The sequence below is a fragment of the uncultured Jatrophihabitans sp. genome (genome assembly GCF_964252635.1).
Taxonomy (GTDB): Bacteria; Actinomycetota; Actinomycetes; order Mycobacteriales; family Jatrophihabitantaceae; genus Jatrophihabitans.
On sequence record NZ_CAXUNP010000034.1, the window covers coordinates 1 to 44397 of the forward strand.

A 44397-nucleotide genomic window follows, 5' to 3' on the forward strand; every position below is an offset into this window, starting at 1 on the left:
GCCGTGGTGCTCATCGTGCACGCGGCCGGGGACGCGGCCGACGTCCGCGCGACGGCTGCCGACGCGGCCGGCCCCACCGTCGACGTCCGGCACACGTTCCCCACCGACCACGCGTTCTCGGTCCAGGTCGCCGCCCGCGACCGCGCCGGCGCCGAGGACGCGCTGCGGGCCACCCCCGGGGTGACCGGCATCGAGGCGCCGGTGAGCAGGTCCTTCTTCGCGGCCCCGAGCACCCCGGACGACCCCGGCTACAGCCGCGAGCAGGCCTACCTGAACAGCGTCGGCGCACCGGCGGCCTGGGCCGTCACCCACGGGTCGCGCGCCGTCCGCATCGCGGTGATCGACACGGGCATCGACACCGCCCACCCCGACCTCGCGGGCAAGATCGACCAGACCTACAACGCCCACCAGCCCGGCGCACCCGTCACCGACGCCGTCGGGCACGGCACCTTCGTGGCGGGCGTCGCCGCGGCAGCCACCGACAACAAGGTGGGCGTCGCCGGCGCCGGTTACGACACCCACCTGCTCGGGGTCAAGATCGCCGATTCGGACGGTGACCTGTCCGTCGACGACGAGATCGCCGGCATCAACTGGGCCGTCGCCCAGCACGCCGACGTCATCAACCTCAGCCTGGGTGGCACGGAGTACAGCGCCGCCGAGAAGGCTGCGGTCGAGAACGCGATCAGCAAGGGCGTCGTCGTCGTCGCCGCGGCCGGCAACGACGGCAACACGGCCACGCAGTACCCCGCGGCCTACCCCGGTGTCATCGCCGTCGGGGCCGTCGACACCGCCACCCACCGGCGCGCGTCCTTCTCCAGCCACGGTCCGTTCGTCACCCTGGCCGCGCCCGGTGTCGACATCTACTCGACCGCGCCGACCCGGGGTTCGGACTACTTCCCCGGGCGGAGCGGGTACGCCGCCGCCGACGGCACGTCGTTCTCGGCGCCGCTGGTCGCCGGCGCGGCCGCGCTGCTCAAGGCACAGGACCCGCAGGCGACCGGCGCGCAGCTGCGCCACGCGCTAGTGGCCTCGGCCCACGGCTTCGCGGGGCAGGGCCTCGGCGCGGGGCAGGTCGACTTCGCCGCGGCGTTCGGCCACCTGCCGCCGACGGTGACACCGACCTCGGCATCTGTCACGGGGACGGCCGACCGGGTCAGCCTCGCTGCCGACACCGGCGCCCCCGCCGTCGAGTTCCGGGTGGACTCCGGGCCGTGGACGGCGCCGGTGCGCACCACCGGCGGAACGCGCGCGAGCCTCGGGTGGGACAGCTGGGGGTACGCCAACGGCCCGCACACGCTGCACGCCCGCGCCTGCACCCCGTACGGGGAGTGCAGCGCCACGGAGACCGCAGCGCCGTTCTCCCTCGCCAACACGGCACCCGAGCTGACCTCGCCCGACGCCGGCTCGGTCTCGACCGGCCGGTTCACGGTCACCGCCGCACACCCGAGCGGCGGCGGGGCGCGGCTGCTGCTCGACGGCCGCACGGCCGGTTTCGACGCGACCTCGCCGTACTCCTTCCCGGTCAATGCAACCCGGTTGGCCGACGGCAGCCACACGGTCCAGGTCGTGGCCTGCTCGACGACCGGTTCTCCGTGCGACGGTCCTGCCGGAGCGAGCCGGACCGTCACCACCCGGTCGCTGCATCCGGTGATCACCGCGCTGACCGGGACGCCCATCAGCCCGAACGGCGACCGGGTCCGGGACACCGCGACCCTGCGGTTCACGCTGCCGGACGACGAGACGGTCGCGGTCCAGACCGTCGACTCCGCCGGCACCGTCGTGCGCACCGACGCGCTCGGCGCGTTGCGGGCCGGACGGCACACCTGGACGTGGCGCGGCCTCGGCACCGGGCACGCGCGCCTGCGCGACGGGCAGTACCGGCTCGGGCTCAGCGTGGCCGCGGCGACCTCGGGCGGCCCCGTGGCCGGTTACACCGACGTCGTCGGCACCGTCGACACCGCCGCCCCCCGGCTGTCCGGTCTCACCGGCAACAACGCGACCTTTTACCCGGTGCACGACGGTTACCGCGACGCGTTCACGCCGAGCGTCGTGTCCGGCGAGGCCGGCACCCTCTCACTCACCGTCCGGTCGGCCCGAGGCGCCGTGGTCCGCACCCTCACCGCCTACCGCCGGGCCGGTCGCTCGACCCTGAGCTGGAACGGCCGCGACGCCCGGGGGCGCCTCGTCGCCGCCGGCCGGTACCGATGGCAGTACGCGGTGACCGACGCGGCCGGCAACCGCGGCGTCGCCGCGACGGGTCACGTGACGGTCTCGTCGAAACGTCTCGTCCACCGTGTGGCCTACGTCGAGCACCGCGGCGCCACCTACCGCGGCGCGGGCGGCACCGACACGTGCGCGAGCGCCCGTAAGCGCGGCTCGTCCTACCGACACGGTGTCGTCCTGCGCAACGCCTGCTCGCCGGACCTCGGCGACTTCGCCTACGTCGCCTACGGCTTCACGCTCCCGCGCGCGATCCGCTACTCCCGGCTGACCTTCCAGGCGTACGGCCGGTCGGCCCGGCGGCCGTCCGAGATCAGTGCGGGCATCGACCGGACCGACGGCGGCCTGGAGATCCCCGGCTACGTCACGATCTCGCGCGCCGGCTCGCACTGGCACTCGATCGCCTCGGTACCGGCCGCCGGCCACGTCAACGGCGCCCGACGGGCGTACGCCACGTTCACGCTGACCGGCCGGTACCGCGGCACGAACGACTTCGACCTCAGGTTCTCGCGGGTACGGGTCAGCTACATCGCCCTGGGCTGACCGTCCTGGCGTGACTGTGCTTGCGTGACCGACCCCGAACACGGATCGAGGCCCGTCGGCTGGGGGATGCCGCGGGCCTCGATCACAGGTCTCGTGTCGATCGCACCAGGGGGCACCGGTACCGGCTGACTCGAGGATCGTGCTGTTGCGTCGCCGAAGCGGGGGGATGCGACAACGAACAGCCGTGGCGGTGTACCCAGGTGGCGCCTGCCTCAACCACGACGGTTTGACACCGGTCTTCGACGCCGGTCCGCGTGGTCTTTCCGTGTCCTCCCGTCGCGCCCCGGCGCGGTTCGACGGATAGGTTCGACGGATGCCTGCTGCCGGTACCCGCGACCACGACATCGTCCTGCTCGGCGCGACCGGCTTCGCCGGGGAGCTCACTGCCGCCTACCTCGCGGCCCACGCACCAGCCGGATGCCGCCTGGCCCTGGCCGGCCGCAACCAGGGCAAGCTCGCCGCCGTGCGCAACCGGCTGCCCGCGGGCCCGCGCGAGATCGCGCTGATCACGGCCGACACCGGGGACGACGCGTCGCTGCAGGCCCTCGCGGCGTCGACCCGGGTGCTGGCGACGACCGTCGGCCCGTATGCGCTGTACGGCGACGGCGTCGTGGCCGCGTGCGCCGCGGCGGGGACGGACTACCTCGACCTCACCGGAGAGCCGGAGTTCGTCGACACCTCGTGGCTGCGTCACCACCGGACGGCGGTCGGTACCGGGGCGCGGCTGGTCCACGCTGCCGGTTTCGACTCCATCCCGCACGACCTCGGGACGCTGTTCACGGTGCTGCAGCTCCCGGAGGGCCGGCCCGTCACGGTGTCCGGGTACGTGTCGGCGAACGGCTCGGCCTCGGGCGGCACGTTCGCGTCGCTGCTGACCGCGCTGGGCCGCCCCCGGCAGAACGTGTCCGCGGCCCGTGCGCGGCGCGCCCAGGAGGCGGCCGAGCGCGCCGACCGGTCCCGGCGGTCCCGGTCGACCACCGGCCGGCCGCATCGGGCTCCGGGCGGCGGCTGGGCCGTTCCGCTGCCCACCCTCGACCCCCAGGTGATCGCCCGGTCCGGGCGCGCGCTGGACCGCTACGGCCCGGACTTCCGCTACTCCCACTACGCCGTCGTGCCCCACCTCGGCGTGGCCGCGAGCGGGGTGGCCGGCATCGGCGCGCTCGCGGTGGCGGCGCAGGTGCCACCCGCGCGACGCGCGTTGCAGCGACGCCTCGCCCCCGGGCAGGGTCCGTCCGTGGAGAAGCGGGCCAAGAGCTGGTTCACGGTCACCTTCGAGGGTGCCGCCGGTGACCGGAGCGTGCGCACGAGGGTCGCCGGCGGCGACCCGGGCTACGACGAGACGGCCAAGATGCTGGCCGAGTCGGCCCTGTCACTGGCGTTCGACGACCTGCCGCAAACCGCCGGTCAGGTGACGACCGCCGAGGCCATGGGCGAGGCGCTGATCGGCCGGTTGCAGGCGGCCGGCATGCGGTTCGAGGTCATCGCCTGACCCGACGCCGACGGGCCGACGATCAGTGCCGGCCGTCGTCCGGTGCGTTGGGCAGGGCCTGGGTCGACTGACCCTCGCCCTCGGGCGGCGTCCAGTGCTGCCCGCCCCGCGGGTCGAAACGCGGCAGCTGGGTCGTGCGGTTGTCACCCTCGCGCCCCTCGGCCTCGCTTCCGGCCTCGCCCCCGCTCTCCACCTCCGACACCCGGCCGGACTCCTCCCGCGGGCCGCCCCGGGGGTCGGGCAGCCGCTGTGTCCCGTGCTCGCCGTCGCCCCTCGGCTGCGCCGCGAAGGCAGCGGTCTCGTTCTCTGCCCGCCGGTCGCGGTACCCGGATGCAGTGTCACGCGGATCGTCGTCCTGGCGCCCGTAGAACGGCGGGGGCGCCTCCGGCGTGTACGCGGGCTCCGTCGCCGGCGCCGCTGGGTGGACAGGCGCCTCGGGGCGTCGACGGGTCGCGGCGGCGAACAGCGCACCGAGCAGGCCCGCGACCAGCCCGATCACGAGCCCGGCGAACAGGGTCGTCCCGGTCGGCGCAACGAAGAGCGCGAAGGACAGACGGCCACCCATCGGGCTGCGGGTGACCAACGCTCCGACGAACCTGGCCACATACGCAGCGGCGACGCACCCCGTCCACGTCGCCAGGAACACCTGACCGAAACCGGCCAGCCGCCGGGCCGCGACAGCAGCCAGGAACGCCGACAGCACCACGAAGACCGCGATGGTGACGAACTCGCTGTAGAGGTAGTGCACCCCGTTGCGGTTGTCGCCCTTGATGGGGTCGAACCGCCACGCGAACTGCAGTGACGACGACACGATGCGGCTCTTCAGCGAGGTCCCGTGATCGAGGTAGTAACGAAGGGCGTGCTTGGTGACTGCCTGGTTGCACACGGCGGCGATGATCACGAGATCGACGAGTGCGACGACCAGCGCGACCACGAGCGGACGGTTGCGACCCCGCCCGGCACCGGCGTTGCCCGCCGGGTACCCGCTGGTGTCCTGGCGCGGCGTCGCGCCCGAGATGTTCCAGCTGCCCTGCTCCGGCGGCGCGTTCCTGTTCCCCGATGTCATGCGGACAAACTAGGCCATCGGAGCGCCGAATCGGGGTTGCGGCAGGCGTTCGTCACGGGTGGTCCGGCCGGGCCGCCCGCGGTGGACGAAGTCCTAGACTCGGGGCCATGGCCGACGGCGACACGCACTCCGACGACACCCACTCCGACAACATCTCCTCCGAGACCACGGAGGCCGCCCCGGAGGGCGAGGGCGCGTCGCACGACATCCCGATGCCCGCGCACCTGCGCGACGCCATCGCGGCCGACTGGGCGCCGGCGACACCGATGCCGCACCCGGCCCGGCCCGACATCGCTCCGTACACGGCCAAGCGCCGGGGTGAGCTGTCGGCGGCGTTCCCGGGCTCACTGATCGTCCTGCCCGCCGGTGCGTTGCGGACCCGCGCGAACGACACCGAGTACGCCTTCCGGGCGTCCAGTGCGTTCACCTGGCTGACGGGCGAGACCGTCGCCGACGCGGTGTTCGTGATGACCCCGCGCGGCTCGTCCGGCGGTGGCGCCGGCCACGACAGCACCCTGTACGTGCGCGAGTACGCGCAACCCGGCGAGGTCGCCTACTTCACCAGCCGCAACCACGGCGCCGTCTGGGTGGGCAACGTGCCGAGCGTCCCCGACACCGCGGACGTCCTCGGCGTGGACACCCGCCCGCTCGCCGCGCTCGAGCACGACCTCGCGCCCTACCGCGGCGGCGTCGTCGAGCTGTTGCGCGGCGTGGACCCGTCCGTCGACGCCCTGCTGCCCGGCGCGGGCAGCGAGCGCCTCGCCCAGGTCGTCGACGAACTGCGCCTGACCAAGGACGAGTGGGAGCTCAGCCGTCTGCGCCACGCGTGCGAGAGCACCGCACGCGGCTTCGCCGACGTCGCCCGCGAGCTGCCGGCCGTCGTCGGTCGCACCGACGTGCGCGGCGAGCGCTGGCTGGAGGGCACGTTCTGGCGGCGGGCACGGCTCGAGGGCAACGACGTCGGTTACACCTCGATCGTCGGCTCGGGGCCGCACGCGACGACGTTGCACTGGTGGCGCAACCACGGTGCCGTGGCGGCGGGCGGTTTGCTGCTGGCCGACATGGGCGTCGAGACCGACGAGCTGTACACCGCCGACGTCACCCGCACCATGCCCGTCGACGGCACGTGGACCCCTGAGCAGCGGAAGGTCTACAGGGCGGTGGCCGAGGCGCAGGCCGCCGGCATCGCCGAGGTGCGCAGCGGCGCCGACTTCCTGGCCGCGCACAAGGCGGCGATGTACGTCATCGCCGAGCACTTGCACGCCTGGGGCATCCTGCCGGTCACGGCCGACGTCTCGTGCGCCGAGGATCCCGAGACGCCCGGCGCCGGCCTGCACCGCCGCTACACGTTGCACGGGACGTCGCACATGCTCGGCATCGACGTGCACGACTGCGCCGCGGCGCGGAACGAGACCTACCGCGACGGCACGTTGGCCGCCGGGCACGTCCTCACCGTCGAGCCGGGCCTGTACTTCCAGACCAACGACCTGTCGGTTCCGGCCGAGCTGCGCGGCATCGGCGTGCGTATCGAGGACGACGTGGTCGTGACCGACGGCGACCCGGTGAACCTGTCGGCCATGCTGCCGCGCGACCCCGACGAGGTGACGGCGTGGATGCGCGACGTGCAGGCCTCCCCCGCCGCACCCTGATCGGCCTGCTCGCCCCGTGCCCGACGACCTGATCATCGCGCCGCAGCGCGGCGTTCCCGCTGGGCTGACCATCCCCGCCGCCGAACTGGTCGAACGCTTCAGCCGGTCGTCGGGGCCGGGCGGGCAGGGCGTGAACACCACCGACAGCCGCGTCGAACTGCGGTGGGACGTGCTCAACTCGGCCGCGGTCACCGAGATCCAGCGCGCTCGGCTGCTGCAGGAGCTCGCGCCCCGGCTCGTCGACGGCGTGCTGTCGATCGTGGCCTCCGAGCAACGTTCGCAGCTGCAGAACCGGACGGCCGCTCGGGCCCGGCTGACGAACTACCTCCGCGAGGCCCTGCTTCCCCCGCCGCCACCGCGACGCCCACGCACCCCGTCGCGCGCGGCCAAGGCACGCCGGGTGGAGGCCAAGCGACAGCGCGGTGACCTCAAGACCACACGTCGGCGACCACCACCGGACTGAACCCGGATGGGCTCGCGCCGGCACCTACTGCGTGCGACAGTGCAGGACGTGCCTGACGACGCTCGCGACGACATCACCCCCACGCCCGACGAGGCCCACGGCGGCATCAGCCGGCGGCGGCTGCTGGGTCTCGGCGCCGCCACGGCCGGTGCGGCCGCCGCCGGTTCGGTGCTCGGCGGCGCCGGACCCGCCGCTGCGACAACTCCTGCGAAGGGCTACCCGCGGCATCCGGCCGGCACCACGCTGGGCCGCACCCTGCTGCACGGCAACCCGGGCCGCAGCGGATATCGGCGGGTCGTGCCCGGCCCCGGCGAGTCGAGCCTCGTGCGCGGCGACCTGCTGGCCGGAGCCACGCGCGGGTCGGGCACCCGGACGCCCTTGATCGCGCTGAACCAGTTCACCGACATGCACCTGGTCGACGCGCAGTCGCCCGCGCGGGTGGAGTTCCTGGACCGCCTCAACGACCCGGGCGGCCCGCTGAGCTCCGTCGCACCGTTCTCGTCGGCGTACCGGCCGTGGGAGATGCTGGCCCTGCACAGCAGCGAGGCCATGGTGCGCGCGGTCAACGCCCTGCCGGGCGGCCCGGTCACCGGCCGGCCGATCGACTTCACCATCTGCACCGGCGACAACTCCGACAACACCCAGTACAACGAGGTGCGCTGGCACATCGACCTGCTCGACGGGCGCACCGTCCGCCCCGACTCCGGCAGCACCGCCCGCTGGGAGGGCGTCGGCGGCCCCGACGACCAGGACACCGCCTACTGGCACCCGGACGGCACCCCGCCCGATGGCAAGGCCGACAACTACCGCGCCACCTACGGCTACCCGACCGTGCCCGGCCTGCTCGACCGCGCCCGTGCCCCGTTCCGCGCATCCGGCCTCAAGACGCCGTGGTACGCGGTGATGGGCAACCACGACGGCCTGGTGCAGGGCAACATCCCGTCCGCCGGCGTCATCGACCTCATCGCCACCGGCGCGGTCAAGCCCGTCGGCCTGCCCACCGGTGTCGACCCCGCGGCACTGCTGGCCATGCTGCGTTCCGGCGACCCCGCCGCGCTGAAGTCGCTGCTGACCGACGCACCGGTGCGGCTCGTCACCGCCGACCCGCGACGCCGCATGCTGTCGCTCGAGCAGATGGTGCGCGAGTACTTCCACACCACCGGAACGCCGGTCGGCCACGGCTACACGAAGGCCAACGTCGCGGACGGCACCGCCTACTACAGCTTCACCCGGGGGAAGGTGCACTGCATCAGCCTGGACACCGTCGACCGCGCCGGTTACGACGACGGGTCCATCGACCGGGCGCAGTTGTCGTGGTTGCAGGCCGAGCTCGACGCGAACAGCTCGCGTCACCTCGACGCGTCCGGCCAGTGGGTGAAGGGCACCGGGCACGACCACGTGGTGCTGATCTTCAGCCACCACACGGTGGCCACGATGGACAACCCGATCGGCGTCGACCGCGTCACGGGCAGCACGGTGGCCGACCTGCTCCTGCGCTACCCGAACGTGGTGGCGTGGGTGAACGGGCACACCCACGTCAACAACGTGCTGCCGCACGCCCGGCCGTCGGGCACCGCGGTCGGGGGCGGTTTCTGGGAGATCAACACGGCCTCGCACGTCGACTGGCCGCAGCAGTCGCGCATCGTGGAGGTCGTCGACAACGGCGACGGCACGCTGTCGATCTTCGGCTCGATCTACGACCACGCCGCGGCGACCAGGTGGCCCGCGCACCCGTCGACGCCGCTCGAACTGGCGGCGCTGGCGCGCGAGCTGGCCATCAACGACCCGCAGCGCGACCCGGAGACCGCGTCACGCGACGGCCGGCGTGGCACGCGCGCGGACCGCAACGTCGAGCTGGTCGTCAAGCGCCCGTTCTGACCGCTCACCGTCCTGCGGTGGTCAGGTCGTGCGGGTGACGGCCACGTCGTCGACACCGCGCGCCCGGCCGACACGGACCGCCTCGGCCTCCACCTGCGTCCACGTCGCCTTGGTCATCCGTCCGAACGGCTCGACGGTGAGCGTCAGCCGCGTCGTGGCCGACCTGTTGATGGTCGACTTGTCGGTGACCGACTTCGTCCGCCAGACACCGGCGATCTCGCCGTCGACCAGCACCGCCCCCGGGCGCCCGAGCACCGGCCACAACGCCTTGTGCCGGCCCTTGTCCGGGACGATCAGGGAACGGTCGCCGGCCTGCAGGTAGGGGTCGAACGGCCCGAGCAGGCGCACGAGCTGCGGCCTCTCCGCCGAACGCAGCGCGTCCAGGTCGTCCTGGGCGACCTGCAGCGGCCGCCCGTCCACGGTGACCGATTCGAAGTCCTCCGGCCACACATCGGCGACGTCGGCGCGGCGCGCCCCGAGGTGGTCGGCGAAGTCGGCGGCGGAGGCCGGCCCGAGCACGGCCAGGTAACGCCGCGCCAGCTCGCCGAGCGCGTGACGGTCGGCCTGCGTCGGCAGCCTCGCCCTCGACCGACGACGCAGCACCGGCGGTGACGTGTCGGGTTCCAGCTCGAGGCCGGCGGCCAGGAACACCGAGCGCATCGCCGAGTCCGAGATGTGCCGCGTCCTGCAGGTACGGCACTCGCGCCGCATCGCATCGGGGAGGCGACGCGTGACCGCCGTGCTCGCAGCACCCTTCTCGGTGCGCTTGCTGACGACCGCGCGCAGCTCGCGGACCGCCAGGTCGTACTGCTCGAACGCGGAGAGCCCCGCATGCCTGATGCTGGGCCCGGTCTCGTTCAACCGGGTCGTGGCGTCGGCCTCGGACAGCGGCACCAGGGCCGCGGCCAGCTCGTCGAGATCGCGTCGGCGGTGCACGTGCGGCGCCCCGCGCAACGTCCACACCAGGGCCAGGTCCTTCCCGGGCCCGACGGGCGGGTCGACGTCGGCCGCGTCGGGCAACCGGGCCGCGAACGCCAGCGCGGCGGGGTGCCCCATCGCCTGCTGCACACCGACGTCGAGCACGGTCAGCTCGTGCAGGTCAGCGGCGTCGCGGCGCAGACCCTGGGCCGCGACGCGGAAGGCGACGACGCGGCTGCGGCTGATCTGCACGGTCACCCCTCAGTCCCCGATGCGGTAGTCCAACCTCATGGTGTACGTCGCGCCGCCCGCGGCATAGCCGCCCGTGCCGCTGATGCCGGCCAGCCCGCCCGTGCCCGAGTCGGCGACGACCTCGGCCTCGGTGCGCGCGACGCCGCCGGTGTGCGCCCCGCGCAGCGCCAGCACGAAGGTGCCCGTGCGTCCGTCGAGCGTCCCCGTGAGCTGCTCGTACCCGACGTACGGGCCTTCCAGGGAGTGCGGGTCGTCGGCCGTGCCGCGCACGTAGGACAGCAGGAGGGTGGCCGTGGACGTGCCCTGCAGGTCGCCGGTCAGCTCGGTGGTGTAGGTCGCCCGCGCGACCGCGTGCTGGTCGTCGGCCTCGACGACGCGCTCCTCGTCCCAGGACCCGACGCTGACGGTGATGGTGGCGGTTCCGTTCATGACCCTCCTTCGTTCGCAGCTCGACGGCCCGGACCCTGCCAGCAATACCTGACAGAAAACGTCATGTTCAGCTGCGACACTCAAACGGTGCGCGCCAGTCGACTGCTGTCGATCATGCTGACGCTCAGCGTCCGCGGACGCGTCAGTGCGACGGAGCTGGCCGACGAGCTCGAGGTGTCGGTGCGGACCATCTATCGCGACGTCGAGGCCCTCGGAGCGGCGGGCGTGCCGGTCTACGCCACCCGGGGCCGGCACGGTGGCATCTCGCTGCTCGACGGGTACCGCACGCGGCTCACCGGCCTGTCCCCGGACGAGGCCGACGCCCTGCTGCTGTCCGGCGTCCCGGGAGCGGCCGCCGACCTCGGCCTCGGCCCGGTGCTGGCCGCGTCGCAGCTGAAGGTGATGGCCGCCCTGCCCGCCGAGCTGCGCGAGCGGGCGGCGCGCATCCGCGACTGCTTCCACCTCGACGCCCCGGGCTGGCTGCGCGAGAGCGAGGCCCCCGAGAGCCTGGCCGCACTGGCCGAGGCGGCGTGGACGACGCACCGTGTCGACGTGCGGTACGAGCGCTCGAACCGGGCCGTGGTCGAGCGCACCCTCGACCCGCTGGGCCTCGTTCTCAAGGCCGGGGTCTGGTACCTCGTGGCCCGTCCGGGCGACGCTGCACCGCGCACCTACCGGGTCTCGCGCGTGCTGGCGGCGCACCCGCGGGCCGACCTGTTCACCCGTCCCGACGGGTTCGACCTCGGGTCGTTCTGGGCGGCCTACCAGCGCGACTACACGGAGCGGATCTTCCGCGACGAGGCGTGGGTCCGGCTGTCACCGGACGGCGTGCGGCTGCTGTTCCTGGTCGGCCCGGCGGCGGCCCGGCGGGCTCGGCCGACCTTCTCCGAACCCGACGCCGACGGCTGGGTCGAGGCCCGCGTGCCCGTCGAGTCCGTTCGGCACGGAGTGCACGCCCTGCTGCAGCTGGGTGCGGAGGCCGAGGTGCTCGGTCCGCCCGCCCTGCGCAGCGCCGTCGCCGACGAGGCGCGCGGGCTGGCGGCGCGCTACTCGGACGCCTGATCGGGGCGGGGTTCCGGCGGCTCTGCCGGGGCGGCCAGGGGCGGCCGGTGGTCAGCGGCGTGCGTCTGCGCCTGCGCCTGCGGATCGACGGGACGCGCCGACTGCGCCTGCGCCTGCGGATCGACGGGACGCGCCGACTGCGCCGCACGCGGCGGCGGCGGCGCGTCGACCGGGAAGTTTTCGCGCACCCGCCGCATGTGCCCGGACATCGACTTGAACAGGAAGTAGCAGGCGATGCACAGCAGCAGGATGACGGCCAGCCCGATCGGGCCGGCCTTGACCGCCTCGCCGCTCTTGGCGAGCGTCGTGGCCGCCAGCACGGCGCTCACGACGCGTGCCCGGCCGCGGCGGTGCCCCGGATGCCCGCGAACAGGTCGTCCTCGGGCAGCGAGACGGGCACCTGCGCGCGGGCCAGCTCGAAGTCCTCGGTGGGCCACACCTCACGCTGGATCTCCAGCGGGACCCGGAAGAAACCACCCTCCGGGTCGACCTGGGTGGCGTGTGCCTTGAGCGCCGCGTCGCGACGGTCGAACCACTTCGCGACGTCGACGCGCGTGGTCAGCACCGGCTTGCGGCGGTCACCCCACCGCTCGGCGCGCTGCTTCCACTCCTCGTACGGCGACTCGAGCCCGCGGGCCAGCAGCGCCTCGTGCACGGTGTTGATCCGCTCGATGCTGAAGCCGACGTCGTAGTACAGCTTCAGCGTCTGCCAGGCCGGACCGGCGTCGGGGAAGCGTTCGGGGTCGGCGGCGGCGTCGAAAGCGGCGACGGAGATCTCGTGGGTGCGGATGTGGTCGGGGTGCGGGTAGCCCCCGTTCTCGTCGTAGGTCGTCATCACATGCGGGCGGAAGCTGCGCACCTCGCGCACGAGCCGCTCGACCGCCTCGTCCAGGGGCACCAGCGCGAACGAACCCTCGGGCAGCGGGGGCAGCGGGTCGCCTTCGGGCAGACCCGAGTCGACGAAGCCGAGCCAGTGCTGGCGCACGCCGAGGATCTCGCGGGCGCGGGCCATCTCGTCGCGGCGGATCTCGGCCATGTTGGCCTCGATGTCGGCCCGGCCCTTCAGCGCCGGGTTGAGGATGCTGCCCCGTTCCCCGCCGGTGCAGGTGACGACGAGGACGTCGACGCCCTCGTCGACGTAGCGGGCCATCGTGGCCGCACCCTTGCTGGACTCGTCGTCGGGGTGGGCGTGCACAGCCATGAGCCGCAGCTGCTCGGGACCGGAGTTCGTCACGACGTCCATTGTCCCCGATCGCGCGGCGACCGCGGCACGCCGGTGCTCGGGGGCCTTGGAATCCGGTCAATCGCGGTTGCGAGCGGCGTCGACGGTGTTACGTTCGATGTTTCGCCTGACCCTGTTCGTCCTTCGAGCGTTCCGACGCGCGTGTCGAACGCATCGATCCTGAGGAGTTCTGCCGTGTCCACGACCGACGACCCGAACGTCACCTTTCTCACGCAGGAGGCGTACGACCGCCTCTCGGGCGAGCTGGCGGACCTCATCGCGAACCGGCCGGCCATGGCGCAGGAGATCAACGATCGCCGCGAGGAGGGCGACCTGAAGGAGAACGGCGGCTACCACGCGGCCCGCGAGGAGCAGGGCAAGCAGGAGGGCCGCATCGTCCAGCTGCAGACCCTGCTGCGGACGGCGAAGGTCGGCGAGGCACCGGTCAGCGAGGGCAAGGCGGGGCCGGGCATGTTCGTCACCGTCCGCTTCGACGGCGACGACGAGGAGGAGTCGTTCCTCATCGGCTCGCGCGAGGAGGCCGAGACGGCCGGCGTCGAGGTGTATTCCGCGCAGTCGCCGCTGGGCAAGGCGCTCACTGGGGCGGCCGAGGGTGACACCGTCGAGTACGAGACGCCCAACGGCAAGGTCGTGAAGGTCCAGCTCGTCGCCGCCAAGCCTTTCAGCGGCTGAGGACGGCCCGCCGCTCAGACCAGCGGCAGCACCCGCAGCGGCACGGGGTTGCTCAACGCGATGACCGACGAGGACCGGAGGATGTCGGCGCACTGCGTCACCTCGTCCAGCACCTGTTGCAGGTCGTCGTTCGACCGCGCGACGACGCGGCACAGCATGTCGCCCGGCCCGGTGATGGTGTGCACCTCGAGCACCTGCGCGATCCGCCGCAGGTGCTCGAGCACGGCCCGTCCCCGCCCCTGCTTGATCTCCAGGGTCGCGAACGCGGTGACGGTGTAGCCCATCGCGACCGGGTCCAGGGTCGGGGCGAAGGTGGCGATCACACCCGCACCGGCGAGCCGGTCGAGGCGCGCCTGCACCGTCGCGCGGGCCACCCCGAGCCGCCGCGACAGCTCCAGGACGCCGACGCGAGGCGCGGCGTCGAGCTCGCGGAGCAGCCGGGCGTCCAGGTCGTCGAGCGGGCGCCCGCGGTTCGACGGCGCAGGTGGCCCCGAGCTCGGCATCCGACCACCCTGGCACAACGCCTCAGGCTCGTGGTGGCGGCTCGCGCCCACCGCGACGTAGCGTGAATGGGGTGACTTCACCCGCGACGACGGCGCCCGCGCCGAGCACCATCGGCGAACTGCGCGCCGCCGACCACGTCCAGCGCTCCGTCAAGACCGAGATCCGTCAGAACCTCATCGACCGTCTGGCCGCCGGGCAGCCGACGCTCCCCGGCATAGTCGGCTTCGACGACACCGTGGTGCCCGAGGTCGAGCGTGCCCTGCTGGCCGGCCACGACATCGTCCTGCTGGGCGAGCGCGGCCAGGGCAAGACGCGACTCATCCGCACCCTCATCGGCCTGCTCGACGAGTGGACGCCCGTCGTCGAGGGCTGCGAGATCAACGACCACCCCTACGCGCCGATCTGCGCGCGCTGCCAGAACCTCGTCGGCGAGCTCGGGGACGAGACCGCGGTCGCGTGGAAGCACCGCTCCGAGCGGTTCGGCGAGAAGCTGGCGACGCCCGACACCAGCGTCGGCGACCTCATCGGCGACATCGACCCGATCAAGGTCGCGCAGGGCCGCACCCTCGGCGACCCCGAGACCGTGCACTACGGCCTCGTGCCGCGCACCAACCACGGCATCTTCGCGATCAACGAGCTGCCCGACCTCGCCGAGCGCATCCAGGTGGCGTTGCTCAACGTGCTGGAGGAGCGCGACATCCAGGTCCGCGGTTACCAGCTGCGCCTGCCCCTCGACCTGCTCGTCGTGGCCAGCGCCAACCCGGAGGACTACACCAACCGCGGGCGCATCATCACGCCGCTCAAGGACCGTTTCGGCGCCGAGGTCCGCACGCACTACCCGCTCAAACTGTCCGACGAGCTCACGCTCATCGCGCAGGAGGCCGCGGTGCTGTGGAGCGATTCGACGCACGCGGCGCCGCTTGTGCCGCAGCACCTGCTCGAGGTCGTCGGGCGCTTCGCCCGCGCCGTGCGCGACGCACCCCAGGTCGACCAGCGCTCCGGTGTGTCGGCCCGCTTCGCGATCAGCGCGGTCGAGACGGTGGCCGCGTCCGCGGTCCGGCGGGCCGCCGTCACTCACGAGGCTGCGGCTGTCGCGCGCATCAGCGACCTGCCCGCCGTCATCCCCGCGTCGCGCGGCAAGGTCGAGTTCGACGACGCCGACGAGGGTCGCGAGTTCGAGGTGCTCGAGCACCTGCTGCGCCGCGCCGTCGTCGAGACCTTCCGCTCGAGGGTCGCCGGGCTGGACCTGCGCGTGCTGCAGGAGCGCTTCGACAGCGGGTTCACCGTCTCCACCGGCGACGGTGTCGCCGCGCAGGACCTGCTGGACCAGCTCGGCCCGGTCCCGGTGCTGTCGAGCCTCCTGGACCGCCTCGAGCCCGAGGGCATCGGCGAGGGACCGGCCGCCATCGGCGTCGCAGCGTCCGTCCTCGAGTTCGCGCTCGAGGGTCTGTACCTCAACCGCCGCCTGGCCAAGGACACCGACGGCTCGCGCACCGTCTACGGCGCCTGACCATCGAGCTTCCGAAATCCCGGTCCGTAGGTCATGATCACGGTCGCGCCCGCGGCACCGTGTCACGGGCTTGAGCCCCGCCCGGGAGCACCGTGTTCACCAGAGCCCGCATCGTCGCAGTCCTGGCCGCGGTGGCCGCACTCGTCAGTGTCGCCACGACCCCGGCTTCAGCGAGCACGCCCGCGAACGCGGACGAGCTCACGCCGTTCCTGCCCTCCGGTCACTGCCTGGTGACCAGCCGGAACGAGCCGATGGTCCAGTTGTGGTCGGCGTCTCGCCGGTTCCAGCTCTTCCTGTCCGACGACGGCCAGCTCACTCTCGAGAACCACATCGAGTACCGGGGCGCCGGTGGCGAGGGTTATCAGACCTGGACCCCGTACTGGCCGCGGAAGATGACGACGGGCGCCCGGATGTGTATGAGCACGGCGGGTGATCTCGTCCTGTCCAAGCACGGGACGACGTTGTGGCACTCGAAGACCTCGGGCCGCGCCAAGGGCGGGAGGGCCCAGCTCACCGACGGCGGACGCTTCGTCGTCCGGACGTCGACCGGCAGGGTCGTCTGGTCGTCCTCCACCACGGCCGTCCTGTTGCGTGCGGGCGACCACCTGATGCCGGGCTCGACCCTGGTGAACCGGACTCATCCCGGTTCGACCACGCGGTTGACGATGTCGACGTCCGGCGACCTGGTGCTCATGCGCAACCACACCGTCGTGTGGCACACCAAGACCCACGCCCGCGGCAGCCATCTCACGGTGACCTCGGCCGGGCACCTGTCGGTCATCACCCGCACCGGTCGCGTCGTGTGGCGCAGCGCGTACGAAGGGCACCGCCCGGTGCTCACGATCGCCCAGAAAGGCCGTTTCGTGTTCGACGGCCTCAACCGCAACGGATGCTATGTGCGGCCGTCGTACTCCAGCCACGACTGCGGTGAGGGCTGACCCGACGCCGGGAGAGTTGTCCGCTCCGAACGCGGAAAAGTCTTCCTGCGTTCGGTGATCGGCAGGCCGGGGCCGGACACACCATGGGCATGACCGGATTCGATCCCACCGCCCCTGACCGCGACACCGACCGCGACGAGCCCGACGAGGTGCCCGGCAACGTCGTGCCGCCCGAGAACCTGACGGGCGACAGCGTGCACGAGCAGGACGAGCCCGGCCAGCAGGACGCGCCCCGCGGCGACGGCTGACGTCCCGTCCGCGGCGCGCCCCGCACCACCACGCCGCGAGTACCGTCGATCGGGTGGCGAAAGCATTCCGTTACGGCGCATGGGACGGCGGCCCCGACCCGCTCGACCCGCCCTACGACGTCCGACAGGCCCTGGACGACATCGGTGACGACGTCCTGGCCGGCATGTCGCCGCGGGACGCGCTGAACCGCCTGCTGCGCCGCGGCAGCAACGACCGCGACGGGCTCGACTCCCTGCGCCGCCAGGCCATGGAGCGCGCCCGTCAGCTGCGCCGCAGCGGCCGCCTCGACGGCACGCTGGACAAGGTGAAGGAACTGCTCGACGAGGCCGTCGAGCAGGAGAAGCGCGCGCTGTTCCCGATCCCCGACGACTCGGCCCGGATGGCAGAAGCCGAGCTCGAGACGCTCCCCCGGGACACCGCCCGTGCCGTGCGCGAGCTGGCCGAGTACCAGTGGCGTTCGCCCGAGGCCCGCGAGACCTACCAGCAGATCAAGGACATGCTGCGCAGCGAGGTGCTCGACGCGCAGTTCAACGGCATGAAGCAGGCGATGCAGAACGCCACGCCGGAGGACTTCGCGCGCATCCGCGAGATGATGTCCGCACTGAACGACATGCTCGACGCCGACGCACGGGGCGAACACACCCCCGAGGACTTCGCCGAGTTCATGGAGACCTACGGCGAGTTCTTCCCGGAGAACCCGGAGAACCTCGAGGAGCTCGTCGACCAGCTCGCCCGCCGCGCGGCCGCCGCCCAGCAGCTCATGCAGTCCCTGACGCCCGAGCAGCGTGAGGAGATGGCCAACCTGATGGCCCAGGCGATGGGCCAGGCCGGTCTCGCCGACGAGATGGCCCGGCTGCAGCAGGGCCTGCAGTCGGCCCGTCCCGACCTGCCGTGGAACGGCCGCACCCGCATGGACGGCGAGCAGGGCATGGGTTTCGCCGACGCCACCGGGGCCATCGCCGAGCTCGCCGACCTCGACCAGCTCGGTGAGCTGCTCGACCAGGACTACCCCGGCGCCAGCCTCGACGACATCGACGAGGAGCTCGTGGAACGCGCCCTGGGCCGCGCGGCCGTCGACGACATGGCCCAGCTGCGCCGCATCGAACGCGAGCTGCGCGAGCAGGGCTACCTGCAGCGCGGCTCGGAAGGTCTGCGCCTCAGCCCCCGCGCGCTGCGCCGCCTCGGCGGCACCGCGCTCAAGCGCGTCTTCGCCTCGATCGAGTCCCGTGGGCGGGGTTCGCACGACGTCCACGACGCCGGTGCCGCCGGCGAGATCACCGGCGCCAGCCGCGAATGGCGCTTCGGGGACGAGCAGCCGCTGGACGTGGTCCGGTCGCTGCGCAACACCGTGCTGCGCACCGGTGGTCGCGATCTCGAGATGGCCGCCGAGGACTTCGAGGTCGTCGAGACCGAGCGACGCTCGTCGGCCGCCATCGCCCTGCTCGTCGACATGTCCTACTCGATGGAGCTGCGCGGGACGTGGGGCGAGGCCAAGACCACCGCGCTCGCCCTGCACTCGCTCGTCACCACGAAGTACCCGCAGGACGCCATCGAGATCATCGGATTCAGCGACTACGCCCGCGTGATGAGCCCGAATGCGCTGGTCGAGCACGACTGGGACCGCGTGCAGGGCACCAACCTGCAGCACGGGCTGATGCTGGCCCGCCGCCACCTCGACAAGCACCGTGGCGCCGACCCGATGATCCTGGTGATCACCGACGGCGAACCCACCGCGCACCTCGCCGCCGACGGTTTCGCCGACTTCGCCTGGCCGCCGACGCCGCAGACGCTCGCCGCCACACTGGCCGAGGTCGAGCGGTGCACGCGTCGCGGCGCGACCATCAACGTCTTCATGCTCGACGACGACCCACGGCTGGTCGCGTTCATGCAGGAACTCGGGCGACGCAACGGCGGGCGCGTCTTCCAGCCCAAGCGGGGCGCGCTCGGCGAGTTCGTCGTCGAGGACTACCTCGAACGCCGGCGCGGGCGCCGCCGGGCCGGCTGAACCAGCGCCGACGAACGCCGGGTTAGCCTCGGCGTCATGTTCAAGATCTTGCTCGCGCTGCACCTCGTGTTTGCCGTTTTCGCGATCGGTCCGCTCGTGCACGCCGCGACCACGGCCGGACGTGGCGTGCGCACCGGCGACAGCGCGGCGACGGCGGGATCGGCGCGGCTGCTACGCATCTACAGCTACGCGTCCGTGCTGGTGATCCTGCTCGGCTTCGCGCTGATGAACGCCAAGCTGCCCTTCGCCGGCGCACACGGCGCGAAGGCCGGCGAGTTCGGTGACCTGTGGATCTGGTTGTCCCTGGTGTTGTGGGTGGTCGCCGTCGGGATCGTGCTTGGCCTGCTGGTCCCGACCCTGGAGAAGGCAAGCGAGACGATCAGGGCGGAGGGGTCGGTCGTGACCCTCACCGGGCGCGTCGCGGCCGGTGGCGGGGTGGTGGCGCTGATCTTCGTCGGCATCGTGTTCCTCATGGTCTACCGACCCGGGTCATGACAGGTCGGGCGAACGCATGACGATCACCGCCGGCGAGATCGACGCGGCGCGCTCCACCGACCTGCGCCGCGAGGTGCTGCGCCCCCACTGGGCGCCGGGCACGCCGATGCACGGCGACGACCTGGCCGACGCGGTGCACATCGGCGCGGTCGACGGCGACACCGTGGTCGGCGCGTGCGTGCTGCAGCCCGCCCCGTACCCGCACGGCGACGAGCCCGGTGCGTGGCAGTTGCGAGGCATGGCGACGGCCGAGGGTCGACGCGGGGAGGGCATCGGGGCCGTGGTGCTCGACGCGGCCGTCGAGGCCGTCCGCGCGCGCGACGGGCAGTTCCTGTGGTGCAAGGCGCGAGAGGTCGCTGTCGCGTTCTACGAACGCAACGGGTTCACCGTCGGGTCGCCGCGCTACGTCGAGCCGCAGACCGGCCTGCCGCACCACGACATGTACCGCCGCCTGGCCTGAATCAGGCGGTTCAGTGCAGGCCGAGGACCTTCTCGGTCTGCGCGGCCAGCTTCGACTCGCCCAGCGCGTTCGGGTGCACGATCACCGGGTTGGTGCCGCCGAGCACCGGCTCGATCCACCGGGTGCCGATGGCCTGGCAGGCGTCGTGCCCGTTGGAGACGGAGCTGAGGTCGACGTACGTCGCGCCGGTGGCCTTGGCCGCACGCTGCACGGCGTCGTTCAGGGTCGCCTGCTCGTTGCGCAGGTAGGGGATGTCGCCGCTCGCGACCGGCAGCTGCGGGAAGCAGCCCTTGCTGGTCGGCACGATCCACGGGTAGCCGAGGATCGCGACGCGGGCGTGCGGGGCCTTGGCCCGGACGGCCTTGAGCGCCTTGACCAGCGACGGGTAGGTGGTGGTGCGGATCGTGTTGTCGAACGACGCGCCGTACCGGTCCTGACACGGGTGGCCCTGGCCGAGCGTCGAGATCCCGAGGGTGCCGCACTCGAGGATGGAGTCGATGAAGACGCCGCTGTCGTTGCCGCCGATGGTCATGGTGACCAGCTGGGTCGTGGACGACAGGGCGTTTAGCTGCGGGGCCACGCCGGGGTACTGCGAACCCGCGAAGTCCTTGGTCTCGGCGGCACCGCAGGTGACGTCGGTGAGCTGGGCATGCGTGGCCGCGGCGATGTCGTGCGGGTAGTTGACCGTGGACCGCAGGCACTGCGGCGGGGCGGTCGGGTCGGGCGGCAAGGTGCCGGAGGCGGCGCTGTAGGAGTCGCCCAGAGCCACATAGTGCAGACCCGTGGTCGCGCCCGCCGGGGCGGTACCGGCGAGCAGGGCGACGGCGAGGCCGGCGGCCCCGAGAACGGCGGACAGGACGGTGGTGGCTCGGCGCACGGACGGTCTCCTTCGACGGCGGCGATGCTGCGACGGGGGTCGTACCTTGCCCGGTACAACGAGGCGGCGGCTCGGACGTCACGCCGGACGCGGCCGGCGGGCTACCCGTCGTGATGCACGTGGGCCCGCTCGCCGTCGCGGTCGAAGACCATGATGAGCTCGGCCGGGCCGCCCAGTGCCACCATCGCGTGCGGCGTCATGGTCGCGAACTCGGCGGCCTCACCGGTCTCCACGACGACCTCGCGGTCACCGAGCAGCAACGCCACTCGGCCCTCGACGACGAACAACCAGTCGTGGCCGGGATGGACCCGCTGCTGCGGGGGCGTGCGCACGGGTTCGAGCCGCAGCTTGATGGCGATCGTGCGGCCGGTGGGGCGGTTGAGCGCCCAGGTCGTCCGGCCGCCGGACCGGCTCACGGTCGGGCGGATCACCACGTCGTCGTCCGCGCGGACGTCGAGCAGCGCCTCGACGTCGATCTGCAAGGCCTTCGCCAGCGGCAGCAGGACGTCCAGGCTGATCGCCCGCTTGCCGGTCTCGATGCGGCTGATGGTCGACGGGCCGAGGCCGGTACGCGCCCCCAGCTCGTTCAACGACAGGCCCAGGGACGTGCGCAGGCTGCGCAAGCGGGTGCGCACGATCTGCTCCACGTCTCTCATGGCACCCTCCCGATGTCTTGCGTTTATTGCAAGACATCATGCCACAAACGACAAGGCTCGGTAGGGTCGTGCTCATGAGCAGCCATCAACACCGAGGGATCGAACGCCACTGCGACGTGGCCGTCATCGGCGGTTCCGCCGCCGGTCTGGCCGCGGCGCTACAACTGGGCCGGCAACGGCGGTCGGCCATCGTGATCGACGCGGGCGAACCGCGCAACGCCCCCGCCGCCCACGTGCACGGCTACCTGGGCCGGGAAGGCGTCGCCCCGTCCGCGCTGCTCGCCGCCGGCCGCGAGGAGGTGCGCAGCTACGGCGGCGAGGTGCTCACCGGGCAGGTGGTGGGCGTGACCCGGGCCGGCGACGACGCCCTGCGGGTCGAGCTCGAGGGCGGGACGGCCGTCGTGGCGCGCCGCGTCCTGGTCGCGACCGGCCTGGTCGATGAGCTGCCGGACGTCGCCGGCCTCGCCGCGCACTGGGGACGTGACGTCATCCACTGCCCCTTCTGCCACGGCTACGAGGTCCGCGACCAGCGCCTCGTCCAGCTCGTGACGCACCCGATGGGCCTGCACGCCGCGGCGCTGTTCCGCCAGCTCACCGACCGGCTGACCCTGGTCGTCGACGACCGCGTCGACGCCCCCGACGCCGAGCTGGAGACCTACCGCGGCTCGGGTGTCACCGTCGTCCGCGGCCGCGCCGAGCGGGTGGTCGACGACGCCGACGGCAAGGTGGTCGGCGTGCAGCTGGCCGACGGTGCGCGCCTGGACGCCGACGCGATCGTCGTCGGGCCGCGGTTCCACGCCCGCACCGAGGCCCTTGCCGGTCTCGGCCTGGCCGCGACGCCGCACCCGTCGGGGCTCGGTGACGCGCTGCCGGTCGAGGCCGACGGCCGCACCGCGGTCGCCGGCGTCTATGCGGCCGGCAACGTCACCGACCCGATGCAGCAGGTCTCGGCAGCCGCGGCGCAGGGCAGCCTCGTCGGGGCCCGGATCGCCGGCGACCTCGCCGCGACCGACCTACAGGTGGCCACCCGGACGTCGGGCAACCAGGCCGACTGGGACCACCGCTACGCCGGTGAGCCGCTGTGGAGCGGCAACCCCAACGGCACCCTCGTCCGCGAGGCGGGGGCGCTCACGCCGGGCCGGGCGCTCGACGTCGGCGCCGGTGAGGGCGGGGACGCCCTGTGGCTGGCCGAGCAGGGGTGGCAGGTCACCGCCAACGACGTCTCCCCCGATGTGCTGGCCCGGTTGCACGCCCAGGCCGAGCGCCGCGGTCTTGCTGTTGAGTGCCTGCCCGCCGACGCCAACGCCCGCGACCCGTTCGGCGCGCAGGCCTACGACCTGGTGACCGCGCACTACGCCTCGATCCCGCGCACCCCCGACCGCCGCGGCGAACGCAACCTGCTCGGCGCGGTCGCACCCGGGGGCGTCCTGCTCGTCGTCGGGCACGACCTGGAGCCCATGCGAGAAGCCATCGACAGTGGGCAGGGGCATGCCTTCGACCCGGACGCCTACAAGCGCATCGACGACGTGGCCGAGCTGCTCGCCGACGCGGCGGGCTGGGACGTCGAGGTGCACGAGAAGCGCCCGCGCCCGCCGGGTGCCGCGTCCGGGCACCACGTCGAGGACGTCGTGCTGCGGGCCCGCCGCCGCGTCGGCTGAGCGACGGAACCCTCACAGTTGTCCGCGCCCGCACGAGCGTGGACGCATCTGGGCGCGGACAACTCGGGAGGGCCGAGCGTCAGCGTCCCAGCTGCGGGTCGCTGGTGCCGGGGCGTCCGTCGTGCACGCGCCCGGCCAGGGTCCGTCCGAAGGTCTTGTCGTCGGGCACCGTGACGGCCAGGTCGTACCAGCCGCCCGTGTGCGAGACCGCCACGCGCAGCGTCGCCGTACGGCCGGCCGGCACCGTGACGCGGTGCGTCCTGCCCCGGTGGGCGTCGACGACCTCGGCGTGCTGCACGCGCCGACCGGGGTTGCGCAGGGTCAGCACGACCTCGCCGGCGGACGAGCGCAGCGCCGTCTCGACCGGCGCCGCGCCCCGTCCCGTGAACCGCCGGAAGAAACCGTCCGGGCCGTGCAGGTCGAGCGCGTACTCGACCGCCGGCCACGACGGCGCGACCGAGTCGCTCGCGCCGACGGTGTAGCTCCACGGGCCGCCGGGCAGGACGGTCGAGCGTGCCTGCAGCTGAGCCCCGAGCCGCCCCCGGTTGTCGACGGCCAGGCCGAACCGACCTTCCGCGGTCACCGCGCGCACGTCGAGCGCGTACCCGAGCGCACGCGACGGACGCACCCCGGCCTCCTGCGCCGGCAGTGCGCCGCGGGCGGGCGGCGTCGGCTTGTAGTCCGGGTGTCGCTCGCTGTCGGTCGGCTTGTACCCGGCCGTCGCGGGCAGCGACGGCGCCGAGGTGCGCGTGCGCCCGAAGTCGAAGGCCGACGTGAGGTCGCCGCACACCGCCCGCCGCCAGGGCGTGATGTTCGGTTCGGCCACCCCGAAGCGCTTCTCGATGAAGCGGATCATCGAGGTGTGGTCGAAGGTCTCCGAGCACACCCAGCCGCCGGTGCTCCACGGCGACACCACGAGCATCGGCACGCGCTGGCCGAGGCCGTACGGCCCGGGCGAGCCGGTCGACCCACCCGCTCCGGACACTCCGGTGTACAGCTCGTGCTCGGTCGGCACCGTCGACGCGCCGCGCAGCGTCGTCGTGTTCGCGTACGGCGGCACCACGTGGTCGAAGAAGCCGTCGTTCTCGTCGTAGGTGATCAGCAGCGCTGTCTTCGACCACACCTCGGGGTCGGACGTGAGCGCGTCGAGCACCTGCGAGACGTACCAGGCGCCGTAGTTGGCCGGCCAGTTCGGGTGCTCGGTGAAGGCCTCGGGCGCCGCGATCCACGACACCTGCGGCAGCGTCCCGCCGGTGACGTCGGCACGCAGCTGGTCGAAGAAGGTGCCGCCCTTCGACACGTCCGTGCCGGTGCGGGCGCGGTCGTAGAGCGGGTCGCCCGGTCCGGCGTTGCGGTACTGGTCGAAGTACAGCAGCGAGTTGTCGCCGTAGTTGCCGATGTAGGGGTCGTCGGTCCAGCCCCACGAGCCGGCCTTGTCGAGGCCGGTGCCGGCGTCCTGGTAGATCTTCCAGCTGACGCCGGCCCGCTGCAGCCGTTCGGGGTACGTCGTCCAGGAGTAACCCAGCTCGTCGTTGCCGATGACCGGGCCGCCGCCCCTGCCGTCGTTGCCGACCCACCCCGTCCACGCGTAGTAGCGGTTCGGGTCGGTGGGGCCGAGCAGCGAGCAGTGGTAGGCGTCGCAGATCGTGAACGCGTCGGCCAAGGCGTAGTGGAAGGGCACGTCGTGCCGGGCGAGATGGGCCATGGTGGTCGAGGTCTTCGTGGGCACCCAGGCGTCGTACCTGCCGCCGTTGAACGCCTCGTGACCGCCGTTCCAGCCGTGGTCCAGGTCCTGGATGAAGGCCAGGCCCAGGTCGTCCAGGTCGGGACGGAAGGGCAGCACGTCGCGGGTGCCGTCGCTCTGGTTCCACACCGGCTTGCCGTTGGGCAGCACGGCGGGGTGCGGGTCGCCGAAGCCCCGCACACCGCGCAGGGTGCCGAAGTAGTGGTCGAAGGAGCGGTTCTCCTGGATGAGCACGACGATGTGTTCGACGTCCTCGAGCGAGCCGTGACGGCGGTGCGCGGGCACGGCCGAGGCCCGCGCGATGCTGGTGGGCAGCGCGGTGAGGGCGGCGGCGCCGCCGGTCAGCTGCAGGAAACGTCGTCGGTCCAACGTGGGCATGGGTCCTCCGATGGGGTGACGCCCTCGACGTTTGCTGACACAGTCGACGGACAGGCAGCATCCAGGTGAACGGACGTCGGAGAACCTTTCCGCCCCCTCAGCTCGTCTGTGCTGGTGTGGACCACTGCGACGGGAGTGCGCGTGCATGACGAGGCCGGTTTCCGCGCCTTCGTCGAGGCCGAGGGCGCCACGCTGCAGCACGCCGCCCGGCTGCTGACGGGCGATCACCATCGCGCCGAGGACCTCGTCCAGACGGCGCTGACCCGGGTCTACCTGAAGTGGAGCCGCATCGACGCACCGCTGGCCTACGCACGGCGCGCCCTGGTCTCGGCGCACATCGACGCCTCCCGGCGTCGCTGGTGGGGTGAGCGCCCGACCGCCGAGCTGCCCGAGCCCGAGGTCGCGGACAGCGCTTCGTACGCCTACGACCTGCGCGACGAGCTGCGGCGCCTGCTCGCCGAACTGTCACCGCGTGAGCGGGCGGTCGTGGTCCTGCGCTTCTACTGCGACCTGTCCGAGCGCGACACCGCCGACACGCTCGGCATCCCGCTCGGCACCGTCAAGAGCAGCTGCGCCCGTGCGCTGGCCCGCATGCGGGTCGACGCGACGAGCGCGGCAGGAGGAAGTTCATGAGTCCCAGCGAATCCGATCTGCGCGCCGCGCTGCGGGACGGCGAGGGTGACGACGCCGTCGACGTCGAGCGCGTCCTCACCCACGCGCGGGCGGCGCGCACGCAGCGTCGTGTCCGCGTGCTCTCCACCGCCGCGGCCGTGGTGGTGGTCGCGGGCGCCGCGGTGGGCGGCGCCGCCGTGTGGGGCGGCGGCTCGGGCGGTGGGCAACGCCAGGCCGGCGGCCCGTCGGCGGCGTCGTCGCCCGCCGGGTCCGCGTCGCGCTCGCCCGCCGTGCTCCCGCCCGCGTCGGACGACGCCGGACCGGCTGCGCTGTGCCCGGGCACGTTCCCGACCCGCACGTCGCCGACGGGCCGCTCGTCCGCAACCACCGGCGCCATGTTCGACCAGCCGGTGCGCACCGTCGTCGTGTGCGGGTACAGCAGCACCGGCGCGCAGGGAACGGCTCCGTCCGCCTCGACGAGGTTGACGGGCGCCGACGCGACGGCGCTGGTCACCAGCATCGAGCACGCGTCCACCAGCAAGCTGGCCGTCATGTGCCCGCAGATCAGGTCGGCGCAGCGCCGCCAGCTCGCGATCGTCGCCTACACGGCCGACGGGCACGCCCTGCCGACGGTCACGACCGACGTCAGCCTGCCGAACTGCAACCAACCGATCACCAACGGCACCGCGGTGCGGTGGGCGTGGCGGCCGCCGGCCGACCTGTCCGGTCGGATCGCCGCGCTCACCGGGCCGACGCGCCGGCAACCCGTCGGCGGTGTCACCGGTGGTGGTGTCACCGGCGGCGGTGCGAGCGGCGTCCCGGGCAGCGGCGGCGTGACCACGGGCGTCCGGAACGGCACCCCCGTCCGCTGACGTGCTTGACGACGCTTGTCAGAAGCCGCGCAGCCGGCGTGGGCCGGTGTCCGGGCGCGCGGTCGGCGGCCCGATCCACACCTGCGCCGTCGTCACGACCACCCCGTCGGCCGCCGCGGTGACGCCCAGCGTGCACTCGGCGATCTCCGGCAGCGCGTCGGCCGCGGTCGACAGCCGCATCGCCAGCTCGGCCAGCGCCGTCCGGTCGGCGACGACCCCGCCGCCGTAGCCGTCCAGCATCGGCGCCGCCCGCGGGGCGCTGATCAGGTCGTCGGCGTCGGCCGTGGTCACCGGCACCGCGGCGTACGCACGGTCGCCGAGCAGCTCGGTGGCGACGCCACGCACGCCGAACGAGATCAGCGCGCCGAACGACTTGTCGTCGTGGGCCGTCATCACCACGTCGACCCCGTCGCTCGGGGCGGCCAGCATGCCGTCGGCGAGCGCGATGCCGAAGTGCGACAGCAGGGTCCGCGACTCCTCGACGTCCAGGTCGCGGCCGCCCGGCGCCGAGGCCAGCAGGTCCACCACGAAGGCCCGTGCGGCGGCGAGGTCGACGTCGTCGAAGGATCGGATGACGCCGGGGTCGCGCTGACGCCAGGACGAGTACCGCACCGTCCGGGCCAGCGCCCGCACGGCCCGTTCCGGTGAGGCGTAGGACGGGATCGAGCCGCGCGCCGGCGACGCGTCACCCTCGGCGGCCAGGCCCGCCGGGACGCCCTCGAAGCCGAGGAAGGTCGACAGCACCGGCTTGTCGCTGCGTGCGGCCGCGGTGCGCAGCGCCCGCGCGGCGTCCTCGGACGACCTGCGCTGCAACGGCGGCACGAACACCACCACGGCGGCGTCGACGTCCGGATCGGCCAACGCCTCGTCCAGCGTGGCCTCGAGCTGGGCCGCCGTGCCGTCGACGCCGATGTCGTCGAGCCGGCCGAGCTGCAGGTCCTCCTCGGCCAGGCTGTTGGTGACCAGCACGCCGAGCGCGGTCGAGTTGCCGACCACCGCCACCCGCGGTCCGCGCGGCAGCGGCTGCGAGGTGAGCAGCAGCGCGACGTCGAACAGGTCGCCTACCGTGTCGACCCGGATGACGCCGGAGGCCTCGAACAGCGCCCGCACGCTCGTCTCGGCGACCTCGACCGACGTGTACGCCAACCCGGGCACCACCATGGCCGCGCCGCCCTTGATGGCCACGATCGGCTTGGTGCGGCCGAGCCGGCGGGCGACCCGCGCGAACTTGCGCGGGTTGCCGAAGCTCTCGAGGTACATGAGGACGACGTCGGTGTGCGGGTCGGTCTCCCAGTACTGCATGAGGTCGTTGCCCGAGACGTCGGCGCGGTTGCCGGCCGAGACGAACGTCGAGACCCCGAGACCGCGTCGGGAGGCCTCGCCGAGCACCGCCACGCCCAGCGCGCCGGACTGGCAGAAGAACCCGGACCGTCCGGCCAGCGGCGGCAGCGGGGCCAGGGACGCGTTCAGTGACACCGCCGGGTCGGTGTTCACGACGCCCAGGCAGTTCGGGCCCACGACCCGGATGCCGTGGTTGCGGGCGGCGTCGATCAGCTCGTGCTGCGCGACCAGCCCGGCCTGCTGCTCGGCGTCCTCACCCCGCTCGCCGAACCCGCCGCTGAGCACGACCAGCCCGCGCACCTCCCGCTGCGCGCACTCCTCGACGACGGCCGGCACCTGCGCGGCGGGCACCGCGACCACGACGAGGTCGATCTCGTCGGGCACGTCCAGGACGGAGGCGTACGCGCGCACCCCGCCGACGTGCCGGGCGTCGGCGTTCACCGGGTACAGCGGGCCGTCGAAGTCCATCCGCAGCAGGTTGTGGAACACCGCGTTGCCGATCTTCGCGGGGTCGTTGCTGGCGCCGACCACGGCCACCGACTTCGGGTGCAGCAGCCGGGCGATCGAACGCGCCTCGGCCCGCTGCTCCCGCTCGCGCATGACCGTCTCCGTCACCGACGTCTCGTCGACCGCGAACTCCAGGGTGACCTCGCCGTACTCGAGGTGGCGGGTCGTCTCGTACCCGGCGAGGCGGAAGACCCGGATCATGGCCTCGTTCTCGGCCAGCACCACGGCGATGAACCGCTGCAGCCCGTTCTCGCGCGCCGCGGCGGCCAGGTGCTCGAGCAGCACCGAGCCGATCCCCCGCCCCTGGTGCTTGTCGGCGACGACGAACGCGACCTCGGCGTCACCGCTCTGCCCGTGCCGCTCGTACCGGCCGACCGCGATGATCTGCCCGGCCAGGACGGCGACGAACGCGACACGGTCGTGGTGGTCGACGTGCGTGAAGCGGTACAGGTCGCGTGGCGGGATGCGCGGGTAGGCGGAGAAGTAGCGCAGGTACCGGGTGCGCTGCGAGAGCCCGCTGTGGAAGGCGACGAGCGCGTAGGCGTCGCTCGGCCGGATGGGCCGCAGGTGGACGGTGCCGCCGTCGGCGGCGACGACGTCGGCCTCCCAGTGGCGCGGCGCCTCGGGCCAGTCGGCGTCGTCCGCCGGGTCGACGACGGGCGGGGCCGCCGCGCCGGGGTCAGTCACGGGGGTCGAAGGGGTCGAGGCCGTGCAGCGGGTACACCGCGCGACGCGTGGCGGCGATGGCGCCGTCGAGCCAGCCCTCGCCACCGGGTTCCCAGGCGGTGACCTCGGGCAGCGGCTGCTCACCCATGTGCGTGGGCAACCGGCCCACACCCCGGCCGCGCAGGGAATCCGACCACGCCTCGGGGACGGGCGTGTCCGGGCTGATCCGCACGCCGGACGCCTCGGCCAGCAGGTGCGTCCACGTGCGGGGCACGCAGCGGACCACGCCGTAACCACCGCCGCCGAACGCCACCCAGCGACCGCCGGCGTGCCGGTGGGCCAACTCGTGCAGCTCCGCGATGGCCTCCCGCTGCCCGTCGACGGTGAGCCCGAGGTTGGCCAGCGGGTCCTCGTGGTGGGTGTCGCAGCCGCACTGGGTCACCAGCACGTCCGGGTCGAACGCGCGCACCACTCCGGGCACGACGGCCCGGAAGGCGCGCAGCCACCCGGCGTCCCTGGTGCCCGGGGGCAGCGCGACGTTCACCGAGGTGCCTGCCGCGTCGCCGTCCCCGATCTCGCTCGGCATGCCGGTGCCCGGGAACAGCGTCCGCGGGTCCTGGTGCAGGCTCACCGTGAGCACCCGCGGGTCGTCGTAGAACGCCGCCTGCACGCCGTCGCCGTGGTGCACGTCGATGTCGACGTAGGCGACCCGGCTCGCCCCCGCGTCCAGCATCGACCGGATGCCCAGGACGACGTCGTTGAAGACGCAGAACCCGGACGCGCGGTCGCGCATCGCGTGGTGCAGGCCGCCGGCGATGTTGACGGCGTGCTCGACCTCGCCCGTCCACACCTGCATGGCCGCCCGGGCCGAGCCGCCCGCGATCAGGGCCGACACGTCGTACATCCCCGCGAAGACGGGGTCGTCGGTGGTGCCGAGACCGTAGCCTTCGAAACCGGGGTCGACGCTGGCCTCGCGGACCGCGGTGAGGTAGTCGGGCGCGTGGACGGTGAGCAGCTGCGTCTCGTCCGCTGCCACCGAGGGCGAGACCTGCAGCCGGTCGAGCACGCCGAGCTCGCGCGCCAGCCGGATCGTCAGCTCGAGGCGGACCGGGTTCATCGGGTGGTCGCCGAAGTCGTAGTCGAGATAGCGCTCGTCCCAGACCGCCGAGGCCGTGCAGTCGCCGTACTCGCCCATGGCACGACCGTAGTCCGATCGCGTCGCTAACCTCCGGCCCATGCTGCGACCCGATTACCCCGTACGCACCGAGCGCCTGCTGCTGCGCCCCCTCGTCGCGGGCGACGTGGCCGCGGTGCACGCCTACCAGTCACGCGCCGACGTGTGCCGCTACATCCCCTACGAACCGCGGACCAGGGAGACGGTCGCCGCCCGCGTCGCCGACCCCGCGTTCAACCGCACCGCCGTCGAGGCCGGGGGCGACGTGCTCTGGCTCGGCATCGCGCTGGCCGACACCGATCTCGTCATCGGCGACGTCATCCTGGCCTGGGTCAGCGCCGAGCACGGCACCGCCGAGATCGGTTACGTCCTGCACCCCGACCACCAGGGCCGCGGCTACGTCACCGAGGTCTGCCGGGCCCTGCTCGGGCTGGCCTTCGACGGCCTCGGCGCGCACCGGGTCATCGGCCGGGTCGACGCGCGCAACGGCGCCTCGGCCCGGGTGCTGCGCCGGGTCGGCATGCGCCAGGAGGCGTACCTCGTCGAGAACGAGTGGTTCAAGGGCGAGTGGAGCGACGAGCTCGACTTCGCGATCCTCGCCGACGAGTGGCGCGCCCAGCAGCCCGGGTGACCCCAGCCCGTCCGGCGTCAGGCCAGGGCGGACGCCAGGTCGGCGATCAGGTCGTCGATGTTCTCGATGCCGACCGAGAGCCGCACCAGGTCGTCGGGCACCTCGAGCGGCGACCCGGCGACGCTGGCGTGCGTCATGCGGCCCGGGTGCTCGATGAGCGACTCCACGCCGCCCAGCGACTCGCCCAGGATGAACACCGACACCAGCCCGCACACCTTCAGGGCGGTCTCGACGCCGCCGCGCAGCGTGAACGACACCATGCCCCCGAAGCGACGCATCTGCCGGGCCGCGATGTCGTGGCCCGGGTGGCTGTCCAGGCCCGGGTACAGCACCGTCGCCACGGCCGGGTGCGAGCTCAGGAACTCGACGACGCGTTCGGCGTTGTCGCAGTGCCGGTCCATGCGTACGGCGAGGGTCTTGATGCCACGCAGTACGAGCCACGCGTCGAACGGCCCGGCCACCGCCCCCATCGCGTTCTGGTGGAAGGCCAGCTCGTCGCCCAGGCCGGCATCCGCGGCGATCAGCGCCCCGCCGACGACATCGGAGTGTCCGCCCAGGTACTTCGTCGTCGACTGCACCACGACGTCCGCCCCGAGCGCGATCGGCTGCTGCAGGTAGGGCGAGGCGAAGGTGTTGTCGACGACGAGCAGCGCACCGGCGTCATGCGCGACGCCGGCCAGCCCAGCGATGTCGGCGATGCCCAGCAACGGGTTCGTCGGCGTCTCGCACCACACGATCTTGGTGGTGGGACGGATCGCGGCCCGCACGGCGTCGAGGTCGCCCAGCGGTACCGGCGTGTACTCGACACCCCACGCGGCCAGCACCCGGGCCACGAGGCGGAAGGTGCCGCCGTAGGCGTCGCCGGGCAGGATGACGTGGTCGCCCGGGCGGCACGTCGTGCGGAACACCGCGTCCTCGGCGGCCAGACCGCTGGCGAACGCGAGCCCGCGGGCGCCGCCCTCGAGCGCGGCCAGGGCCTCCTCGAGCGCGGTGCGGGTCGGGTTGGCGCTGCGGCTGTACTCGTAGCCGCCGCGCAGGCCGCCGACGCCGTCCTGCTTGTACGTCGACGTCGCGTAGATCGGGACGATCACCGATCCGGTGTACGGGTCCGGTTCCTGGCCGGCGTGGATGGCCCGGGTCTCGAAGCTGCTCATGGAAGAAACGCTACGGGGTGGGCGGTACCGCGGCGTGACCGTCCCTGCGGGCCGGCTGCAGGCGGCCGGAAGGAGCGATCGTGCGCGTTCAGCTCCCGGCGAGGTGCCCCAGGAGGTCCTGCCGGGTGATGACGCCGACCGGCTTGCCGTCGACGTGCACGAGCAACGCGTCGGCCGACTCGAGTTCCGCCATCGCCACCGACACGGGCTCGCCCGAGCCGATGATCGGCAGGTTGGGTGACATGTGCGGCTCGAGCGCGTCGGCCAAGGCCGCCGACCCCGCGAACAGTGCCTCCAGCAGGTCGCGCTCGGACACCGACCCCATGACCTCGCCGGCGGTGACGGGCGGCTCGGCGCGCACGATCGGCATCTGCGAGACGCCGTACTCGCGCAGGATGTCGATGGCGTCGCGGACGGTCTCGGTGGGGTGGGCGTGCACCAGGGACGGCGTCTCGCCGGACTTGGCGCGCAGGACGTCGCCGATCGTCTCCTCCCCCGACGTCTCGACGAAGCCGTAGTCGCTGAGCCAGCCCTCGTTGAAGATCTTGGACAGGTACCCGCGGCCGCCGTCGGGCAGCAGCACGACGATGACGTCGTCCGGGCCCGCGGTCCGGGCCACCTCGGCCGCGGCCACCACGGCCATGCCGCACGAGCCGCCGACGAGCAGGCCCTCCTCGCGCGCCAGCCGCCGGGTCATGGCGAAGGAGTCGCCGTCGCTGACGGCGATGACGTCGTCGCAGATGTCGCGGTCGTAGGTGCTGGGCCAGAAGTCCTCGCCCACGCCCTCGACGAGGTAGGGACGGCCGGTGCCGCCGGAGTACACCGAGCCCTCGGGGTCCGCGCCGACGATGCGGACGCCGTGTCCGCTCTCCCGGGCCTGCTCCTTGAGGTAGCGACCGGTGCCGCTGATCGTCCCGCCGGTACCGACGCCGGCCACGAAGTGCGTGATGCGGCCGTCGGTCTGGGCCCACACCTCGGGCCCGGTGGTCTCGTAGTGCGAGCGCGGGTTGTTGACGTTGGCGTACTGGTTCGGCTTCCACCCGCCGGGCGTCTCGCGGGCCAATCGGTCCGACACCTCGTAGTAGGAGCGCGGGTCGGCGGGGTCGACCGCGGTCGGGCACACCACCACCTCGGCGCCGTAGGCCCGCAGGGTGTCGATCTTGTCGCCGCTCACCTTGTCCGGGCAGACGAAGATGCAGCGATAGCCCCGCTGCTGGGCCACGATCGCCAGGCCCACGCCGGTGTTGCCGGACGTCGGTTCGACGATCGTGCCTCCGGGCTTCAGCTCGCCCGACGCCTCGGCGGCCTCGATCATCCGCACGGCGATGCGGTCCTTGACCGAGCCGCCGGGGTTGAAGTACTCGACCTTGGCCAGCACGACGGGGCCGTCCTGCTGGTCCGGGTCCTGGCCGATGGAACGTCGGAGCCGGACCAGCGGGGTGTTGCCGATCAGCTCGACGAGGGAGTCGCTGTAGCGCATGGCGCCCACGCTAGCGCCCGACGATCCCGGGACAGCCGGATGAGAGCACGCAGGGTCGGAGGCCCACTTCTCACCTCCGCTCCGTTACCGTTCCGTGACCGGACGCGCCGCGGACGCCGGTGCGACAGGAGGGCGCCGCATGACGCAGGAGCAGGCCGCCGACCAATGGGACCCCATCGGGCGGCACCGCACGAGCCGCCGTCGGCGCGGCCTGGCGCCGGTCCGGATGGCCGTACGGATCGTCGCCGCGGGGGTGTCCCTGTCCCTGCTCGTCGGCGCCGGGTATTTGCGCCACACCTACGACAGTCTCGACCGCGGCCTGCACCGCGTCGCCGTCGGCGGCCTCGGGCAGGCTCCGGCCCCGGCGACCGGCGCCAGGCTTCAGCACATCGACGGCGCGGCCCAGAACCTCCTCGTCATCGGCGACGACGACCGGTCCGGCCTGACCCCGAGGCAGATCGCCACGCTGCACGTCGGGGCGGCGGACGCCACGACGAGCACCGACACCCTGATGGTCGTGCACGTACCGGCCAACGGTGCGAAGGCGACGTTGATCTCCATCCCGCGAGACAGCTATGTAGCCATTCCCGGGTTCCGCAACGACAAGATCAACGCCGCCTACATCGACGGCTACACCTACGGCACGGCCGGGTACCCGGTGACAGCGTCGTCGTCCGTCGCGCAGCGGCAGGCCGCCGGCCTGACGCTGCTGGTCCGGGTGGTCAAGAACCTGACCGGGCTGACCATCGACCACTACGTCCTCGTCAACTTCCTGGGCTTCTACAACATCGCGGTGGCGATCAGGGGGGTCACCGTCGACCTGTGCCACGCGGTCGACGACAGCCCGGCGCGCAACCGCGCGCAAGGCCTCGGCGGTGTCGGGTCGGGCTTCGTCGAGTCGGCCGGCGTGCACCACCTGACACCGACCGAGTCGCTGGAGTTCGTACGCCAGAGACACAACCTGTTCGACGGTCACGGCCACGAGCTCAACGACATCGGACGTGAGGCCAGGCAGCGATACTTCCTGGCCGCTGCCTTCGCCAGGATCGAGCGCGCCGGGACACTGCTCAATCCCGGCAAGCTGAACGCGCTCGTCGCCGCGATCAAGAGCACCCTCACCATCGACAGCGGGCTCAGCCTGGACTCCCTCGCCCACCAGCTGCTCGACCTCACCGGCGGCAACATCGTGGGGCAGACGATTCCCACCCAGGGCTCGAGGACCTTCCCGTCACCGGTCGGTGACGCGCTGGTCGTCGATCCGGTACAGGTGCAGGACCGGATCAGTCGCTGGCTCAACCCGCCGGCACCGTCGACGCCCTCCTCCTCCACGCCCGCCGGCAGCAGCGCCGCTCCGGGCGGCGCAACCCGAACCCCGGCCGGTGGGGTTGCGGCCGCCGCGCACGGCTGCGTGAACTGAGCAGACTGCCTGTCAGGTGCCAGGAGGCGGCTCGCTACGGTCGCTGGCATGGCCACTCGCTCGCGTCGCCGCCTGGCGATGTATCTCGGGGCGGGCGTCGGCGCGGCCGGCGCCGGTTCGGTCGGTGCGCTCATCGGGGTGCTGCACGCCGAGACCCGGCTGGCCCGGCGTCGCATCCCCCAGGCGACCGAGCCGCCGCCCGTCACGGACGACACGATCTGGGCGGCGAACGGCGTCGGCCGGCGTCGGCCGCCGATCCGGCTCGCCATGCTCGGGGACTCGACCGCCGCCGGCTACGGGGTCCTGTTCGACCGCGAGACCCCGGCGGCCCAGATCGCGCTGGGCGTCTCCGAGGCCGCGCGGCGTCCGGTGCACGTCCGCAACGTCGCCGTCGTCGGCGCCCAGTCGATGCAGCTGCCCGCCCAGGTCGCGGCGCTCGCCGGGATGACGGCCGACCTCGCGGTCGTCATGATCGGCGCCAACGACGTCACGGCCCGCACCCCGCCCGGGATCGCCGTCCCCCACCTCGCCGAGACGGTGCGTGTGCTGACGGCCAGGGGCACCGAGGTCGTGGTCGGCACCTGCCCCGACCTCGGCACGATCCGCCCGCTCGCCCAGCCGCTGCGGGCCTACGCCCGCCGGCTGTCGCGCCAGATGGCGCGCGCGCAGACCATCGCCGTCGTTGAGGCGGGCGGGCGATCTGTCTCGCTCGGCGACCTGCTCGGCCCGCTGTTCATGAAGAACCTCGACTACTTCGCCGCCGACCGCTTCCACCCCTCCGCGGCCGGGTACGCGGAGGCCGCGGGTGCCGTGCTGCCCTCCGCGCTCGACGCGCTGGGCCTGCGCACCCGCGCGCGTTCGGCCAGCACCTTCACCACCCGCCGGGTCAAGCCGGTGGCGCGCGCAGCGGCGCAGGCGGCCGCGCGACCGGGCAGCGAGGTCGCCGGCGCCGAGCGTTTCGGACGCAGCGAGAACCGCCGGGGCGCCCTGGCCCAGCTGCGCCGACGCGTACCGCGCCGCAGCCGGGGGCTGCCGCCGGGCGCGACAGGCGCGGCAGCTCTCTGACGCGAGTGGCACGATCGATGGGACACCGTCGATCCCCGAGGAGCCACCATGCCCGATGCCGTCATCGTCTCGACCGCCCGCAGCCCGATCGGACGTGCCGGCAAGGGCTCGCTCGTCGACATCCGTCCCGACGACCTCGCCGCTCAGATGGTGCGCGCCGCCCTGGACAAGGTGCCCGGGCTGGACCCGCGCGACCTCGACGACCTCATGATGGGGTGCGGCCAGCCCGGCGGCGAGTCCGGCTTCAACATCGCCCGCACCGTCGCCGTCCAGCTCGGCTACGACTTCCTGCCCGGCACGACCGTCAACCGCTACTGCTCGTCGTCGTTGCAGACCACTCGCATGGCGTTCCACGCGATCAAGGCCGGCGAGGGCCACGCCTTCGTCTCGGCCGGCGTCGAGACGGTGTCCCGCTTCGGCAAGGGCAGTTCGGACGGGTGGCCGGACACCAAGAACCCGCTCTACGACGAGGCGATGCAGCGCACGGCCAAGGTGGCGGAATCCGGGGCGAGCGAGTGGCACGACCCGCGCGCTGACGGCTCGGTCCCGGACGTCTACATCGCCATGGGCCAGACCGCCGAGAACGTGGGCCTGCTCGCCGACGTCAGCCGCGAGGACATGGACCACTTCGGCGTCCGCTCGCAGAACCTCGCCGAGGCGGCCATCGCCTCCGGCTTCTGGCCGAACGACATCACCCCCGTGACGCTGCCCGACGGCAGCGTCGTGTCGAAGGACGACGGGCCGCGCGCCGGCGTCACCTACGAGGCGGTGTCGCAGCTCAAGCCGGTCTTCCGGCCGGACGGGCGGGTGACGGCCGGCAACTGCTGCGCCCTGAATGACGGCGCCGCCGCGGTGGTTGTGATGAGCGACCAGAAGGCGTTCGACCTGGGCCTGCAGCCGCTGGCCCGCGTGGTCGCCACCGGCGTGTCCGGCCTGTCGCCGGAGATCATGGGCCTCGGCCCGGTGGAGGCCACGAAGAAGGCGCTGGCCTCGGCGGGCATGGAGATCGGTGACATCGACCTCGTCGAGATCAACGAGGCCTTCGCCGCGCAAGTGCTCGCGTCGCAGCGGGAGCTCGGCATCGACATGGACCGCCTGAACGTCAACGGCGGCGCGATCGCGGTCGGGCACCCGTTCGGTATGACCGGCGCGCGGATCACGAGCACGCTGATCAACTCCCTGCGCGCCCACGACAAGCAGTTCGGCCTCGAGACGATGTGCGTCGGCGGCGGCCAGGGCATGGCCATGATCCTCGAGCGCCTGGACTGATGCGGACCGAGCCGGGCTGATTCTCGCGCCCCGGAAAGGAATCTTGACGCTCACGTAACCTCCGCCGGGGCCGGTCGTTGAACCTGATGACCGGGTTCGGACGGGTTAAGCGGGGATCGTCCGACACCGGCCCACGGGGGAACGTGGAAGTACGGGGTACTGGGATCGCGGCGCACGGCTGGGGGCCGGACGCGACGCGAGACGGGGAACGACGTGCAGCGGCGGGTCGGCTGGGGGGCCGGCCCGCCGCAGCGCGCTCCGGGCCCGCCCGCCGCACTCACCTGCTGATCGTGCGGTCTGCACCGCGTCGGTCATGGTGCCGATCACGTCTTCCTCGTGAGTCACCGGAAATCCCGCACGAAGCGGCAACCCGGCAGGAAGACCTGATCGACGGCGTGGGCGCGCGCTCACCGCGATCTTCCGAGCCCGGCACGACGAACGCCGAGGGGCGGGCCCGTCTCCGGACCCGCCCCTCGGCGTCGACGATCTGGTTCGGCGCTAGCGGCGCAGGTTGCCGAGCAGCCGCAGGATCTCCAGGTACAGCCACACCAAAGTGACGGTGAGGCCGAACGCGGCGAACCAGGCCAGCTTCTGCGGCGCACCGTTGCGGATACCGCGCTCGATCATGTCGAAGTCGAGCACCAGGTTCGACGCCGCGATGACGATGCAGATCAGGCTGAAGATGATCGCGATCGGGCCACCCGAGCGCAGGCCCAGCCCGTTCGGCGTGAACAGGTAGGCCACCAGGTTGACGAGCATGAGCCCGAACACGCCCATGGTGGCGCCGACGACGATGCGGGTGAACTTCGGGGTGACCCGGATGGCGCCGATCTTGTAGACGAACAGCATGCCGGCCGCGACCATCGTGGTGCCGGCGACGGCCTGGATGACGATGCCGTCCCAACGCTGCTCGAACACGCGGCTGATGGCGCCGAGGAACACGCCCTCGAACACCGAGTACAGCAGGGCGGTGCCGGCGTTGACCTTGGCCGTGAACGACATGTACAGGCCGAGCGCGAGCCCGCCGACGGCGCCGATCAGCAGTCCGGGCAGGAACAGCTTGTCGGGCAGCGCCACCCAGGCGATCGCGCCGGCCACGAAGATCGTGCCCAGCATGGCCGCGGTGCGCTGCACCACGTCGTCCAGGGTCATGAACCCCTGGCCCTGGCGAGGACCGGCGTAGGCGGGCTGGTCGTACATGCCCTGGAGTTCGGTCGCGCTGGGCGCGGGGTAGTTGCCGCCGGACTCGCGGCCGAACCGGTTGATGACGGGGTTCTGCGCCATGGTCGCCCTTCCTCGGACTGAAGCTGTTCACTGTCTTCAACGCAGCCTAGAGCTCCGTGGTTCCGGGCGCCTGCACTCCTGCGCTGCGGCCTGGATCACCTCTCGGTCGCTGTCGTTGCGGAATGCCTACCGGCGGGTAGATTTATGTGAAACCCGCCGTATCACTGAAATTCACCGAAATCCGGGAGAGCCATGTCAGGGCGCAAGACACGAGGGCGCGACGCCATGGGCTACGGCCTGGCCGCGTTGAACAAGCTGGCCGGCATCCCGGCCATCGACCGCTTCGGCCTACGTGCACCGCTCGAACGCGCCGTCTACGCGGGCAGCAAGGCCGGCTTCAAGGCCGTCGGCACCGTCGGGGTCGCGAACCGTCGCTTCGGCGGCGGCCCGAAGCGCGGCGCGCCCGAGCGGCCGACGAGCACCGCCCGCAGCGGCCTGTTCGACCTGACCCCGTCCGACGAGCAGAAGATGATCGTCGAGGCCACCGCGGAGTTCGCAGCCGAGCAGTTGCGCCCGCTGGGCACCGAGGCCGACAACGACTGCGCGGCGCCGGACACCGTGCTCAAGCGTTCGGTCAGCGAGCTGGGCGTGACCATGCTCGGTGTCCCCGAGACGTTGGGGGGCATGGGCAGCGAGCGCTCCGCCACCACCGGTGCGCTCGTGGCCGAGGCCCTCTCCCACGGCGACATGGGTCTGGCCGTCGCCTGCCTGGCGCCGGCCGCCGTCAGCAACGCACTGGTGCTGTGGGGCGACGACGAGCAGCAGTCCACCTACCTGCCGTCCTTCGTCGGTGACGACGTCCCCGCCGCGGCCCTGGCCGTGCTCGAGCCCCGCCCGCTGTTCGACCCGTTCACCCTGCACACCAAGGCGACCCGCACGCCGAACGGCTTCCGGCTCGACGGCGTCAAGTCGCTGGTGCCCCGTGCCGCCGTGGCCGAGCTGTTCGTCGTCGCGGCCGACCTCGAGGGCACGCCGGCGCTGTTCGTCGTCGAGTCCGGCACGAACGGCATCACCGTCGAGGCCGAGCCGGCCATGGGCATCCGGGCGGCCGCGACCGCCCGCCTCGTCCTGGACGAGGTCGCCCTGCCCGCGGGCGCGCTGCTCGGTGCGGGAGCGGCCGACGTCTACGCCGACTGCATCCGGCTGAGCCGCATCGGCTGGGCGGCGCTCGCCTGCGGCACCGGCCGCGCCGTGCTGGACTACGTCATCCCCTACGTCAACGAGCGCAAGGCCTTCGGTGAGCCGATCAGCAACCGGCAGGCCGTGGCGTTCATGGTCGCCAACATCGGCATCGAGCTCGAGGGTGCACGGCTGACCATGCTGCGTGCCGCGGCGCGGGCCGAGCAGGGCCTCAGCTTCGCCCGCGAGGCCGCGCTGGCCCGTCGCCTCACCGCCGAGTACGGGATGAAGATCGGTTCCGACGGCGTGCAGCTGCTCGGCGGTCACGGCTTCGTCAAGGAACACCCGGTCGAGCGCTGGTACCGAGATTTGCGCGCCGCTGCAGTCATGGAAGGGGTTGTCCTCGTATGAGTGACGCTCGCGGAACGAACGGAGACATCGCATGATCTCGCTCGAGACGCCGAAGAAGTTCGGCATGCTCGTCAACCAAGCGCACCAGGTGTCGCTGGAGATCTTCCGGCCCATCTCGCGCAAGTACGACCGTGCCGAGCACGAGTACCCCAAGGAGCTCGACGCGCTGGCCGCGCTGATCGACGGTATGAACGACGGCGGCGAGGGCGGTACGGGGGCGCGTGGTGTGCGTCGCGACCCGGGCGACGGCAGCGCCGAGAACCGTAACGGCACCAACATGTCGAGCGTCCTGTCGATCATGGAGGCGTGCTGGGGCGACGTCGCGATGGTGCTGTCGATGCCGCGCCAGGGCCTGGGCGACGCTGCGATCGCGTCGGTGGCCGACGAGGAGCAGCTCGCCCGCTTCGGCAAGCTGTGGGCGTCGATGGCCATCACCGAGCCGGGCTTCGGCTCGGACTCGTCGGCCGTGTCGACCACCGCGGTCCGCGACGGCGACGACTACGTCATCAACGGCGAGAAGATCTACGTCACCGCCGGCGGCCGCAGCAACGCCGTCGTCGTCTGGGCGACCCTCGACAAGTCCAAGGGCCGGGCCGCGATCAAGTCCTTCGTCGTGGAGAAGGGCACGCCCGGCATGGAGGTCACGCGGCTGGAGCACAAGCTCGGCATCCGCGCCTCGGACACGGCGACGATCGTCTTCACCGACTGCCGGGTGCCCAAGGAGAACATGCTGGGCTCGGCCGAGGTCAACGACGACCCAGGTGCCAGCGGCTTCGCCGGCGCCATGCAGACCTTCGACAACACCCGCCCGCTGGTGGCCGGCATGGCCGTCGGCTGCGCGCGGGCGGCCCTCGACGTCACCCAGGACCTGCTGAAGGAGGCCGGCGTCGAGATCGACTGGGACACGCCGTCGTACGCACAGAACGCGGCCGCCGCGGCGTACCTGCAGATGGAGGCCGACTGGGAGGCCGCCTACCTGCTCACCCTCGAGGCCGCGTGGATGGCCGACAACCGCAAGCCCAACTCGCTGCAGGCCTCGATGGCCAAGGCCAAGGCCGGTCGGGTCGGCAGCGAGATCACGCTGCGCTGCGTCGAGCTCGCCGGGTCGCTCGGCTACAGCGAGGAATCGCTGCTGGAGAAGTGGGCCCGCGACTCCAAAATCCTGGACATCTTCGAAGGCACCCAGCAGATCCAGCAGCTGATCGTCGCCCGCCGCCTGCTCAACAAGGGCTCGGCCGACCTCAAGTAACGCTCATCGAGTGGTCACGTACACGGCGAGTGGTCAGCTGCAGGTGGCCACTCGCCGCGTAACTGACCACTCGGTGCGCGGCCGGGCTGCCACTCTCATTGCGGTACCACACCGGCCGGGCCTAGCGTCACGATCATGACGACGACGTCCGGCTCCGGCATGCTCTCCCCCGCCCGCGGCACCGCGCTGGGGGTGCTGGCCGAACAGGCCGAGGCGCGGTTCGGCGACGCCAGCAGCCTGGTCTACGAGGGCCGCACCATCACCAGCGCCGAGCTCGGCGCCCGGGGTCGACGCTTCGCCGGTGGCCTCAACGGGCTCGGGGTCCGTCCGGGCGACCGGGTCGCGGTGTGCATGGCCAACTGCCCCGAGGTCCTCGAGACGTACCACGCGGTATGGCGGCTCGGTGCCGCCGTCACCCCGTTGCTGTTCCTGCTCAGCGAGGCCGAGCTGCGGCACGCTCTCGACGACTCGGGAGCGGTCGCCGTCGTGACCACGCCCGAGTTCCTGCCGACCGTACGGGCGGCGGCCGACGGGCTCGACGTGCGCATCGTGGTCGCCGGCGCAGCCACGGACGCGACGACGTTCGGCTTCGACGAGCTGGCCGCGGCCGACGAGGCGTCCCTGGCCGACGTCGACCCCACCGGCATGGCGGCCCTGCTGTACACGGGAGGCACGACCGGACGTTCCAAAGGCGTCGTGCTGAGCCACGACGCGCTGTCGTCGTCGGCGTGGGCCGCGGTGCTGTCCGGCATCGACGACGACCACACCCGCTCGCTGCTCCCCCTGCCACTCGCCCACGCCTACGGCCTGCTGGTGTCGACGATGAGCCTGCACGCCGTGCGTCCCAACCGCACGGTGCTCATGCGCTGGTTCGACCCCACCGGCTGGCTGACGCTGGCCCAAGAGCACCAGGTGCAGGTCTCGGCCGTCGTGCCCACCATGCTGCGCCTGCTGGCCACCCTTCCTCTGGAGACCTTCGACCTGTCGGCTCTGCAGCGCATGGTCAGCGGCAGCGCACCGCTGCCGGCCGAGGTGCTGCACGAGTGGAACCGGCGGGTGCCGACCGTCGAGATCGTCGAGGGGTACGGCTGCTCGGAGACGGCGGCGCTGGCCTGCACGACGCCGATGGGGCAGGCGCGGGAGGGCAGCGTCGGGCGGGCCGCGCCCGGCGTCGAGCTGCGCATCGAGGCCACGGACGGCACGGACGCAGCGCCCGATGTCGAGGGCGAGATCTGCATCAAGAGCCCGGCCCTCATGACCGGGTACTGGCACGACCCCGAGGCGACCGCGCTCGCGCTGCGTGACGGGTGGTTCCACACCGGCGACGTCGGCCACGTCGACGCCGACGGCTACCTGTTCGTCGTCGACCGGATCAAGGACATCATCATTCGCGGCGGCTTCAACGTGTACCCGCGCGACGTCGAGGAGGTGCTGATGCAGCATCCCGCGGTCGCCGTCTGCGCCGTCGTCGGGCGTCCGGACCGTGAGCACGGCGAGGAGGTCATCGCGTTCGTGCAGCTGCACGACGGCGCCGCCGCGACGCCTGACGAGCTCGTCGACTTCGCGCGCACGCACCTGTCGCGGGTGAAGTACCCGCGGGAGATCCACCTCATCGAGCAGCTGCCGCTGACCAGCATCGGCAAGCTCGACCGCAAGGCGCTGCGCACACGCACCTGACCGCGGACGGATGAATGCCCCCTCCGGCCGGGGTGAACCGGCCGGAAGGGGCATTCACGGGGGGTGCGGCGGATCAGGCGGCCACGGTCTCCGCGCCGCCGGTACCGCTGTCCGTGCTGCTGTTGGCGGACTCGAGCGCGTAGGCGAGGATCTCGCCGACGTCACCCACGGGGCGGACGTCGAGCTCGGCCAGCACCTCGGCCGGGACGTCGTCCAGATCCGGCTCGTTGCGCGCCGGGATGAACACCGTCTTGAGCCCGGCCCGCTGGGCGGCCAGCAGCTTCTGCTTGACGCCGCCGATGGGCAGTACGCGCCCGTTCAGCGTCACCTCGCCGGTCATTCCGACGTCGGAGCGCACTGGGCGCCCGGTGGCCAGCGACGACAGCGCCGTGACCATGGTGACGCCCGCGGACGGCCCGTCCTTCGGCACCGCACCGGCCGGGACGTGCAGGTGCAGCGCACGGTCGAGCTCGGCCACGTCGATGCCGTGCTCGGCGCCGTGCGAGCGCAGATAGCTCAGCGCGATGTGCGCCGACTCCTTCATGACGTCGCCGAGCTGACCGGTCAGGGTCAGGCCGCGGTCACCGGCCATCGAGGTGGCCTCGATGAACAGCACGTCGCCGCCTGCGCCGGTGACGGCCAGGCCGGTCGCCACGCCGGGCACCGCGGTGCGCTCCGCGGACTCGGGCAGGAACCGCGGCCGGCCGAGGAACTCGCGCAGGTTGTCGGCGTCGACGTGCACCGAGGCGACGTCGTCGGAGCCGAGCCTCGTGGCGACCTTGCGCAGCACCTTGGCCAGGCCGCGCTCGAGCTGACGTACACCCGCTTCGCGGGTGTACTGCCCGGCCACGAGACGCAGCGCCTCGTCGGACACCGTGACCTCGGCCTCGGTCAGCGCGGCCCGCTCGAGCTGCCGAGGCAGCAGGTGGGTGCGCGCGATCGCGACCTTGTCGTCCTCGGTGTAGCCGTCGAGGGTGACGACCTCCATGCGGTCGTACAGGGCCTCCGGGATGGTGTCGGCGACGTTGGCGGTGGCCAGGAAGACGACGTCGGACAGGTCGAGGTCGACCTCGAGGTAGTGGTCGCGGAACGTGTGGTTCTGCGCCGGGTC

At 72.6% G+C, this 44397-nt stretch carries 38 protein-coding genes; 23 read left to right on the forward strand and 15 right to left on the reverse strand.

All coding sequences use genetic code 11. The annotated features are described in order from the left end of the window. On the forward strand, positions 1-2763 hold a 2763-nt coding region (locus ACFFCA_RS14460), incomplete at its 5' end, for a S8 family serine peptidase (RefSeq protein ID WP_375485970.1). A gap of 313 nt (positions 2764-3076) precedes the next feature. Continuing rightward, on the forward strand, positions 3077-4252 hold the full coding sequence (locus tag ACFFCA_RS14465) for a saccharopine dehydrogenase family protein (protein ID WP_375485972.1): 1176 nt from the start codon (positions 3077-3079) through the stop codon (positions 4250-4252). 22 nt (positions 4253-4274) lie between these two features. Here the strand turns inward: ACFFCA_RS14465 and ACFFCA_RS14470 are convergent, their stop codons facing one another. Next, positions 4275-5318 carry a hypothetical protein gene (locus ACFFCA_RS14470; protein ID WP_375485973.1) on the reverse strand — a complete coding sequence of 348 codons (1044 nt, stop codon included), beginning with the start codon at positions 5316-5318 and terminating at the stop codon, positions 4275-4277. 107 nt (positions 5319-5425) lie between these two features. Between ACFFCA_RS14470 and ACFFCA_RS14475 the strand changes: the two genes are divergently transcribed. Genes ACFFCA_RS14475 through ACFFCA_RS14485 form a run of 3 tightly spaced genes read left to right on the forward strand, consistent with a single transcriptional unit; the run spans position 5426 to position 9308 of the window. Continuing rightward, positions 5426-6967, forward strand: a complete 1542-nt coding sequence (locus tag ACFFCA_RS14475; protein ID WP_375485975.1) for an aminopeptidase P family protein — start codon at positions 5426-5428, stop codon at positions 6965-6967. Between the two features lie 16 nt (positions 6968-6983). Next, positions 6984-7430, forward strand: coding sequence for an alternative ribosome rescue aminoacyl-tRNA hydrolase ArfB (arfB, locus tag ACFFCA_RS14480; RefSeq protein ID WP_375485977.1), 447 nt, complete (start codon positions 6984-6986; stop codon positions 7428-7430). 48 nt (positions 7431-7478) lie between these two features. Continuing rightward, positions 7479-9308 (forward strand): TIGR03767 family metallophosphoesterase, encoded by a 1830-nt coding sequence (locus ACFFCA_RS14485; protein WP_375485979.1) that lies wholly within the window; start codon positions 7479-7481, stop codon positions 9306-9308. A 21-nt stretch (positions 9309-9329) separates the two neighbouring features. On the opposite strand, the gene ACFFCA_RS14490 is transcribed toward ACFFCA_RS14485, so the two are convergent. Further along, positions 9330-10484 carry a DNA glycosylase AlkZ-like family protein gene (locus tag ACFFCA_RS14490; protein ID WP_375485981.1) on the reverse strand — a complete coding sequence of 385 codons (1155 nt, stop codon included), beginning with the start codon at positions 10482-10484 and terminating at the stop codon, positions 9330-9332. 3 nt (positions 10485-10487) lie between these two features. Beyond that, positions 10488-10907, reverse strand: coding sequence for a DUF3224 domain-containing protein (locus ACFFCA_RS14495; RefSeq protein WP_375485983.1), 420 nt, complete (start codon positions 10905-10907; stop codon positions 10488-10490). An 87-nt stretch (positions 10908-10994) separates the two neighbouring features. On the opposite strand from ACFFCA_RS14495, the gene ACFFCA_RS14500 reads away from it, so the two are divergent. Further along, the gene (locus ACFFCA_RS14500) at positions 10995-11969 is read left to right on the forward strand and encodes a helix-turn-helix transcriptional regulator (RefSeq protein ID WP_375485985.1); all 975 of its coding nucleotides are present in this window, start codon (positions 10995-10997) and stop codon (positions 11967-11969) included. Here ACFFCA_RS14500 and ACFFCA_RS14505 read toward each other — a convergent pair. Continuing rightward, positions 11954-12298, reverse strand: coding sequence for a hypothetical protein (locus ACFFCA_RS14505; RefSeq protein WP_375485987.1), 345 nt, complete (start codon positions 12296-12298; stop codon positions 11954-11956). The genes ACFFCA_RS14500 and ACFFCA_RS14505 overlap by 16 nt on opposite strands. Further along, entirely contained in the window at positions 12295-13170 is an 876-nt protein-coding gene (mca, locus tag ACFFCA_RS14510; RefSeq protein ID WP_375486039.1) for a mycothiol conjugate amidase Mca, read from the reverse strand. Before mca ends, ACFFCA_RS14505 begins: the two co-directional genes overlap by 4 nt. A gap of 216 nt (positions 13171-13386) precedes the next feature. Between mca and greA the strand changes: the two genes are divergently transcribed. Next, positions 13387-13884 (forward strand): transcription elongation factor GreA, encoded by a 498-nt coding sequence (greA, locus tag ACFFCA_RS14515; protein WP_375485989.1) that lies wholly within the window; start codon positions 13387-13389, stop codon positions 13882-13884. Between the two features lie 14 nt (positions 13885-13898). On the opposite strand, the gene ACFFCA_RS14520 is transcribed toward greA, so the two are convergent. Continuing rightward, positions 13899-14387, reverse strand: coding sequence for an Lrp/AsnC family transcriptional regulator (locus ACFFCA_RS14520; protein WP_375485991.1), 489 nt, complete (start codon positions 14385-14387; stop codon positions 13899-13901). A 71-nt stretch (positions 14388-14458) separates the two neighbouring features. On the opposite strand from ACFFCA_RS14520, the gene ACFFCA_RS14525 reads away from it, so the two are divergent. The 6 genes from ACFFCA_RS14525 (at position 14459) to ACFFCA_RS14550 (ending at position 20045) form a co-directional block, all read left to right on the forward strand. Then, entirely contained in the window at positions 14459-15898 is a 1440-nt protein-coding gene (locus tag ACFFCA_RS14525; RefSeq protein WP_375485993.1) for a sigma 54-interacting transcriptional regulator, read from the forward strand. A gap of 92 nt (positions 15899-15990) precedes the next feature. Beyond that, positions 15991-16836 (forward strand): hypothetical protein, encoded by an 846-nt coding sequence (locus ACFFCA_RS14530; RefSeq protein WP_375485994.1) that lies wholly within the window; start codon positions 15991-15993, stop codon positions 16834-16836. Between the two features lie 89 nt (positions 16837-16925). Beyond that, positions 16926-17084, forward strand: coding sequence for a hypothetical protein (locus ACFFCA_RS14535; RefSeq protein WP_375485996.1), 159 nt, complete (start codon positions 16926-16928; stop codon positions 17082-17084). A 53-nt stretch (positions 17085-17137) separates the two neighbouring features. Continuing rightward, complete coding sequence (locus ACFFCA_RS14540; protein WP_375485998.1) at positions 17138-19090, forward strand: VWA domain-containing protein; 1953 nt, start codon at positions 17138-17140, stop codon at positions 19088-19090. Positions 19091-19126: 36 nt separating this feature from the next. Beyond that, complete coding sequence (locus tag ACFFCA_RS14545; protein ID WP_375486000.1) at positions 19127-19585, forward strand: hypothetical protein; 459 nt, start codon at positions 19127-19129, stop codon at positions 19583-19585. A gap of 16 nt (positions 19586-19601) precedes the next feature. Then, a complete protein-coding gene (locus ACFFCA_RS14550) occupies positions 19602-20045 on the forward strand; it encodes a GNAT family N-acetyltransferase (protein ID WP_375486001.1) in 444 nt (147 codons plus the stop codon). Positions 20046-20055: 10 nt separating this feature from the next. Here the strand turns inward: ACFFCA_RS14550 and ACFFCA_RS14555 are convergent, their stop codons facing one another. Beyond that, the gene (locus tag ACFFCA_RS14555; RefSeq protein ID WP_375486003.1) at positions 20056-20922 is read right to left on the reverse strand and encodes an SGNH/GDSL hydrolase family protein; all 867 of its coding nucleotides are present in this window, start codon (positions 20920-20922) and stop codon (positions 20056-20058) included. Between the two features lie 101 nt (positions 20923-21023). Next, the gene (locus ACFFCA_RS14560) at positions 21024-21578 is read right to left on the reverse strand and encodes a helix-turn-helix domain-containing protein (RefSeq protein ID WP_375486005.1); all 555 of its coding nucleotides are present in this window, start codon (positions 21576-21578) and stop codon (positions 21024-21026) included. Between the two features lie 74 nt (positions 21579-21652). Here ACFFCA_RS14560 and ACFFCA_RS14565 point away from each other — a divergent pair, with 74 nt between their 5' ends. Next, the gene (locus ACFFCA_RS14565; RefSeq protein ID WP_375486007.1) at positions 21653-23236 is read left to right on the forward strand and encodes an FAD-dependent oxidoreductase; all 1584 of its coding nucleotides are present in this window, start codon (positions 21653-21655) and stop codon (positions 23234-23236) included. A gap of 79 nt (positions 23237-23315) precedes the next feature. Here ACFFCA_RS14565 and ACFFCA_RS14570 read toward each other — a convergent pair whose 3' ends face one another. Beyond that, entirely contained in the window at positions 23316-25358 is a 2043-nt protein-coding gene (locus ACFFCA_RS14570; protein WP_375486009.1) for a phosphocholine-specific phospholipase C, read from the reverse strand. A 141-nt stretch (positions 25359-25499) separates the two neighbouring features. On the opposite strand from ACFFCA_RS14570, the gene ACFFCA_RS14575 reads away from it, so the two are divergent. Both ACFFCA_RS14575 and ACFFCA_RS14580 read left to right on the forward strand, forming a co-directional pair. Beyond that, the gene (locus ACFFCA_RS14575; protein WP_375486010.1) at positions 25500-25991 is read left to right on the forward strand and encodes a SigE family RNA polymerase sigma factor; all 492 of its coding nucleotides are present in this window, start codon (positions 25500-25502) and stop codon (positions 25989-25991) included. Then, the gene (locus tag ACFFCA_RS14580) at positions 25988-26842 is read left to right on the forward strand and encodes a hypothetical protein (protein ID WP_375486012.1); all 855 of its coding nucleotides are present in this window, start codon (positions 25988-25990) and stop codon (positions 26840-26842) included. The genes ACFFCA_RS14575 and ACFFCA_RS14580 overlap by 4 nt, the downstream gene beginning before the upstream one ends. Positions 26843-26860: 18 nt before the next feature. Here ACFFCA_RS14580 and ACFFCA_RS14585 read toward each other — a convergent pair whose 3' ends face one another. Beyond that, positions 26861-29377 carry a GNAT family N-acetyltransferase gene (locus ACFFCA_RS14585; RefSeq protein ID WP_375486014.1) on the reverse strand — a complete coding sequence of 839 codons (2517 nt, stop codon included), beginning with the start codon at positions 29375-29377 and terminating at the stop codon, positions 26861-26863. Further along, a complete protein-coding gene (locus ACFFCA_RS14590) occupies positions 29370-30551 on the reverse strand; it encodes an acetoin utilization protein AcuC (RefSeq protein ID WP_375486016.1) in 1182 nt (393 codons plus the stop codon). Before ACFFCA_RS14590 ends, ACFFCA_RS14585 begins: the two co-directional genes overlap by 8 nt. Positions 30552-30591: 40 nt before the next feature. On the opposite strand from ACFFCA_RS14590, the gene ACFFCA_RS14595 reads away from it, so the two are divergent. Beyond that, entirely contained in the window at positions 30592-31161 is a 570-nt protein-coding gene (locus ACFFCA_RS14595) for a GNAT family N-acetyltransferase (RefSeq protein WP_375486018.1), read from the forward strand. A gap of 17 nt (positions 31162-31178) precedes the next feature. Here ACFFCA_RS14595 and ACFFCA_RS14600 read toward each other — a convergent pair whose 3' ends face one another. After that, positions 31179-32315, reverse strand: coding sequence for a cystathionine gamma-synthase (locus ACFFCA_RS14600; RefSeq protein WP_375486020.1), 1137 nt, complete (start codon positions 32313-32315; stop codon positions 31179-31181). An 88-nt stretch (positions 32316-32403) separates the two neighbouring features. Beyond that, on the reverse strand, positions 32404-33795 hold the full coding sequence (locus ACFFCA_RS14605) for a cystathionine beta-synthase (RefSeq protein ID WP_375486022.1): 1392 nt from the start codon (positions 33793-33795) through the stop codon (positions 32404-32406). A gap of 139 nt (positions 33796-33934) precedes the next feature. Here ACFFCA_RS14605 and ACFFCA_RS14610 point away from each other — a divergent pair, with 139 nt between their 5' ends. Genes ACFFCA_RS14610 through ACFFCA_RS14620 form a run of 3 tightly spaced genes read left to right on the forward strand, consistent with a single transcriptional unit; the run spans position 33935 to position 37546 of the window. Further along, complete coding sequence (locus ACFFCA_RS14610; RefSeq protein WP_375486024.1) at positions 33935-35212, forward strand: LCP family protein; 1278 nt, start codon at positions 33935-33937, stop codon at positions 35210-35212. Positions 35213-35260: 48 nt separating this feature from the next. After that, on the forward strand, positions 35261-36277 hold the full coding sequence (locus ACFFCA_RS14615; RefSeq protein ID WP_375486026.1) for an SGNH/GDSL hydrolase family protein: 1017 nt from the start codon (positions 35261-35263) through the stop codon (positions 36275-36277). A 48-nt stretch (positions 36278-36325) separates the two neighbouring features. Beyond that, positions 36326-37546 carry an acetyl-CoA C-acetyltransferase gene (locus ACFFCA_RS14620; protein ID WP_375486027.1) on the forward strand — a complete coding sequence of 407 codons (1221 nt, stop codon included), beginning with the start codon at positions 36326-36328 and terminating at the stop codon, positions 37544-37546. A gap of 498 nt (positions 37547-38044) precedes the next feature. Here the strand turns inward: ACFFCA_RS14620 and ACFFCA_RS14625 are convergent, their stop codons facing one another. Further along, on the reverse strand, positions 38045-38830 hold the full coding sequence (locus ACFFCA_RS14625) for a Bax inhibitor-1/YccA family protein (RefSeq protein ID WP_375486029.1): 786 nt from the start codon (positions 38828-38830) through the stop codon (positions 38045-38047). 192 nt (positions 38831-39022) lie between these two features. Between ACFFCA_RS14625 and ACFFCA_RS14630 the strand changes: the two genes are divergently transcribed. The 3 genes from ACFFCA_RS14630 to ACFFCA_RS14640 all read left to right on the forward strand — a co-directional run bounded on the left by ACFFCA_RS14630 (position 39023) and on the right by ACFFCA_RS14640 (position 43286). Continuing rightward, positions 39023-40360, forward strand: a complete 1338-nt coding sequence (locus tag ACFFCA_RS14630; RefSeq protein WP_375486031.1) for an acyl-CoA dehydrogenase family protein — start codon at positions 39023-39025, stop codon at positions 40358-40360. Between the two features lie 31 nt (positions 40361-40391). Further along, positions 40392-41609: an acyl-CoA dehydrogenase family protein gene (locus ACFFCA_RS14635; protein ID WP_375486033.1), complete on the forward strand. Its 1218-nt coding sequence runs from the start codon at positions 40392-40394 to the stop codon at positions 41607-41609. 135 nt (positions 41610-41744) lie between these two features. Further along, a complete protein-coding gene (locus ACFFCA_RS14640) occupies positions 41745-43286 on the forward strand; it encodes a class I adenylate-forming enzyme family protein (RefSeq protein ID WP_375486035.1) in 1542 nt (513 codons plus the stop codon). Between the two features lie 73 nt (positions 43287-43359). Here the strand turns inward: ACFFCA_RS14640 and ACFFCA_RS14645 are convergent. Then, the coding region (locus tag ACFFCA_RS14645; protein WP_375486037.1) for a S16 family serine protease at positions 43360-44397 on the reverse strand (1038 nt) is incomplete at its 5' end.

Excerpts from the sequence above, each read along its gene's own strand:
- ACFFCA_RS14465 (WP_375485972.1), top strand. The coding sequence starts at position 3,077 with ATGCCTGCTGCCGGTACCCGCGACCACGACATCGTCCTGCTCGGCGCG.
- ACFFCA_RS14470 (WP_375485973.1), bottom strand. The coding sequence starts at position 5,318 with ATGACATCGGGGAACAGGAACGCGCCGCCGGAGCAGGGCAGCTGGAAC.
- ACFFCA_RS14475 (WP_375485975.1), top strand. The coding sequence starts at position 5,426 with ATGGCCGACGGCGACACGCACTCCGACGACACCCACTCCGACAACATC.
- ACFFCA_RS14495 (WP_375485983.1), bottom strand. The coding sequence starts at position 10,907 with ATGAACGGAACCGCCACCATCACCGTCAGCGTCGGGTCCTGGGACGAG.
- mca (WP_375486039.1), bottom strand. The coding sequence starts at position 13,170 with ATGGCTGTGCACGCCCACCCCGACGACGAGTCCAGCAAGGGTGCGGCC.
- ACFFCA_RS14520 (WP_375485991.1), bottom strand. The coding sequence starts at position 14,387 with ATGCCGAGCTCGGGGCCACCTGCGCCGTCGAACCGCGGGCGCCCGCTC.
- ACFFCA_RS14535 (WP_375485996.1), top strand. The coding sequence starts at position 16,926 with ATGACCGGATTCGATCCCACCGCCCCTGACCGCGACACCGACCGCGAC.
- ACFFCA_RS14545 (WP_375486000.1), top strand. The coding sequence starts at position 19,127 with ATGTTCAAGATCTTGCTCGCGCTGCACCTCGTGTTTGCCGTTTTCGCG.
- ACFFCA_RS14550 (WP_375486001.1), top strand. The coding sequence starts at position 19,602 with ATGACGATCACCGCCGGCGAGATCGACGCGGCGCGCTCCACCGACCTG.
- ACFFCA_RS14560 (WP_375486005.1), bottom strand. The coding sequence starts at position 21,578 with ATGAGAGACGTGGAGCAGATCGTGCGCACCCGCTTGCGCAGCCTGCGC.
- ACFFCA_RS14565 (WP_375486007.1), top strand. The coding sequence starts at position 21,653 with ATGAGCAGCCATCAACACCGAGGGATCGAACGCCACTGCGACGTGGCC.
- ACFFCA_RS14570 (WP_375486009.1), bottom strand. The coding sequence starts at position 25,358 with ATGCCCACGTTGGACCGACGACGTTTCCTGCAGCTGACCGGCGGCGCC.
- ACFFCA_RS14580 (WP_375486012.1), top strand. The coding sequence starts at position 25,988 with ATGAGTCCCAGCGAATCCGATCTGCGCGCCGCGCTGCGGGACGGCGAG.
- ACFFCA_RS14590 (WP_375486016.1), bottom strand. The coding sequence starts at position 30,551 with ATGGGCGAGTACGGCGACTGCACGGCCTCGGCGGTCTGGGACGAGCGC.
- ACFFCA_RS14595 (WP_375486018.1), top strand. The coding sequence starts at position 30,592 with ATGCTGCGACCCGATTACCCCGTACGCACCGAGCGCCTGCTGCTGCGC.
- ACFFCA_RS14600 (WP_375486020.1), bottom strand. The coding sequence starts at position 32,315 with ATGAGCAGCTTCGAGACCCGGGCCATCCACGCCGGCCAGGAACCGGAC.
- ACFFCA_RS14605 (WP_375486022.1), bottom strand. The coding sequence starts at position 33,795 with ATGCGCTACAGCGACTCCCTCGTCGAGCTGATCGGCAACACCCCGCTG.
- ACFFCA_RS14610 (WP_375486024.1), top strand. The coding sequence starts at position 33,935 with ATGACGCAGGAGCAGGCCGCCGACCAATGGGACCCCATCGGGCGGCAC.
- ACFFCA_RS14615 (WP_375486026.1), top strand. The coding sequence starts at position 35,261 with ATGGCCACTCGCTCGCGTCGCCGCCTGGCGATGTATCTCGGGGCGGGC.
- ACFFCA_RS14620 (WP_375486027.1), top strand. The coding sequence starts at position 36,326 with ATGCCCGATGCCGTCATCGTCTCGACCGCCCGCAGCCCGATCGGACGT.
- ACFFCA_RS14625 (WP_375486029.1), bottom strand. The coding sequence starts at position 38,830 with ATGGCGCAGAACCCCGTCATCAACCGGTTCGGCCGCGAGTCCGGCGGC.
- ACFFCA_RS14630 (WP_375486031.1), top strand. The coding sequence starts at position 39,023 with ATGTCAGGGCGCAAGACACGAGGGCGCGACGCCATGGGCTACGGCCTG.
- ACFFCA_RS14635 (WP_375486033.1), top strand. The coding sequence starts at position 40,392 with ATGATCTCGCTCGAGACGCCGAAGAAGTTCGGCATGCTCGTCAACCAA.
- ACFFCA_RS14640 (WP_375486035.1), top strand. The coding sequence starts at position 41,745 with ATGACGACGACGTCCGGCTCCGGCATGCTCTCCCCCGCCCGCGGCACC.